The organism is Actinomadura decatromicini, assembly GCF_008121305.1.
Classification (GTDB): Bacteria; Actinomycetota; Actinomycetes; order Streptosporangiales; family Streptosporangiaceae; genus Spirillospora; species Spirillospora syzygii.
Map to the genome: position 1 here is coordinate 56432 of NZ_VSRQ01000005.1, position 55997 is coordinate 112428.

Below are 55997 nucleotides of genomic sequence, written 5' to 3' on the forward strand. Positions count from 1 at the left end.
GGTCTACCAGCGCGCCTCCGTCCTCGGCGGGGACGAGCTGGTCGTCAAGGCGTTCGACTCGCTCCGGCAGTGGCGGCGTCCGCCGGAGCGGGTCGGCGGCATGCACGAGCACGGCCGCGGGCTGGAGATCATCGAGCTGCTCACGGCCGGACGGTGGGGGCACCATCCGACACGGTCCCGGCTCAGCAGCCCGGTGGTGCGCGGCAAGGCCACCTGGTTCGCGGTGCCCGCCACCCGCACCGGCCACCCGCGTCCGCTCGCCCCCCGGACGGCCGGGACGAGCTCGATGCGCGACTTGCAGGCGATGCTCGTCCAACGCGGCCTGCAGCGGCTCGCGCCGCGGAACGAGCTCGGCGTCGCGATGCTGTCCGCGCCCGGGGAGCTGACGGTGTGGTGCGAGACGGCGACGTTCCGCTGGTGCGCCCGCTCCGGCGAGACCGGGAAACTGCCGGTCACCGACATCACCGAGGTGTGCGAGCAGCTCGTCCGGGTGTACGAAGGGCTTTCCGAAGGAGGGGACGACCGGCAGTAGAGGGGGCCGCATGGCCCGACCGCGCCGGGGGGCAGCGGACGGGCCATGCGGTGCCGGGCTCAGCCGGTCAGCTCGGCGCGGACGCGGCGCGCCGCCGCGACCAGGTTCCGCAGCGACGCCTCCGTCTCCGGGTAGGCGCGGGTCTTCAACCCGCAGTCGGGGTTGACCCAGAGCCGATCCGGCTCGACGGCGAGGAGCGCGCGGCGCAGGTTCTCCTCGATCTCCTCGGCGGCCGGGACGCGCGGCGAGTGGATGTCGTACACGCCCGGCCCGATGCCGTTCGCGTACCCGGCGGCGCGCAGGTCCGCGACTAGCTCCATCCGCGAGCGGGCCGCCTCGACGCTGGTGACGTCGGCGTCCAGCGCGCCGATCGCGCCGATGATCTCGCCGAACTCGGAGTAGCACATGTGCGTGTGGACCTGCGTCGTGTCGGCGGCGCCCGAGGTGGCGAGCCGGAACGCGCCGACCGCCCAGTCCAGGTAAGCGGGACGGTCGGCGTCCCGGAGCGGCAGCAGTTCGCGGAGCGCGGGCTCGTCCACCTGAACGACGCGGATCCCGGCCGCCTCCAGATCGGCGATCTCGTCCCTCAGCGCCAGCGCGACCTGGCGGGAGGTGTCTCCGAGGGGTTGATCGTCCCGGACGAACGACCAGGCCAGCATGGTGACGGGCCCGGTCAGCATCCCCTTGACGGGCTTCCTCGTAAGGGACTGCGCATATGTCGTCCACTCAACGGTCATAGGCCGAGGCCGCGCGACGTCCCCGTGCAGGATCGGCGGCCGGACGTAACGCGACCCGTACGACTGCACCCATCCGTGCTGGGTCGCCGCGTACCCGTCGAACTGCTCGGCGAAGTACTGCACCATGTCGTTGCGCTCAGGCTCACCATGCACGAGGACGTCCAGCCCGAGGTCCTCTTGCAGCGCGATGACGCGGGCGATTTCGTCCTTCATGACCTGGGTGTAGGCGTCCTCGCTGATGCGCCCGGCGCGACGGTCGGCACGGGCCCGCCGGATCTCGGACGTCTGCGGAAACGACCCGATCGTGGTGGTCGCCAGCACGGGCAGTCCCAGCGCCTCCTGCTGCGCCTCGAACCGCGAGCCCCTGTCACCGCGCCCTGCGTCGTTCAGCGCTTCCAGCCGCTCCCGCACTTCCTGATTGACCGCCGCAGGCGACGCCATCGCATCATCAGGAAGCGGGACGTCCTCACGCAACGCCCGCCCGAGCGCGACGACCTCCCCGACCTTCTGGCGCGCGAACGCAAGCCGTTCCTTCACACCGGGTTCGAGCGCGGTCTCCGCGTCCAGGTCGATGGGGACATGCATGAGGGAGCACGACGTGCTCACCACCAGTTGGTCGACGAGCCCGAGGAGCGAAGCGCAGGTGGCCATGGCCCGACGCCGATCGGTCCGCCAGACGTTGCGCCCGTCCACGACACCCGCAACAAGCGTCTTGCGCGGCAGCCCACCGACCGACGCCAGGACGTCGACATTCTCGGGCCCCGCAACAAAGTCCAGCCCAACGGCCTCGACCCGACTCGCCGCCAGAACACGCAAAGCATCCGCGCCGATCGTGCCGAAGTAGGTGGCGACCATGAGCCGGGGCCTACTCGTAAGCCGTCCGAGCCGCGCATAGGCGCGTTTCAGCGCGGCGATCTCCTCCTCCGACCGATCGGCGACAAGCACGGGCTCATCCAGCTGCACCCACTTCGCCCCTGCCCCGGCCAGCCGTTCCAGCAGTTCGGAGTAGACGTTGACGAGCCCGTCCAGCAGGTCCAGCGGCCGGAACTCCTTCGGCGCGCCCTCCTCGGCCTTGGCCAGCAGAAGATAGGTGAGCGGCCCGACGAGCACGGGCCGCGTCTCGATCCCGAGCGCCCGCGCCTCCCGGAATTCGGCGAGCGGCTTGGCGGCTGACCCGTCCGCCAGCCGAAACCGCGTCCCCGGCCCGACCTCCGGGACAATGTAGTGATAATTCGTGTCGAGCCACTTGGTCATCTCCAGCGGCGGGACGTCCTGCACGCCCCGCGCCATGGCGAAGTACCGGTCGAGCCCGCTCAGCTTCCGATACCGCTCCGGGACGGCGTCGACCAAGACACTCGTGTCGAGCATGTGGTCATAGAACGAAAAGGAGTTGGACGGAATGGCGTTCAGGCCCGCGTCGCGCAGGGACGTCCAGACGTCGGCGCGCAGTTCCGCGCCCGTCCTGTTGAGGGCGTCGGCGTCGGCGCGTCCGGCCCAGTAGTCCTCGGTGGCGAATTTCAGTTCCCGGCGCGCCCCGATTCGGGGGTATCCGAGGATCGTGGTGTTCATGGCGGCTTCCCTCGCTGTGCCACGGGCGGACCCCGAGGAGCGCACGGCGAAGCGGACGCCGCCGACCGTCCCACGAGGCCGCAGACCACCGCGCACCAGTTGGCGCACGGGCGGAGGCAGGTCTTCGGACTCGCGGGCGCCGTGCTTGCTCCTACTGACCGTCGCTTCCCAGGCCGTGAGGCCCAGTGCGTATGACGGCGGTCGTTCCCACTAACCGCTGCGGGGCAGTCCCGGACTCACACCGGGTTCCCTCTTACGACACTCGTCCCCGAGTGAACCATCCGCACCCCAAAGCCTACCGACCCCAAGACCCTCCACCCGGAAGGCACACGTTCACCGAACAAGACCCACACCCCACTAGCCTCGCCCGCTGGGGCGATGAGACCACGAATCCCGCGTGCCACTGACCGCGCCGCATTACGGGTGACGAACCCTCGTAGGGCCGATGAGGACCGGCCAGTGCTGGGAGTCGGCGATCCGGATCGAGTTGCGAACCCTCGTAGGGGCGATGAGGACGTACTCATCAACGGCTACAAGGGCACCATCTACGCGTTGCGAACCCTCGTAGGGGCGATGAGGACGTGTGCGTGATCGGCCGGGACGGCGGCGACATCACGTTGCGAACCCTCGTAGGGGCGATGAGGACGACGCAGCATCATCACACAAAGCGGGGGGCGTAATGCGTTGCGAACCCTCGTAGGGGCGATGAGGACGACGCAGCATCATCACACAAAGCGGGGGGCGTAATGCGTTGCGAACCCTCGTAGGGGCGATGAGGACGGCACCCGCTCCAGATGGGACCTGCAAGCGGACGGGTTGTTGCGAACCCTCGTAGGGGCGATGAGGACCAGGAGTGCCTGCGGTTCGTCCGAGGTGACGCCTCAGGTTGCGAACCCTCGTAGGGGCGATGAGGACGCGCGAGGTCGCCGAGGCAGGTCGGCAGAAGGTGTTGCGAACCCTCGTAGGGGCGATGAGGACCCGGTCAGGCCGAGGAACCCGGCGTAGGCGTGCAGTTGCGAACCCTCGTAGGGGCGATGAGGACTGGGACGGTCGCAGTGGTCCTCGTCCGGGTCACTGTGTTGCGAACCCTCGTAGGGGCGATGAGGACCCGCGCCATCGAGGCCAGCGCGGGCGAGAACCGGTTGCGAACCCTCGTAGGGGCTATGAGGACGGACGAAGAACCGGCGCAGCTCGTCACGCTCGGCCATGTTGCGAACCCTCGTAGGGGCTATGAGGACCGGCGGCGTTCACCCACTCCTCGGCCCGCTTCGGTGTTGCGAACCCTCGTAGGGGCTATGAGGACCCCATGGTAAAGCCGCTGGTTGGACGTCGCCTGGGTGACCGTACATGGGGTGTGATTGCAGCGAACCTCCGGTTCTGCACGAGACCCCGGCGTGTCGCTGAAACGATCAAGGTCGACCTCGGCGGTGGGCACGTCTGTAGCGTCTCAGACCAGCCCGGCCGCTCCCATTGGCTTGAGGCACAGTAGCGGTCGCACGGGCGGTGACAGCGGCGTCATCGAACGTGACTCGGAGGCCGTCCCATGGCCCCGATGGGCCTTCGATGACGGGACCTCGCGGCACCGGCATTGATCGGAAGGGCACGAGAGCTTGCCCTTGGCGCTGTCCTCAGCGTCCTTCCCCCAGGCCGAGGGCACGGGGGACGGTGAGGTGCGTTCATTGTCGGGAGGCATCCGTGCGGGAAAATGCGCGACTGGGCAAGCAGAACAGCGAAGAGCGCCCGCGGGGTGTCGCCCGGCCTAAGGCGGCGGAGCCGACCGATCCGGCGTCGGCTCTGCTGGCTTTGCAGCGTGCGGCGGGCAACGCCGCAGTGACCGCCGTGCTGAGGGCGCAGGGGCACGGTCACGTCCCGTGCGGTCCAGCGGTCGGCGGTGCATGACGTCCTGCGCACCTCCGGGTGTCCTCTGGGGGACGGGCTGCGGGATGAGATGGAGCAACGGCTGGGCGCGAATTTCAGCGACGTGCGAATTCACGATGACGTCGCGGCGCAGCGGTCGGCCGCCGAGATCGGGGCGCGGGCCTACAGGTCCAGCTGCCACGTCGTGGTCGGTTCGGGTGGCGCGGACAAGCACACCCTCGCCCACGATCTGACGCACGTCATCCAGCAGCGCAGCGGGAGTCGTCCAGCAGCATGACGGTTTCTTGGACCTTGCCAGGCTCCTTCGCGGTACCGACCGTCGCGACTTGGTGGGCGCGAAGGCTCTGTATGCGCGAAGCATGATTTGCGAGTCGTCCGCCGCATGCACGTTCTCCCACCTTCAGCGATAGGCCCGCGGGGAGGACCTCATGATGGTGATGCACCCTCAGCAGTCGCATTGGTTCGTGATCATCGTTTCTGAGGGCGAGGACCCTTCGGAATGGGTCGTGGCCGACCCCTGGCCCACCCAGGCACGGGCCGTCGAATGGACGAACCACTTCTGCTACTCGCCGGGCATGCAGAGCGTCTTCATCGACAGGAGGATGCGGGCGGACGGGAACGACGAAGCTCGCCATCTCGCCCACCTCATAGAATTGAACGATGCCGGGTGGCATGTGGCGCGCTGGGACCTGAGCAGGGTCAGCGCGAGCACGAACCAGGAAATCGGCCAAATGCTTCAGCGGGCGGGAGTGGGGATCAACCTTCACCAAGGCGACCTGGCGGAGCAGATCATGCAGGGTCTCGCGAATGTCGACTCGTGGTCGACGGACGATATCGGAACGTGGCCAGTAGCGCAGCTTGACGCCTGGTGCCTGGCACAGATCGACGAGTCGATAGTCAGACGACTGCTCGCGAGGCCCCAAAGCTCAGGAAACCTCAGGGACCTCCGCCAAGAGATCACCAGCGGAATCGGCGAAGTCAGGCAACAGTAGGGCGACAATTCCTGGATCTGGGACATCCACCACACCCAGGCCCAAGGCCGAAACCCATAACCAGGCCAGCATCACCGGAGACCGAAGGAGCCCGTCCACCCACCACGCACGCCGCCCCGTAGAGGTGATGAGGACCAAGCTCGCACGCCTCTCCATCTCCGTCCGCCGAGCGTTGCGAACCCTCGCAGGGGCGATGAGGACACCTGCGCGAGCGGATCGCCCGCCACACCGTGGTCGCGTTGCGAACCCTCGTAGGGGCGATGAGGACCCGGATGGACGACGGCCGAACTTCCCGTACGGGTGTTGCGAACCCTCGTACAGGCGACGAGAGCTTTCAGGTCCCGATGGAACGGCTGGATGACCAGCCCATGTTGCGAACCCTAGTAGAGGCGATGAAAACCGGCGGCCCGCCTCGACCGCTGGGTGGTCGCGCACCTCGGTTGCGAACCCTCATAGGGGCGATGAGGACTCCCCGGGTGCACTTTGAGGCGGCTCCGTCACAGCAAGGGTTGCGAACCTCATAGGTGCGATGAGGACGAGGAGTACGAGCGGTCCAAGCTGCGGTCCTGGACAGGTTGCGAACTCTCGTAGGGGCGATGAGGACCGCCCCCCACGCTCAGCCGGGGGTACGCCAGCCGTTGCGAACCCTCATAGGGGCGATGAGGACCGGCGCCGGGCTGATCGAGGATCACGCGCGAGTCGCGTTGCGAACCCTCATAGGGGCGATGAGGACGCTTGCGTGCAGTGCCCGCACGGCTGGCCGGTGTGTTGCGAACCCTCGTAGGGGCGATGAGGACGAGCGCAGGACCGTGTGGATCGGCTGGTGTTGCGGCTGTTGCGAACCCTCGTAGGGGGCGATGAGGACACCGGCGGGCACGGCAACAGATCGTCCGGATTGAGTTGCGAACCCTCGTAGGGGCGATGAGGACCCTCATGTGGGAGTCAACGCTAATGGCGATGACCTACCCCTTGCGAACCCTCGTAGGGGCGATGAGGACTGCCGTTCACCGCAAGCAAGGCCCTCAAGATCGGTTGCGAACCCTCGTAGGGGCAATGAGGACCCGGGCACTCGTACCCGCGCCGGACGACCGTGATCGGTTGCGAACCCTCGTAGGGGCGATGAGGACCGGACCTGATCCACCCAGGCGACAAGGTGACCGTGCCCGCGTGTTGCGAACCCTCGTAGGGGCGATGAGGACTGAACGGCACCAGGTAGCCGCCCTGCGCGTCCGTGAGGTTGCGAACCCTCGTAGGGGCGATGAGGACCAGAAGGCCAAGGCCGAAAAGGAACTCCGCGAGGAGTTGTTGCGAACCCTCGTAGGGGCGATGAGGACCCGTCGGGGCGATGAGGACCGGACGGTCTGCGTCGTCGGGCCCTCGGAGTAGTGCAGCGATGAGGACCCGTCGGGGCGATGAGGACCCCATGGTAAAGCCGCTGGTTGGCTGCCGCCCGGATGACCATCCATGGGGTGCGATTGCAGCGAACCTCCGGTTGTGCATGAGACCCCGGCGTGTCGCTGAAACGATCAAGGCCGATCTCGACGGATGGCACGTCTATAGCGTCTCAGACCGGTCGGGCCCTTCGCACTGTCTTGGGTCGGGCTTCCGTCTCCCAGGGGCGGCCGGAAGCGCGATGAACGGTCTTCGCGTTGGCATCTGTTCGGGAAGGCGCGGGAAGGTGCCCTGGGTGCTTCGCGGTGCGTGGTGCGCCGGCGCCAGGCGGCGGTTGGCTCGCCTCATCGTGGGGGTCAGGGCGATCATGGGGAGGTTGCCGAATCGGAGGTGGGTGCCGTGGGTCGGTCTTATGTCGTTACTGGTGGAGGGCGTGGAGTCGGGCGGGCCATTGTCGAGCGGCTTCGGGCGGACGGCGGGAAAGTCGTCGTGATCGAGGTCGATCCGGCTGCTGTGGAATGGGCCGGGGAGTGTGCCGATGTCATTCCGGTGGTGGGGAGCGCGGCGGAGGAGGATGTTGCTGAGCGGGCGGCTGATGCGGCTCAAGAGGTGGGGGACCTCGCCGGGTGGGTCAACAACGCGGCTGTGTTTCGGGACGTTCCGTCGCCGTCCGCGCGTGAGGTGTTGGAGCTCGTTGGGTTGAACTTCGAGCCTGCGGTCGTGGGAAGCTTCACTGCCGTCCGCCGGTTCTTGGACGCTGGGACGGGTGGGGCCGTCGTGAATGTGTCGTCCCACCAGGCACAGCGGCCGGTGCGGGGCTCGCTGCCGTACGCGACGGCCAAGGCCGCCACTGAGGGGATGAGTCGGGCGCTCGCCGTTGACTACGGGCCGTACGGTATTCGGACGAATGTCGTCGCGCTTGGCTCCATCACCACTGAGCGGTACGAGACGTTCCTCGGAAACCAGGTGCCCGCCGAGGTGGCGCGTATTGAGAGTGAGATGCGCCTGCTTCACCCGGTGGGGCGTGTCGGACGTCCAGACGAGGTGGCCGCCACGGTCGCCTTTCTGCTTTCGGGCGAGGCGAGCTTCATCAACGGTGCCGTCGTTCCGGTGGACGGCGGTCGCCATGCCGTGGGCCGTGACCCGGAAGAGGCTCCGCCGCGGCCCTAGCCCACGGCATACGCGCGTCCTAGGCTCGCCGCCCCTTGAGCGCGTCAATGAGATGTCGGAAGTCGTTACGACTTAGGGCGAGTTAGGACCTTTGGTTTTTTGCTGTCTCGGCTCGCGATGGTTTCGGGAACGCTGGCGATCTCCCTCATTCGAGGTACTGCGGCTGGACTTGCGCCATTTAACAATACCCGAGCTCATACTTTGACCACCATTCTCAATTATCCAGGTGGACTCAGAGGTTTTTGAGGGTACGGGCGAGGTGTTGGAAGTGGGGGCGGCTCATGGTGAGCCTGGGACCGGTGGGGTTCTTGCTGTCGCGGACCACGATGACGTCGGATGCTGATGCCAGTTCGACGCAGGCGCCGCCGTTCTCGCCGCTCCTTGACGCCTTTCGCCAGGTGAGAGCAGTCAAGTCCATTTAGTTTCTATCACCTTTCTTATCAACTCCCGTGACATGCTCGCCGGGAGGGCCTTGCTTGTCAGAGTCCTTAGCGTGCGGGCCAAGCCGATGAGATCATCGTCATCATCGGTGGTGATACCTCGAACCGTCGTCTCAAGATACGCCACCTCGCTCCGGTCCTTCATGGTCGCGAGAATGAACGCCCCTCCAGTCCCTGCGGGAACGCCGTCATCGTTCACGACGACTTGAATGGTTACGTTCGGTAGTTCGCTCATCGCTATTAAGTGTTCGAGTTGCTCTCGCATAGTCTCTCGCGAGCCGATGAGGTTGGTGAGCGCACTCTCGCTTAGGAACGCGATCAGGGTAGTGGCGGCCGGAACCTCACGAGTGAGGATCTCTTGACGTGCCATGCGCGCGGCGATGGCTTCGTCTGAGCCGAGGAAGGCGCGCGCGTAGCTCTCCTTCTGCAGGAGGCCGGGGATGACCGTGTGCTCCCACCAGGTCAGTACCTCGGCCTCGGCCTCCACCTCGGGCCAGTCGAACCAGGTCGGGAAGCCGAGTCGCCCGTCGTTGGTGAGGTCATCGTGGAGGGTGAGGAGGACGCCGCCCGCCTTGAGTTCCGGGTCCATGATCTCGACGAACTCGCGTTTGCAGCGTTTCTTCCCGCTCTCGACCTGCGAAACGAAGGATGCGGTCTTGCCAGTGCGCTGGGCGACGCGGGCCTGACTCAACCCGGCGCGCTCGCGATACCGCCTGAACTGTCGACCGAATGCCGCGAGGGCGGGCGACGTTACCGCACGTCGTCGGGGGGACGCCATGTTCTCGCTCCTTAACCAGCAGGAACCGGAACTCCAAGATCCACATCGAGATGTTTCGTCTTTCCGGATGTTAACCATAACTCCGCGTCGATGGGTGGGTTACTGAGAGATACATGAGCCGGACACGATCGAAGGTCATGCGATGTCAGTGGTAGCTCTCGCGCCGGAGCGGCCGGCGCTCGTCTTGGACGCGACGGACCGTGCGCCTGCCTTGGCGCGCCGGTATCTCGCCGTGCGGTTCGCCGAGCTGGGGTACGTCGACGCCTATGTCGGACAAGTGGTGGTTACGGAGTTGGTTACGAATTCCTATAAACACGTCGGATTCGGGCGCATCGTTGTGCGAGTGCTGCCCGAGGCGGACGAGGGGCTCGTTCTCATCGAGGTCGCGGACGACGGGGGCGGGCTGCCCGTCGTCCAGGAGGCGGCCGATGACGCGCTGTGCGGGCGTGGGCTGCTGCTGATGGTCCGGCTCGTCGACGACTGGGGCGTCCGGCCGCTGGACGGGGGAGGGAAGGTCGTATGGGCTCGCTGCGCCCGATGAAGGACCGGATGCAGCGCCGGTTACTGCGGTGGCGCACCCAGTGGGGACGGGCCACGGCAGTCCGTCACCTCGACCTGCTCGCTACCGCGGCCCAGGCCAAGGGGTACCGGTGCGTCAAGCTCTACCGGACGGAGGAGTACCCGCACTGGTTGCCCATGCTGTGGGTGTTCGCGTTCGGTCCTGAGCATCACGTCAGGGTCGCGGTGCGCGTCCGGGCGGTGCCCGGCGGGACGTGGGCCTACTACGACGCCGCGCGTGGACGGTTCGGCTACCTGGCTCCCTGCGGCGACGTGAAGCACGCGATGGAGCAGGTGGACGCGCTCCTTAAGCACCGCATGTTCCCGTCCACCTGGTAGCCCTCTCCTGTTCAGCTGGTGGCCACAGACGCGGGATCATGACCGCTGGTTGCCAGTGCGCCCGGAGATGGCCAGTGGCCTACGTGAGTCGGGGGATACGGGTACATCTAGGGATTCGTCCGAACAGGGAGGATCGCTGGGGATGAAGAAGCTTCTCGTCGCGGGGGCCGCTGCCGTGCTGGTGGCGGGCGGGGTCGGGGTGGTCGTGGCGGCTCCGGCCGAGGCCGCGAGTCCGGTGCAGATCTACCGGGTGTACTACGACTCGCCGGGGAAGGACACGCGGTCGAACGCGTCCCTGAACGGTGAGTGGGTGCAGCTGTTCAACACGTCCACGTCGTCCAAGAACCTCAAGGGCGTGAAGCTCCGCGACAAGACCGGGTACACGTACACCTTCGGCGCGTTCACGATCGGGGGACGCAAGTCCGTCTACGTGCACACGGGGAAGGGCTCCAACAGCGCGACGCACCGTTACTGGGGACGGTCGCAGTACGTGTGGAACAACACCGGCGACACCGCCTACCTGCTCTACCCGAGCGGCAGCGTCGCGGACAAGTGCTCCTGGGGAAGCACGGGCTCCTCGAAATACTGCTGAGCGAAAGTGCCCGGCTCCGGACCACGCCTGAGCCGGGCACGCCGCGCCGCGTCAGGCCGGTTCGGGAGCCGGACGCGCCGTGTCCCACCAAGACAGGTTGGCGGTGGCCTGGGACGTCGGCTCGATGATTTCCCACGCCTCGGCGATCAGGCCGTTGTCGACTCGCAGGATGTCGATGACCGCGACTTCCGCCCCCGTTTCGGGAAGCCACCGGCGCGTGTGCATCACCACGTGGTCGCCATCGGCCAGCACGTGCCGTATCTCGATGCGCATGTCGGCGAGTGGCACGAGGGCCGCGCCGACCGCGGCCAGCCATTCCGCCTTCGTGGACGACGTCGCGTCCGGCCTGTGGTGGAGGAAGTCGTCGCGAATCAATGGTTCGAGTGCGTCGACGCCGCCCGGTCCCAGCAGTTCCGACAGGGCCTGTTGGACGATGCTCTTGTTATCGCTGCTCATGGACGCAAGGTTTCCCCGGTCCCGGCGGCTTGTCGATGAAATGGCATTTCATGGCGTCCGGCCGTGAGCTGAGTACGCTCGGTGGGCGTGGACACGGTCGGTGAACTCCTGCGGCGGTGGCGGACGCAGCGGCGGCTCAGCCAGCTCGATCTCGCGCTCGCCGCCGACGTGTCCGCCCGTCACGTCAGCCTGGTCGAGACCGGGAAGTCGAACCCGAGCGCCGCCATGGTCCTGCGCCTCGCCGACCAGCTCGACGTGCCGCTGCGCGACCGCAACCGGCTGCTGCTCGCCGCGGGGTTCGCGCCCCGCTACCCCGAGCGGACCCTCGATGACGAGGCGCTCTCGGCGGCCCGGGACGCGGTGGCCAGGGTCCTCCAGGCGCACGAGCCGTATCCGGCGCTGGCGTTCGACCGCCGGTGGAACATCGTGATGACCAACCGCGCCCTCGACCCGTTCCTCGCCCGCGTCGATCCCGACCTCCGGCGGCCGCCGATGAACCTGCTCCGGCTGGGCCTGGATCCGCGCGGGCTCGGTCACCTGGTCGCTAACCTGGCGGACGTCCGCGCCATGTTCCGCTCCCGGATCACCCGGCAGCTCGCCTCGGCGCCCGACGCCGAGCTCGCCGCGCTCTACGAGGAACTGCTGGCGGCAGTCCCCGAGGAGGACGCGGCGAGCCGGTCGGTCGAGTCGGACGTCCTGATCCCGATGGTCCTTCGCGTCGACGGCCGGGAACTGCGGCTGTTCTCCACGATCACCACGTTCGGCACGCCGATGGACATCACGCTTGACGAGATCGCGATCGAGTCCTACTACCCGGCGGACGCGGAGAGCGCCGCCTACTTCACCGAGCCCGAGAGCCCGACCGACGCCCCGACCGCAGGCCGGGCTTGAGCGCCGCCTGCTTCACGGGCCCCGCGAGTCCGGGGGACGCCTACCGCAGGTCGGGCTAGTGCACCGGCCCCGCGTCCGAGCGGGGCCCTAGCGCAGGTCGAACTTGACCTTCTCGCCGTCGATGGACGTGACCGTGATCTGGACGCGGCCGATCCGCGCGGTGTCGCCGACCGCGATCGTCGTCGGGGCCGAGCCGTCCGCGGACACCGTGACGCCCCGGTCGCCGATCTCCGACACGGTGACCTTCGAGTCGTCCAGGTCGACGGTCTGCCCGGCGCCCGAGACGGTCACGTGGCATACGCCGTTCTTGCAGCTGTAGCTGTTGCTCTGGCAGCCGCTGACCAGCAGCGCGCCGCCGAGCGCGAGAACGGCGACGAACGATGCGGAACGGACCACGGAACCCTCCCCCGTACGACCAACATGTCGCAGGGATAGATGCACCGGTTCGGGAACAGGTTCCGGTTCCAGCCGCTAGTGAGGGGGATGTCACGGATTGGAGGCCCTCGCCGCGCCGTCCCCCGCTTCACCTGCTAGATCACGCCCCAGTCTTGGTGTGCTCGTTGCGTCCGGCCGGGCGGGGACGCTCCGCCGGGCGGGTAGACGGGCGTTTCGTGGGAAAGGCGTCCAGTGGCAGGCCGACACGGTTTTCCGGTGACTGGAGTTTCCGTTGGAGAGTAACGGGAAATCTGGCTGCTAGAGGGAACGGAGGCGAATGGCATGGAGGTCGTTCTCGAAATGACCCTCCCGAGGAACGCCGAGAGCGCTCCGCTGGTGCGTCACACGCTCGACGCCTCGCTCCGCGGGCTCGGGGTGGCCTCCGAGATCCGTGCCGACATCGCGCTGGCCCTGGGTGAGGCGTGCGCGAACGTGATCCAGCACGCGGCGAACGGGCAGGAGTACGAGGTCAGGGCACGGATGGACGGGACGCGGTGCGTCGTCGAGGTCATCGACGGCGGCGTCGCCGAGGAGTTCGACGCCGGGGAGCCGGGACTGGACGTGGGCTGGGAGGCCGCGCAGAGCGCGTCCCTGGCCGAGCACGGACGGGGGCTGCAACTCATGCGCGCGTTCACGGAGGAACTGCGCATCGCCGATCGCGCCAACCGAGATGGCGCGATCGTCCATTTCGAGAAGTCGCTGGCGAGCTGACGCGATATCGGACTCTGCGGAGCCGTTAGCGCGGCAGTTTGACCACCGTCACGAAGAAGTCGTCGATACGGCGGACGACGGAGATGAACTGGTCGAAGTCGACCGGCTTCGTCACATAGGCGTTGGCGTGGAGATGGTAGCTCCGCAGGATGTCCTCGTCCGCCTCGGACGTGGTGAGGATGACGACGGGGATGCGGCGCAGGTCGTCGTCCTCCTTGACCTCGGCCAGCACCTCCAGGCCGCTCTTGCGCGGCAGGTTCAGGTCCAGCAACACGAGGTCGGGACGGGGAACGCTCGCGAACTCGCCCTCCCGGCGCAGGAACGCCATCGCCTGCTCGCCGTCGTTGACCACGTGCAGCTTGTTGTTGACCTTGTTGTGCTCGAACGCTTCGACGGTCAGGAGCACGTCGCCGGGGTCGTCCTCGACGAGCAGCACTTCGATGGGGTGCGGCGCTTCACGCATGCTTCCCTCCGTCATCGGAATCGGGGTCGGGTTGAGGTAGGGGGTCGGGTTCGGCTTCGGGGTCGGGTTCCGCTTCGGGGTCGGGGTCGGGCTGGGCGGGGAGCGTCCAGCGGAACGTGGTGCCCTCGGTGTCGGTGTCGGCGTCGGTGTCGTCGGTGTCGAGCCAGATCCGGCCGCCGTGGTATTCGACGATCTTCTTGCAGAGGGCGAGGCCGATGCCCGTGCCGGTGTACTCGTCGCGCGGGTGCAGCCGCTGGAAGATCAGGAAGATGCGGTCGGCGTGCCGGGGCTCGATGCCGATCCCGTTGTCGGCGCAGCGGAACTCCCACTCGTCCCCGACACGCCGGGCGTCGACGATGACCCGCGGCGGCACGTCCGGGCGGCGGAACTTGATGGCGTTGCCGACGAGGTTCTGGAACAGCCGGACGAACTGCGCCGCGTCGCCGGACACGCGCGGCAGGTCGGCGACGTCCACCTCGGCGTCGGTCTCCTCGCGGAGCGCGGCGAGGTTGCCGAGCGCCTGCCGCGCGACGTCGTTGAGGTCGACGGCCTCGTCCACGCTCGACAGTCGGCCGACCCTGGAGAAGGCCAGCAGGTCGTTGATGAGGGCCTGCATGCGCTTCGCGCCGTCCACGGCGAACTCGATGTACTGGAGACCGCGGTCGTCCAGCCGGTCGCCGTACCGGCGTTCGAGCATCTGGCAGAAGCTCGCGACCTTCCGCAGCGGCTCCTGGAGGTCGTGGGACGCCACGTAGGCGAACTGCTCCAGCTCGGCGTTGGACCGGCGCAGCTCCTCGGCCTGCGCGTCGAGCCGGTTCGCCTGCTCGACGCTGGCGCGCCACTCCTCGATGATGCGGTCGCGCATCGCGTCGATGATGACCGCCAGCTCGTTGATCTCGGACGGCCCGGGGACGTCCAGCGGGTGCCCGAAGTCCCCGTGCGCCACGGCGCGGACCCGTTCGGTCAGCGTCGACACGGGGGTCAGCACCGTCCGGCGGATCAGCAGCGCCAGCGCCAGCGACACCAGCACCACCAGCGCGAGCGCGCCGCTCGTCGACCACAGGGTCGTGCGGGCGCGGGAGCGGAGCGTCGCCACGGTCCGGTCGTGAAGCTCGGCGATGTCGGACTGCAACGGTTCCATGTCGGCGCGCGCCTGGCTGAGCAGCCGCCGCGCCCGCCTGCTCTGGTCGGGCTGGAGGCCCTGCCCGCCCGGACCCGCCGCGAGCTGGTCGGCGAAGGCGGCCCGCCATGCCTGCGTGTCGCCTGCGGTGTTGTCCAGGTGGCGGACAACGCTCCCGCTTCCGGCGACCCCGTCGAGGACCTGCCGTATCCGCGCCGCGGACTCCGTCTCCCGGCGGACGGCGGTGCGGTACTCGGCGAGCCGGTCCGGCCCGCCGTCCAGCGCGTATTCGCGGATCGCGCTGTCCTGGGCGGCGATCGCCGCGGACAGCCGGGACTGCTCCAGCGCCGCCTGGTCGACCTGGTCGATGAGGATGTTCCGCGCCCGCTCGTTCTCGTAGAGGGCCATCCCCGTCTGCGCGAACGCGGCGAGCAGCAGCACCCCGATGACGAGCGACCCGACCCGGTAGAGCTGGACGAGCCGGATCCGCCCCATCCCGCTCGGCTCCGGGACGTTCGCCGCGGACAGCACCACGGCGGGCCCCGAATCCGCCACCCGCCGCCGCTCGGCCCGCGCCTCCTTGTCCCGCGCCCGCTCGTCCCGCGCCCGCTCCCCGGGGACCCGCTCGGCCTCTCCCCGCTCGTTCGGGGGCGTGCCATCCGTTCGCGCCCGCTCGCCCGGAGCTCGCCCGCCCGGGCGCCGTTCGTTCGGGGGCCGTTCGTTCGGGGGCGTTCCGTTCGGGGGCATCAGGACTCGTCCCGGCTCAGCATGAGGATCGCCATGTCGTCGGAGAGGACGCCGCCGTTCAGGCGTTCCGCCTCCGCGATGAGGCCGTCCAGGAGGGCGTCGCCCTGCCGCCCGTCGCCGTGCGCGGCGCGGGCCAGCTCCGTCAGCCCGGACAGGTCGAGGTATTCCTCCCCGGCGTGGCCCTCGATCAGGCCGTCGGTGTAGAGCAGCAGGCCCCACGAGTCGCCGAGTTCGAGGTCGAGGCCGGGCCAGTCGGCGCCGGGGAACAGGCCGAGGGCCGGGCCGCGCGGCTCGTCCGGGACGGGCTCCACGCCGTCCGGCCCGAAGAGCAGCGGGCGCGGATGACCGGCCCGGTGCAGCCGCGCCGACCGCCGGTCCGGGGCGATGGTCAGCATGCACACGGTCGTGAAGATCTCGTCGCCCCACCGCTCGTGCTGGAGGACGGCGTCCAGCGTGCCGAGCAGCCGTTCGCCGGTGTGCCCGGCGAGGACGAGCGTCCGCCACGCCATGCGCAGCCGCACGCCGAGCGACGCCTCGTCCGCGCCGTGCCCGCTGACGTCGCCGATCACGGCGTGGACGGCGCCGTCCGCGGTCTGCACGGTGTCGTGGAAGTCGCCGCCGAGCAGCGCGCGGTAGCGTCCCGGCCGGTAGCGGGCGTGGTGACGCAGGGTGTCGTCGGGCAGGATCGGGACGGGCAGCAGGCCCCGTTCGAGCCGGGCGTTCTCCCTGCTCAGCGCGCGTGCCTCGACGAGTTGCCGCTCGGACTCGTCGGCGCGCTTGCGCTCGATCGCGTAGCTGATCGCGCGGCTGAGCAGCGCGCTGTCCACGTCCTGCTTGACGAGGTAGTCCTGCGCGCCCGCCGCGACGGCCTCCACGCCGACGTGCGCGTCGGCGAGGCCGGTCAGCACGAGCACGGCGGTGCCCGGCGCGTGCGCGAGGACCTGGCGGAGCGCGTCGAGGCCGTGCGCGTCCGGCAGCGACAGGTCGACGATCACGCACTGGATCTCCGGCCGGAGCGCGCCGAGCGCCTCGCGTAGCGTGGTCGCGACCGTGATCCGGACGTCGGGCTGCGCCTCGGTCAGCAGGTCTTCGAACAGGATCGCGTCGGCGGGGTCGTCCTCGACCAGGAGTAGGTGCGGGGAAGCGGCGACGCCGAGAAGGCGTTCGGCACCGCGGCCGTGCATGGCGGTCATGTGTCCGCTCCTTGGGCCCGGCGCGGGACGCGCGGAAATGGGGGGATGCTGCTCGCCGTCGCGCACAAATATTAAGGGCACCGGATCGGCGGAATGCACCGGACGCACTGGAAACGGTGGCGCGCCGCCACAGACCTCTTCCGGAAAGACGACGCCCGTCGTGTAACGGCGGCCCGTCCCACGCCACTACCCCGTGTCAGTCAGAACCCGGAGGGACGGAGGAGCAGGCGGTGGCAGACGAAGCCCCCGACGAGAGACGCTTCACCGCGATCTACGACGAATGCCGGCAGCGCGTGTGGGCGTACGCCGTCAGCCGCGTCGGACGCCAGGACGCGGACGAGGTGGTGGCCGAGACGTTCACGATCGCGTGGCGGCGGCTCGCCGACGTCCCGGAGCCGCCGCTGCCGTGGCTGCTCGGCGTCGCGCGGAACGTGCTGCGCGCCGGACACCGCGCCGAGGCGCGGCGCGCGGCGTTCGCGGCCGAACTGGGCAGATGGACGGCGGCGGAGAACCCCGGCGGGGACATCGCCGAGGACGTGACGGACCGGCTCGCCGTCCTGCGCGCCATGGCGGCACTGCCGGAAGGCGACCAGGAGATCCTCGTCCTGATCGCGTGGCAGGGGTTGTCGCCGCGCGACGCGGCCCGCGTGGTCGGCTGCTCACCGGCGGCGCTGCGCGTCCGGCTGCACCGCGCCCGGCGCCGCCTGGTCCGCGCCGCGGAAGAAACACACGACACACCGCGGGAACGCCCCGAGAGGGCCACGGGAACACGACCGCAAGGGCACCCAACGATGCCCGCCGGATCACCGGCGAGCGCCCACAACGCACCGCACGGACAGCACGCCGGGACACCAGCGGGCACCCGCGACATGCCGCACGGACAGCGCACGATGCCCGCCGGGGCGGCGGAAGGTGCGTACGAGGCGCCGCAGGGGCGGCGTGCGAGGGCCGCTGGGGCCAATGGGACGCCCGCCGGGGCGCGGGTCGGGATCGTCGGTAAGGAGATGTCATGAAGGACGCGATGCGGACGCTGCGGGACGCACGTCCCGCCGAACTTGACCCTGGTGCGCCGCTCGACGAGGGCGTGCGGCATGCCGAACTGGCACACGCGATGGCGACGGTCTCGCCGGGCGAGGCCGCACTGCGGGCGGTGGTCCCGGATCGGCGGAGGCGGCGGGTGCGCCCGGTGTGGGGGCTCGGGCTCGCGGGGGCTGTCGCGGCGGGGGCCGTGGCGGCGGTGACGCTCGTCCCGATGGGCGGGGACGGCCCGGCGCGGCACGCCCCCGGCTCGGGCGGCGAGCAGGTGATCGACGTGAAGACCGTCCTGCTGACGGCTGCGGACAAGGCGGCCGGGCAGCCCGACGAGACGCGGACCTACTGGCATGACCGGACGATCGCGTCCCACTACTTCCGGGTGGGCAAGGGCGACGCGGCCTACACCGTCGTCATGCGGCAGATGGAGGAGGGCTGGGTGCCCAGCAGCCCGACCGGGCGGACGTGGGGCGCCGTCCACCAGCTCGACGCGAAGCCCGCGACGATGCGGGACGCGCAGGCGTGGCAGCGCGCCGGTTCGCCGACCACCTTCAACGCGCTGGTCTCGATCACCCCAGGGAACAGGATCCGCAAGCCGATCGTGCTGCACACCGGCCCGAGCGCGCGGAAGCTCTCCAGTGCCCCGCTGAAGGACGGCACGATCTTCTGGATCGGCCGGAACGTGACCATGAAGGACCTGCGGTCGCTGCCGTCCGACCCGGCCGAGCTCAAGGCCGTGCTGCTGCGCGGGTACAAGGGCCACGGCACCGAAGGCGACGTCCCGATGGGGGCGGACGCGTGGCTGTTCGAGGTGGCGCGCGGCGTGGTGGGCATGCCGGTGAAGCCCGCGGTGCGGTCGGCCGCCTTCCGGGTGCTGGCCGGGCTGCCGCAGGTGAAGTCGATCGGGAAGGTCACCGACTCGCAGGGCCGGACGGGCGACGCCGTCGCCGTGGACGAGCGGACGGACGCCGGAGTGATCCGCCATCGGGTGGTGCTCGACCTGTCCACGGGCACCGCGCTGTCCTTCGACAACATCCTGTTGAAGCCCGCGCCGGGGGCCGAGTTCAAGGCCGGTCAGGTCCTTGACTCGATGGTCACGGTCACCGCGGAATGGACCGACGCGCAGCCCAAGTGACCTTGTTACGGAAGGGGACGGCGCCCACTCGGTGCCGTCCCTTTCGCGTCGACCTTGGAGGCGCGTTCAGGTCGCGTTCGCGTCGTCGCGGGGACGTGGCGTGTCATTGGGGCGAGGGGTCGTTAGTGTTCGGGATGTGATCAGGCGCTTTTGGGGGTGCGGCGGGCCGTTTTCTGGGCGGCCCGCCGCTGCGCGGCGGTGGACCGCGCGCGGTTGAGGCTTTCCCTGACCTTCGCCGCGCCGCGGGACGCGGTGGCGGAGTCCTTCACGCGCCCCGCGTAAACCGCGAGCACTTCGGCGACGGGCGGCGGCTGCCATTCCTCCTTCGGCGTGATCGGCACGACGGGGATCGGTGGGACGGCGGAGTTTCCGGACGCGGGGTTTCCGGGCACGGGGACGAGCGCGAGATGCGATTGGCAGTGCGGGCACTGCACCCCCGGATGGGTGTCTCTGCTCATAACAAGAATGATTACCCAAGGGTCTGACAAAACAAGGCCGCGCCTCATTTCACCGAACCCGGGGGAACCCGCCCCGGCGAGTTATGGCCGGGGAGCGCTCAAGTACGGGACGATCTCCTGGTCGTTGTCGTGACCCAGCAGCGTCGCCCCGCAGCAGACGAGCGCCACGATGAAGGCGAGCCAGGCGACGGCCCGCCCGGCCCGCAGCCCGTAACCGCAGGTCATCCACATGAGGTACAGGCCCCAGCGCCGCCACGGGACGGGTTCGCTGTGTCGCCGCAGCTCAAGCGCGTTGTACCGGAAGTCGCGGGAGAGCCGGCCGTGCCCGGAGTCGGCGGCCGCCCGCGCGAGATCCCAGTACAGCGCGGCCAGCCGCGCGTCGCCGATTCCGGAGCCCGCGCCCCCGATCCGTCCGGAGCGCGCCGCCCGCGACCGCGCCGCGCGGTAACGCCCCGTCCCGGAGCGCGCCGCCCCGAACCGGCTGGCCCCGGCCCACCCGATCCTGGACCTTCTCGCCTTGGACCGCTGAGCCCCGGTTCCGGATCGCGGCGCCCCGGACGGCGCCGTCGTGGAGTGAGGTGCGGCGGACGGGTCGGGCGCGTCCGCCAGGACGTGGGCGAGGTCGTCGGCGAGGACGGCGCGGCCCGGCGAGCGGCGCGGCCAGGTCCGGCCGGGAGTCCGCGCGAACGCGCAGCCGCCGGTGAGGCGGAGCGCGTCCGGCCGCCGCAGGCCGAGGAAGGCGCAGTCGCTCAGGTCGACGCCGTCGAGCCGCACCCGCTTCGCGTCGACCCGCCGCAGCGACGTCACCCGGACCGTTCCGAAAGCCCGCCCCGCCCCGGTACCTCCGCCGAATCGCCCGTCCTCAAGACCTGTCCCAACGCTTGGCTCGCCGCCCGCCTCACGCCCCGCCCCGGCGCCCGTCCCGACGCCCCGCCCGGCGCCCGGCCCAGCGCCCGTTTCGAGGTCCCGGCCGATCGGGCGGCGCGGGGAGGCGGTGGCCCAGGCCGGTTCGGGGAGGCCCTGGATCGGGTGGGCGAGGGCGCGGACGGACGCCGTCCCGTCGAAGACCGCGCCTTCCAGGTCGAGTTCGGCGTGCCGGAGCCGGAAGTCGGCCTCCCCGTGGACGGCCGCGCCGTGCGCCGTGACCTGCCGCGCCGCCGCGTGGACGCGGAGCCCGCCGTGCGCTGTGACGTCGGCGAGCCCGATCCGGCCGCCCGCGACGAGAGGGCCGAGCCAGAGCCCCTGGCGGAACTTCGTCCGCTCGAAGCGGGCGTGCCGGGCGACCTGGACGCGCCGGAACGACACGGCGCCGCCAAAGCAGGCGGCCTGCATGGCGGCGTCCCGGCCGAACTTGGCACGGTCGAAACAGGCGGCGCCCATGAACACGGCCCGCCGGAAGGAGGCGTCGGCGTTCCAGGCGGCCTCGCCGAACAGGACGTCCCCGGCGAACACGGCCTCCTCGAACGAGGTGTGCTGGTGGAACCGCACGCCGTGGAAGGAGACGTTGCGCCCGAACCGCGCGCCCCGGAACGAGACGTGCCCGAAGAACCGCGCGTCGAAGAAGGACGCGGCGCCGAGGAAGCAGGCGCCGTCGAACGAGCTGTCGCCCTCGACGCAGAAGCCGCGCAGCCCGGCGTCGGTCGGCAGCACCGCGCCGTCGAACCGCGTCCGGCCGAGGTGGGGGCGCCCGTCCGGCCCGGTGACGGCGTCGAGCACGGCGTCCAGCAGCCAGCCGGGGATCGTGACCCCGCGCAGGTCGAGGTCGCCACCGGGACGCAGCGACGCCACGAACCGCTCGAAGTCGCGGGGACGCAGATGGGCGGGGCAGCCCCCGGACGATCCGGCGGTGCGTCCGGTGCATCCGTCGACGGCCGTGCAGCGCGGCCAGAAGACGGCGGTCGTGTACGGCGGCGAAGGCTCGTGAGAGGTCACGGTTTCGTTCTACCCACGGGGCCTTACCGAGTGAAGCCCTCCAGGTGGCCAGGTCGGTACTCCCCCACGGTCACCTCGCGCGGCGTAATGTGTGGTTTTGTGGGGGAGCGCAGCCGGTGGGTCGCGGACGTCGACGCCCATCCCGGGGAAGCGCCCGACCTCGCCCGCGCCGTCCTCGACCGTCTCGTGAACGCCGGGATCGTGGTCGCGGACCCTACCGACTGTGTGCTCGGCGACGTCCCCGGCGGCTACGCGCCGGGCCCCGCCGCCACCACGATCGTCGCGGGTGACCTGGGCGGATTCCCCGACGTGTGGCCGAACGGCCTGGAGGTGGACGTCGGCCGCAGCGCCTTCTACGGAACGGTCCGCGAGGACGACCGGGTCGCCTGCCCGAACTGCGACGCCTGGCTGCCGTTCGAGGTCGTCCTCGAGGAGGTGGAGGAGTGGCTGGAGGGCGGCCCGGGGTCGCTCGTCTGCGCCCGGTGCGGCGCCCGGACCGCCCTGAATGGCTGGATCTGGCCGACTCCCTGCGCGTTCGCGGAGCTGGGCCTCCGCTTCTGGAACTGGCCGCGGCTCTCCGACGCCTTCGTGGCCGAGTTGGCGGGACGGCTCGGCCACCGCCTGATCACGGGCGAGTCCGCACCGTAGTGGATCGCGATCGCCGCCGGGCGCACCGAGTGAACTGCGGGAACTCCGGGAACGATCGGAGAGTCGGATACGTGGGCGTAATAACCGAGTTCGACTGCCGTTCACTTTCCTTGGAGAAAATTCCGGCATGACCGTCAATCCAGGACATCTCCCTCGCGCTGCCGAGGCGCTGCCCGACGACCGCTTCCTCGACCGGGAGGAGAGCTGGCTCAGATTCAACCAGCGTGTCCTGGAGTTGGCCGAGGATCCGACGCTGCCGCTGCTGGAGCGCGTCCGGTTCCTGTCGATCTTCGCCAGCAACCTGGACGAGTTCTTCATGGTCCGCGTCGCCGGGCTCGCCCGCCGGATGGCGACCGGGCTCGCCGTCCAGTCCGCGAGCGGCCGGCAGCCGCGCGAGGTGCTGCAGCGCACCGGCGAGGTCGCGCACGAGCTGATGCTGCGGCACGCCGCCGTCTTCCGCGACGAGGTCCAGCCCGCGCTCGGCGACGAGGGCATCGACATCCTGCGCTGGGACGAACTGGCCGAGACCGAGCAGGAGCGGCTCCGCCGCCTGTTCCGCGACCGGATCTACCCCGTCCTCACGCCGCTCGTCGTCGACTCCGCGCACCCGTTCCCTTACATCTCGGGGCTGTCGCTGAACCTGGCGGTGATCGTCCGGGACCCGGAGACGGACGCGACGATGTTCGCCCGCGTCAAGGTGCCGCCGCTCCTGCCGCGCTTCATCGAGGCGTCCCCGGACCGGTTCACCCCGCTGGAGGACGTGATCGCCGCCCATCTCGGCCAGTTGTTCGTCGGGATGGAGGTCGTCGAGCACCACGCGTTCCGCGTCACCCGCAACCAGGACTTGGAGATCGACGACGACATCAGCGAGGGCCTCCTCCAGGCGCTGGAGCGGGAGCTGCTGCGCCGCCGGTTCGGCCCGGTCGTCCGCCTTGAGGTGGAGGAGTCGATCTCCGCCGGGGTGCTGGAGCTGCTCACGTCCGAGCTGGCGGTGGACGAGGGCCAGATCTACCGCGTCGTCGGCCCGCTCGACCTCGGCGGGCTCGCCGCCATCGCCGATCTCGACCGGCCGGAGCTGAAATATCCCCCTTTCGTCCCGTCCAAGGAGGCGCTGCCGGAGGATGCGAGCATCTTCAGCGCGATCCGTGAGCGGGACGTGCTCGTCCACCACCCCTACGACTCGTTCACGACGACCGTCCAGCGGCTGATCGAGGACGCGGCCACCGACCCGCGCGTCCTCGCGATCAAGCAGACGCTGTACCGGACGTCCGGCGACTCCCCGATCGTGGACGCGCTGATGGCCGCCGCCGAGGCGGGCAAGCAGGTCGTGGTCGTCGTCGAGCTGAAGGCCCGGTTCGACGAGCGCGCCAACATCGCCTGGGCGCGGAAGCTGGAGACGGCGGGCTGCCACGTCGTGTACGGGTTCGTCGGGTTGAAGACGCACTGCAAGCTGGCGCTGATCGTCCGGCAGGACGCGGAGGGGCAGCTCCGCCGGTACTGCCACATCGGCACCGGCAACTACCACCCGAAGACCGCCCGCCTCTACGAGGACTTCGGGCTCCTGACCGCCGACCCCGAGGTCGGCGAGGACGTCAGCGCCCTGTTCAATCACCTCACCGGCTACTCGCGGCAGAGCTCCTACCATCGGCTGCTCGTCGCGCCGAACAGCCTGCGGTCGGGGCTCGTCCAGCGGATCGAGCACGAGATCGACAACCACCGGGCCGGGCATCCGGCGCGGATCAGGATCAAGTGCAACTCGCTGGTGGACGAGGTGATCATCGACGCGCTGTACCGGGCGTCGCGGGCCGGGGTGCCGGTGGACGTCTGGGTCCGCGGGATCTGCGCGCTGCGTCCCGGCGTGCCGGGGCTGTCGGAGACCGTCCGGGTGCGGAGCGTCCTCGGCCGGTTCCTGGAGCACTCCCGCGTGTTCGCGTTCGAGAACGGCGGCGAGCCGGAGGTGTGGATCGGCAGCGCCGACCTCATGCACCGCAACCTGGACCGCCGCGTCGAGGCCCTCGTCACCGTCACCGACCGGGCGCAGCGCGACGACCTGCTCGCCCTTCTCGACCGCGCCATGGACGAGGGCACCCACTCGTGGGCGCTCGACGCCGACGGCACCTGGACGCGGCTCACCCCGCGGCCCGGCGAGATCATGCTCGACATCCAGACCCACCTGGTGAAGAGCCGCCGGTGGAGGACCGTCGATGGCTGACGTCATCCGGGCGGCGGGCGCGCTGCTCTGGCGGGACGGCCCGCTGGGCGAGGCTGAGTTCGCAGTGATCCACCGGCCGCGCTACGACGACTGGTCGTTCCCCAAGGGGAAGATCGACAAGGGCGAGCACGTGCTGGCGGCGGCCGTCCGGGAGATCGAGGAGGAGACCGGGATCGTGCCCCGGCTCGGCCGCAGGCTCCCGACCAGCACGTATCCCGTCCGGGACCGGACGAAGCAGGTCGACTACTGGGCGGCGCGCCCGCTCGCCTTCGGCGCGTTCACGCCGAACGACGAGGTGGACGAGCTGGCCTGGCTGCCCGCCGCCGAGGCGGAGGAGAGGCTCAGCTACGGGCACGACGTCGACCTGTTGCGCGAGTTCCTCAACGGGCCGCTGCACACCACGCCGTTCGTGATCCTGCGGCACGCGTCCGCGGGTGAGAAGCTCCGCTGGCGTGAGGCGGACGAGCTGCGGCCCCTGGACGAGGCGGGCCGCGCGGAGGCCATCCAGCTGGCCGGACTCCTGCATGTTTTCGGGCCGTCCCGGCTGGTCAGCTCGGCGACGGCGCGGTGCGCGGAGACCGTCCTGCCCTACGCGCGGCGGCTGCGGGAGCCGGTCGTCACGGACGCGGCGTTCACGGTCGGGGACACCGGCCCCGACCGTGCCGTCGAGACGCTCCTCGGCCTGGTCGCGGACGGCGTCCCCGCCGTCGTCTGCACGCACGGCGAGATCGTCTCCACGCTCGTCACCGGATTGTGCAAGGCGCTCGGCCAGAAAGTCCCGGACGATCCGGGCCTGCGAAAGGCGGAATTCTGGGTGGCGCACGTGAGCGACGGTTCAATGGCCGCTCTCGAACGCCACCGCCCTAGAACGACGGACCCAAGGTCTGCGACCACGTAGTGGACAGGCGGCCCTTCGCCGCCTCCGCCGCGCATTCCTCTTTCCCGTAAAGGACGCCCAACGCGAACGCCTCGGCCGGGATGTTCGTGCGCTTGGCGGCGGCCTCCAAGTGCTCCATGGCGATCACGCCGTCCTGGTGGTCGCCGAGCACCTCCTGGATGCGCTTGGCGTCCTTGACCACCCGCTTCGCGGCAACGCCCAGCACCGGAACGGCCAGCTCGGCGGCGTAGCGCGCCCGCTTGGCGGCCTTGCGGGTCTCGTGCCGCGCGATGTCGGGATCGTCGGACGTCTTGATCGAGTGGTAGTCCTTGGCCATTCGCGTCCACGCCCGCGTGACGAGGCCCGGCAGCTCCTTGCGGGCCTTTCTGTCCGCCGTCTCCGCGAGCGGCGGATCGAGGACGAGCCGGTCGAGCTCGTCGAGGATCGCGAAATACCTGGCGCTCTTCAGATGCGCGTTGAGGCGGCGGTAGGCGGCCTGTTCCTGCTGTTTCAGGTCGTCCAGCAGAAAGGCCGGCGCGCCCGCGAAACGCATTCTCAGCACTTCCCGATCGCGGACCTCGCCGAGCACTTCGGCGAGCCACCGCAGCTCAGGGTTGAGCGGCGCGGTGCGCTCCGCGTCGAGGACGGGCCGGTAGCTGCGCAGCGCGCTCCGCAGCCGCCGCACCGCCACCCGCATCCGGTGGACGGCGTCGTCCTCCGCGAGCCGCGCCTTCGGGTCGAACTCCAGCACCGCGTCGACCTGCTCGGCGAGGTAGGCGAGGACGACCTCCCCGGTCGTCACCACGGGGCCCTTGCCGTTCGAGGTGGCCGCCGCGACCCGCGACCGCGCCGCCGCCCGCGCCGCGGCCGCCGCCGACGGCGTCACCGCGCCGCCGAGCAGCCGCCCGAGCTTCGACGACGACGCGGCCCGCCGCGCGCCGCACTTGCGCAGCCGCTTCCCGGTCGCCTTCATGAGCTCCGGCGTCCCGCCGCCGAGCTCCACCTCGACCTCGCGCCAGCGGTCGGGTTCGGCGTCCGGCCCGGCCCGCCCGGTGACCAGGTCGTCGGCGATCTCCGCCAGCTCGCGGCCGTCCGCGTCGTACAGCCGGACGACCGTCCGCCCGGTGTCGAGCGTCGCGACCGGCCCCAGCTCCGCGCCCCGCGTATAGGCCGCGACCAGCGCGGACAGCCGCGCCGGCACCACGCTCGGACGCCCCAGCGGCGCCCGCAGCTCCTGCTTGCTGTCCGGACCGGCGGGCATCTTGAGATGCCAGCCCGCGTCCGTCCCGCCGCGGCGGCGGCGCAACGTGATCCCGTGCGCGGCGAGCCGGAGATCCGCGGTGTCGTAGTAGGTCGCGTACAGTTCGTGCGCCTCGGGCGTCCCCGTGGAGGCCACGTCCGGCAGCCCGTCCAGATCCGGCAGGACGAAGTCGGACGCGGCGTCGTACTTCTGCTCGATCTCCAGATGCCTTTCGGCCACGCTTCAGCTCCTCCAGGAAGGGGTCCGGCACCGCTCCACACCCAAGTGGCCAGGATTTCACGGCAAGGTGAACAACAACAGAAAAGTGAGGGTCGACGGCGCCCGCCTAGCATGCTCAGGTGCGAACACTGGTGCTCTGGGACATCGATCACACCCTCATTAACGCGGGCGGCCTCAGCGGCGAGATCTACGCGTCCGTCTTCCACCGCCTGATCGGCCGCGCGCCCGCCAAGATCGCCGCAATGGCCGGACGCACCGACCGAGCCATCACCGCCGAGACCCTGGACCACCACGGCGTGCCCCCGACACCGTCCCTGACCTCGTCTTTCCTGGACGCCCTGGCTCTTGCCTTCGAGGCACGCCGCGCCGAACTGCCCGCCCGGGGCCACGTCCTCCCCGGCGCCCGCGCCGCCCTGGAGGCCCTGGCCGCCCGTACCGACGTGGTCCAGTCAGCGCTGACGGGCAACACCCGCCGGATCGCCGAATGCAAACTGACCGCCTTCGGCCTCACCGACTTCTTCGCCCTCGACGCCGGCGCCTACGGCGACGACGCTCTCGAACGCCCGCCGTTGGTGAAACTCGCCCAGCACCGCGCGTCCCGCCAATACGGCGAGCAATTCACGGCGTCCAACACCGTCCTGATAGGCGACACCCCGCACGACGTCCGCGCAGCCCACGAAGGCGGCGCCCACGTAGTAGCAGTGGCAACAGGCGCAACCCCAGCCGCCGCCCTACGCCTCTCAGGCGCCGAAGCAGTCCTCCCCGACCTAACAGAAACCGACGCAGTACTAACCGCCATCCTCCGCGCGTAACCCCTCACCCACAAAAGGCGCGATAGGCGTCCTTCAACTCCCCAACCTCCGGAACGCGCAACTCACCGACCCCCGTGACGACCTCAGCGGCACGCCAGTAGTTGGACGGAACGAGCCGCCCACTCGTCACCGCTTCAAGAGCCACATGGACCGCCTCGTCCCCCTGACCAGCGCCAACCAGCGCCAAGGCCAGATCCAACCGAGCAGACACCACCCGCCGAGGCCGGTCGGCCCGCCGCGCCTCCAACCGCCCCAGGACGCCCCGCGCACACGCCACCGCCGCCGGATCACCCAGCCACGACAGAGTGGTGGCCATGTAGGCGTCGCTCTTAGCGGGGTCATAGCGGAAGTGGTGCTCGGGCCGTTCCGGCATCGCCATCGGCGCGACGAGCCGCTCCACCCGAGCCAGCGCATCGCGCGTCTCCGCCCCAGCACCAAGCCGCGCCCAAGCCCGCCCTTCCTGCGCCGTGGCCTGAATGAACGCCGAACCACCCTTCGGCGCGGCCTCCTGCGCTCCCCTTGCCAGGACGACGGCCTCCCGGTAATCGCCACCGGTGACGGCCTCCCACGCGCGCGTCTCCAGCGTCCACGCATAAATCTCCGGATGACCGCCATGCACGGCAAGCTCGGCGGCCGTCCGCAGCCGCACAGCCGCGCTCCTACTATGGCCCAGGTCGATCTCGCAGGTCGCGGCGAGCAACGACAGCCACCCGCCGACCACCACGAGCCGCCGCCGCTGGACGAGCGTCATCCGCACGTCCATGAGCCGCGCCACATACTCCAGATGCCGCCGCGTCCGACGAAGCAGCTCGGACGGCGCAGACCGCGGATAAGCAGAAGCAAGCTCATCCACCGCCACTTCCAACGCGACAAGCGTCCCCTCGCCGACATCACTAGCAGCCACCCGCCGCGCCAACTCCACCGCGTCCAACCCGTCGTCATGCAGCACCTCCACTGCTGGAGGCGCCTGTCCGGAGAACAGGTCGTGCTCAGGGATTTCTAGGGCGGCGGTGTAGAGGAGGCGGTAGCGGGGGCCTACGGCGTGTTCGCCTGCTTCGTGGCCGCGGATCGTTCGCTCAAGGTCTTTGAGGCTTGGTAGGCGTCGGGCGACGCGGTCGGGTGCCACGTCGCGGAAGAGTTCGGCCAGATCTGCGACGGTCAACCCGCGCGCTTTGCGCTCGGCCCGTAACCGCGCCCCAACCTGCTTCTTCTTGGACACTGCGATTCACCTCGGCTCGGATTTCCGCGGAGATGGCCGGTATCCACTCTCACCCGCGGTTATCACGGTGACCTCCACCGCCCGTCAGTGATTCACTGAGAGTGACCGATTCGCCACAATGTGGGAGGTGGGTGTGACGAGGACGAGTGGCCCTCTGCCGTTCTTTGTGTGGGACGTCGTTGGGGGCGCGGGCGGGGTGACGGGGGATCGGGACGTTGCGATTCGGCATGTTCGGCGAGGGCTTGAGGCGTCGGCGCCCGGGGTGCGTGGAGAGGTGCGGCGGGTCACGGTCTCGATGAGTGGGCGCGTCGAGTACGTCCAGCTCGGTGTCGTCGTTGCGGCCAGGCGCGGCATCGGCGGCGTGGTGTGGGCTCGGCGCGTTGGGGTCAAGCCCGCCGCGCCTGATCGTGCGCAGGTTGTTGCGGTGGTGCGCGGGTGGGTTGGGGCCGTTGTCTACTCGCCGGACGAAGCCGCTGCGTCGGTGGGGTGTGAGGTCAGGGGCTGAGGATGGCTCGGCAGGTTTTGCTGATTAGGGCGTCCACCTGTGGGGGTGGAGGTCGTCGGTCTTGGAGGTGGCGGCGGACGGCGCCGTAGGGGACGTCGATCGTGGCGAATAGGAGGTCGTCGCGGTCGGTTGTGGGGTGGCGGGTTATGTAGGCGTTCAGGGCTTGCGCTAGGCGGGTGTTCAGGGTGGCTAGGGCTTCGGTCAGGTCGGTGGGCCAGGTGGGAGCCAGGTCTTGGCGGCGGTAGAGGAGTAGGACCGCGGCCTCGTTCATGTGGGTGCGGCACCAGCGCGGGGTGTGCAGGGCGGCGGATTCGGGGTCGTCCGCGTTGAGGGCCTCGATGAAGCCTTCCTGGAAGCGGCGGACGGTGCGCGTCCACAACGTCGCCAGGAGCAGGTCGCGGGAGCCGAAGCGATGGTAGAGGGAGCCGGACGGGGCGCCGAGCCGTCCCGCGATGGCCGCGATCGTCGCGGCGGCCGGGCCGTCCTCGGCGGTGACGGCGAGGGCCGCGTCGAGGATCTGGTCCTGGCCGAACTTCGCCGGTCTTCCCAAGGAGCGCCTCCCAGTGCTAGTAGTGGAGCATTCTAGAACATCTTCTCTAAAACGAGGTGCGCGCATGTCAGCGGAGACGGATCTCGTCGCACGGTTCTACGGCGCCGCGCAGGCGGGGGACGGGGCGGCGATCCTGGCCATCCTGCATCCGACGTTCGAGGCGCACACCGCGCCGGGGCTCCCGTGCGGGGCGGGTGGCACCTTCCATGGGCCGCACGAGACGCTCGCCAAAGTGTGGGGTGCGGTGTTCGCCGAGTTCGACACGGCTCCGTACGCCGAGTCCTGGCATGAGACGACGGACGGAATGGTCGTGGTCACCGGCCGTTATCGGGGCGTTTCGCGGGCGACGGGGCGCGATTATGAGGCCGAGTTCGTCCACCTGTGGCGGGTTACCGGTGGGCTGATCTCCTGGCTGCACCAGTACACCGACACCGCGCGATGGCACGAGGCCGTTAGCCCGGTGTAGCTCAGGAGTAGAAGGTGACCAGGTCGCAGTAGGGGATGTCTTCGTCTTCCATTCCGTCGGCGAAACGGTTGAAGTCCACTACCTCTTCGGCGGCCGTGATGATGGTGTGGGCCAGGGCCTTGTGGTCGGGATTCGCGAGGCGGGCTTCGGCTGCTTGGTAGGCCGTTAGTAGGGCGGCCACCTGGGGTGCGGGGAGGTGTCCGATCGAGGGTAGGTCGGATGGGTAGGGGGTGCCTGTGAACGGGGAGTTGTACATGAAGCCCAGAGGAGTTAGCTCGGCGGGGACGCCCAGGGCCATCAGCTCGCGGCTTGCCTCGTCCAGGAAGCGGGCGCCCAGTTTCATCGGGCCGAAGTCGAAGCGTTTCGATTCGAGCTGCTCGATGACGATTTCCCAGGCGTGGCCGTAGGCGTTTCCGGCGTCCGGGTCTTTCGGACGGTCGTGCAGGATGTCCTCCAGCGCCTCGGTGACCGTGCGCGAGCCCTTGACGTAGCCTTCCGCGTCGACGGCGGCGGCCTGTGTCCGGGACTCCTCGGCCAGCCAGACATTCGTCGGCCGGACCAATATGTCGAGCGTCGCGAGGCTGACGCTGTACAACCTGAGCTGCGTGCTCACGCTCCCGAACCTCCTCGTGCGGAAGTGATCATTCCTAGCAGCTCGAAGCCCGCCGGGTTCGGGGAACGAGGCCATTCAGCCGAGCGTGGCGAGGGCCTCGTCCAGGGCTTCGGGGAGGTCCAGGGACGGGTCGTCCGCCCAGCGGAGCATCAGGTCGAGCATGATGCCGAAGGCCGCGCCGGTCAGCGTGCGGATTTCGGGCGAGGGGCGGCCGGTGCGTTCGGCGAGAATGGCGGTCACCGTGCGCATCGTGTCGATGAAACTGCCGAACGCGACGCCGCGCAACGCGGGAACGGACAGGATCAGGACGGTCCGGTCGTGCCCGGCGGCGAGGTCGTCGGCGGAGAAGCCACCGAGGACGTCCCGCAGCGCGGCGCGCAATGCCTGGATGGGGGGCAGGTCCGGGGGCTGGGCGCGGAGCGACTCGAAGAACACCGGGTCGGTCTCGTCGGTGATGACGAGGTCCTCTTTGGTGGGGAAATAGCGGAAGACGGTGGTGTGCGCGACCTCCGCCGCCTGCGCCACCTGCTCGACGGTGGTCGACTCGTAGCCCTGCTCGCGAAACAGGCGAAGCGCCTCCCGCTGGATCGCGGCCCGCGTCCTCGCCTTCTTCAGTTCCCGAAGGCCCTGCTTGGCCGCCATGCCCCGCCTTCCCTCAGCCCGTTTCCGCCGCCGAGCCTACCGGCGCGCCCTCCACGTCCACGTGCGGCAGGACGCGGTCGAGCCGGGCGGGCAGCCACCATCCGGTGCGTCCGAGCAGGGACATCACGGCGGGCACGATCGTCAGCCGGACGACGAACGCGTCGAACAGCACGGCGGCGGCGAGCGCGAAGCCGAACGACTGCACCATCGGGGTGTTCGACAGGATGAAACCGCCGAACACACTGATCATGATGATCGCGGCGGCGGTGACGACGCGGGCGCCGTGCGCGAGGCCGGCGGCGGCGGCCTCGGCCGGCGCGGCGCCGCGCACGTGCGCCTCCCGCATCCGGGTGACGAGGAAGACCTGGTAGTCCATGGCCAGCCCGAACACGAGGCCGATCAGCATGACGGGCAGCAGGTTCACGATGATGCCGGACGAATGGACGACGCCGAGCGCGTCCAGCCACCCCCACTGGAACACCGCGACGACCGCGCCGAACGTCGCCGCGACGCTGAGTAGGAAGCCGAGCGTGGCCTTCAGCGGCACCGCGATCGACCGGAACACGAGCGTGAGCAGGATGAACGCCAGGCCGATGACGACCGCCAAGTAGGGGACAAGGGCGTCCGCGAGCTTCGCCGACGTGTCGATGTCGATCGCCGTCCGGCCGGTGACCGCGACACCGTCGCCGTGGAAGCGGTCGCGGATGTCGTTGATGAGCTTCTCGGTGTCCTCGCTGGTCGGGCCGCTCGCGGGGACGACGTTCAGCAGCGCCGTGTCACCGGACCGGTTGAGCAACGGCTCGCCGACCGATGCCACGCCGGGAAGGGACGCGACCTGCCGCGCGACCTGGTCCGCGGCGGTTCTCGTGTTTCGGGAGGACTGGACGACCAGCGTCAGCGGTCCGTTGATCCCCGGGCCAAAATCCGCGGCGAGGAGGTCGTATGCCGCGCGTTGCGTCGTCCCGGACGGGGCGGTCCCGTCGTCCGGCAGGCCGAGGCGCAGGCCGAGCGCGGGCACCGCCGCGACGACCAGCCCGGCGACCGCCACGGCCAGGACGGGGACCGGCCGCGCGGTCACGAACCGGGCCCAGCGCCGTCCGGCCGGGTCCGCGGCGGGACGGCGACCGCCCAGCGCGCGGTGTCCGGCGAACCCGAGCAACGCGGGCAACAGCGTCAGCGCGACCGCCACGGCGACCCCGACCGTGAACGCGGCGGACAGGCCGAGCTTCGTCAGCACGGGGATGTCCACGACGGCGAGGCCCGCGAGCGCGATGATCACGGTGAGCCCGGCGAACACGACGGCGGACCCGGCGGTGGCGGCGGCGCGTCCGGCCGCGTCGGCGGGGGCGTGGCCGTCCCGGACCTCCTCGCGGTAGCGGGAGATGATGAACAGCGCGTAGTCGATCGCGACGGCGAGGCCGAGCATGAGCGCGAGCGCCGAGGCGTCGGAGCTGAACTCGACCACGGCGGTGGCGGCGCTGATCACCGACAGCCCGATCGCGATCCCGGCGGCGGCCGTGAGCAGCGGCAACCCGGCCGCGACGAACGAACCCAGCGTGACGAACAGGACGACCGCCGCCACCGCGACGCCGAGCAGCTCCCCGGCGCCCTCCTCCGGTGGCGCGACCGCGTCGCCGCTCATCTCCACCCGCAGGCCGGGGACGGTCGCGGCGGCGCGCAGCGCGGCGCGGTCGGCGCCGGTCAGCTCGTACTCCGGGACGCGGTAGGCGACCTCGGCGAAGGCGGTTCGTCCGTTGCGCGAGACGGTCGCCGGGGAGACCTCCGCGACCTTCGGCGCCGACTTGATGCGGTCGATCGCCCGGTCGACGGACGCCTTCGGCAGGACGGCTCCGGTGAACACGACCTTCGCCGCCGCGTTCCCGGCCTCGGCCTGCGGGAACCGGTCGGCGAGCAGGTCGTTCGCGTGTTGCGACTCTGTTCCCGGGACGGAGAACGTGTCGGGGGCCGGTTCGGCGAGCGTCGCGCCGCTCAGCAGGGCGGCGGCGAGCAGCCCCGTCCAGGCCAGTACGACCGCGAGCCGCCGCCGGAAGCAGAACCGGCCGAGCCGCCCCAGGAACGCAGACATGCCACACACTCCCTTTCGCTAGTGCGATAGGAAGTGTTAGTGAACTAGCGTTATCTGTCAACCTGCCCGGTCACTAGACCGTGTCCGTCGGACCGTAGAGGTCGTCAGTGTGTGTAGGGCTGTCCGACCGTGGAGGTCAGCCGGTGTAGGGCGGGGCGACTCCCCAGCTCCAGTGCGGCATGGGCGCCTCCAGCGGCGGTTTCGCGTCGGGCTGGGAGTTGGCGAGGGCGATGCGCGTCCCCCACTCGATGTAGGACGCGAACGCGGCGCGGAACTCGGGGTCGTCCGGGAGGCCGACCTCGTCCGCGGCGTCCATGAGCAGCGACACCCAGCGGCGCCGCTGCGCCTCGGTGATCGCCTTGCCGAGGTGCTGCCGGACCATGTGGTGGTAGCCGCCGCGCTCCCCGCTGTAGCGCCCGGGCCCGCCGAACACCTCGCCGAGCCAGATCGCGACCCACTTCGGATGGTCCGGCGCCATGTGCTCGAACAGGGGCCTGAGCAGGTCGTCCTTCAGGACGTTCGTGTAGAAGACCTCGGTGAGCCGCGCCAGCGCCTCGCCCCCGCCCGCCCAGGCGTACATCGTCGGGACGGACCCGCCCGCGCCCCGCACCGGCGTCCGCTCGTAGTGCCGCATCTCCTCGATCCGCTGCACGTACGGCTTGATCTCCGCGAAGAAGGCGGGGAAGTGCTCGCCGCCGCGGAAGCCCTTCATGTGGTCGTCGGTGGACGTCCAGCCGATGCGCAGGACGTACCACTCGGGCTCGTCTACGCACCGGGACAGCTCGTAGTCCACGCACTGGGGCGCGGCGGCGAGGGAGGCGGCGGCCCGCGCGTACGCCTGCTCGAACGCCCCGGACTCGGCCGGGTCGATGCGGTAGCGGATGTACTCGACGATCATGCGTGCCCCCATGAATGCGACCGGTCGGGTAATCACAGTAATCCTGTAATCACCCGACCGGAAGCGGGACGATCAATCCCCGATCAATCCCCAACGATCAATCCGGACGATCAGTCCTTGGCGGCCGACGAGCGCCGGAACAGCGCGACCGCCCCGGCCGCCGCCGCGACGACCGCCGCGATCAGCCCGATCCACAGCCAGCCGGACGAGCCGCCGCCCGAGTCGTCGGACGACGACACCGCCGCGGTCTGCGACGGTGCAGCCTGCGACGGCGCGGGCTGTGCCTGGGACGGCGCGGGCTGGGTGGCACTCCCCGACGATCCCTTCACGGTGAACGTGTAGGTGCCCGAGACCGGGTGCCCGTCCGCCGACACGACCCGCCAGGCGACCGTGTACTTGCCGTTCGGCAACGTCCCGTTGACCGCCTGCGTGACCTTGTTGTCGACGGCCCGCGCCGATCCCGACTGGTGCTGCCCGCCGGACGCGTCCGAAAGGATCACCTTCGGCAACCGGACCGTCTCGGAGTACTCCAGGACGACCTTCGTCGGCGCCCCGACCGAAGCGTTCTTCGCCGGGGTGGCCCCGGTCAGCGCGGTATGCGCCGAAGCCGGAACCGCGGACAACGCGAGAACCGTCCCGACCGCGAGGGCACTCGCCCCGACACGCCTGGACGCCCGTCCAACCGGCTTGGAGAACCGCGTCGTGCGCGCGGAGTCCCGCCCCGCCCGCTTGAAGGCACGCGCCACCGGCCCGGTGAACTGCGTCGTGCGCGCGGAGTCCCGCCCCGTCCGCTTGAAGGCACGCGCCACCGGCCCGGTGAATTGCGTCGTGCGCTCAGAGACCCGCCCCGCCTGCTTGAAGACGTGCGCCGCGCGCCCAGGGCTGGTGGCGGCCCGGGTCATGACCTGCTCCGGGCGCGGGTGAGGGCGAAGGCGGCGGCGAGGAGACCGAGCGCGCCGACGCCGATGCCGACGCCGCCGAGCAGGCGGGCCGTCCCGTCGTCGGACGAGGCCGTGGCCTGCGGTTTCACCTGCGCGGTCAGCCCCGCCTGCGCGGTGCCGCCCGCCTCCTGCTTGGGGACGAGTTTCAGCGCGGGCGCCGGATGCTCGGGCTCGTTCGGCCCGTCGACCGGGTTCTCCTCCCACTTGACGACCTCGCCGTTCGAGTACGTCTGGTCGGTCTTGAAGACGAGCTGGTCGGTGTCGGTGGGCAGCGGGCCCATCGAGACGTCGAACTCCTGGAACTGCCCGGCCTCGATCTTCCCGCCGGTCCAGGTGATCTTGCTGACGGTCTCGGTCAGCTCGCCGCCCTCGGTCTTGATCGGCTGCGCGAGCTTCGCCTTCTCGACCTTCGCCGTCCAGCCGGGCAGCGGACGGACCGACACCGACGACAGCGGATGGTCGGCGGGCAGGTTCACCACGAGCTTCGTCGTGGAGGCGTTGTCGCGCTCGTTCGGCACCCGGAACGAGATCTTGGCGTACGAGCCCTTCTCGGCGGACTTCGGATTGGCGGTGACGTGCGCGGACGCCGCCGATGCGAGGCCGAGCACGGACACGGCGGACAGCGCGGCGACCGCGCCGACCCGCCGGGCGACCGGGCGGGCGGCCGGGTGGGAGGCATGCGAAAGGAAAGCCATGACGGAACTCCGTTCGAGTCGTACGGAAAATCCGGAAACGCCGATCGGTCGGCGTCCGGTGACGTACGGCGCTCGATTCGTCCGCCTAGCGGACGGCGAGCGCCCTCGAACGCGGCGGGGGACCCCGCCGGACGACCTGGTGCCGCAGCACACGTCCGACCGCCGGGACCGCGTCCGCCGCCGGGACGGCGAACACCGCGCGCGGCGGTCCGCCCGCCGGTCGGGCGGCGAGGGCGAGGAGTGCGAGCAGCAGCCGGATCGGACGGTCCGCCGCCGCGGCGGCCCGCCGTGCCAGCGCCCACGCCGTCCGCTCGCCGCGCCGCAGCCACCACGCGGCGACCAGCGCGGCGACCGTGTGCGCGAGCGTCATCGTGATCCCGCCGGAGCCGTGCGCGACCGGCGTGAGGACCTCCGCGCCCGCCCCGTGCACGGCGGAACCGTGCATGGCGGAACCGTGCGTGACGGGGTCGTGCATGACGGCTGCGCTCCGCTGGACCGAGCCCGCGGTCGTCGCGGCCGTGAACAGCGTGTGCAGCGCGAACTGCCCGCCGAGGAGCCCACCCAAGATCGTCGGCAGGGAGCGCTCGTGCCCGGCCAGCATCAGCGTGACGCCGAGTACCGCGCAGAATCCGACGCCCGCCGTCCACACGGGGACGGGCGCACCCGAGGCGAGGACGTGCCCGCTGGTCGCCAGCACGACGCACACGGTGGCGAACACCACCGCGCGCGCGGTTCGGAAGCCCGGGAGCGGGGGACGCGGGGACATGGCGTTGACCATCGTCCCACCCGCTCCCCGGGCTGTGTACCCCACCCCCGCGAACAATCTCGACACGCCCAACATATTGGGGTTGCGCAAAGATCGTCGACTAGATGTAGGGTTCAGTCCCGTGCTGGTTCGCCCCCGCCGCCCAGGCGGGGGCGTCGCAAGAGGGAACCCGGTGAGAGTCCGGGACTGCCCCGCAGCGGTGAGTGGGAACGACCGCCGTCATCACGCACTGGGCCGCACGGCCCGGGAAGCGACGGCCAGTAGGACGCGCCCTCCTCCGGGTCTCCGGAGAGGCGCCGTGCCCGCGAGTCCGAAGACCTGCCAGCGCGCGAGGAGGCCGGGCGGCCGCGCCATGGCGAGGTTCGCCTGACCGACCTCTTCAAGGGTCCGGGGGACGTCCCCCAGGCCGAACACGTCCAGGTCTCGCGGGTGGGCCGGGGGCGGAGCGCGGCGTGCCGCCGCGTGCCGTTCGCATGCCCTCCGCGAGGCGGCTCGCGAGGGGAGACGCACGTGACACAGGCTCTGGCCGCGCCGCCGGCGGCGGAGATCGCCGCCGAGGTCGAGGCGGCCTGCGACGGCATACCGGGGGTGGACGCGGGACGGCTGCTCGCCCGCTCGGGCGACGCGCTCGACGCCGCCGCGCTGCGGGATCTCGCCATCGGCGAGGCGAGCGCGCTCGTCCCCGCCGAACCGGGATACTCCAAGGTCGCCGCGCGGCTGCTCGGCAACCGGATCCGGGACGAGGCCGCGGCCGCCGGGGTCGGCACGTTCGCCGAGTCCGTGGCCGCCGCCCACCGGGAGGGCCTGCTGGCCGACGCCCCGGCCGCGTTCGTCGCGGCCAACGCGGCGGCGCTGAACGCCCTGATCGACGAGTCCGCCGACGAGCGTTTCGAGTACTTCGGGCTGCGCACCCTCTACGACCGGTATCTGCTTCGGCATCCGCGGTCGCGGCTCGTCCTGGAACGTCCGCAGCATTTCCTCCTGCGCGTCGCGTGCGGCCTCGCCTACCCCGACGGAACCGGCGCGGACGGGGTCGCCGAGGCGGCCGAGTTGTACGGGCTGCTCAGTACGCTGTCGTATCTGCCCAGCTCACCGACGCTGTTCAACGCGGCGGCGCGGCGTCCGCAGCTCTCGTCCTGCTTCCTGCTGGACTCGCCGCGCGACGAGCTGGATTCGATCTACGAGCGGTACGGGCAGGTCGCGCGGCTCAGCAAGTACGCGGGCGGCATCGGGATCTCGTGGACGCGGATCCGGTCGCGCGGCTCGCTGATCCGCGGGACGAACGGGCACTCGAACGGGATCGTCCCGTGGCTGCGGACGCTCGACTCGTCCGTCGCCGCCGTCAACCAGGGCGGTCGCCGCAAGGGCGCGGCCTGCGTCTACCTGGAGCCGTGGCACGCCGACGTCGAGGAGTTCCTGGAGCTTCGCGACAACACGGGCGAGGACGCGCGCCGCGCCCACAACCTCAACCTCGCCAACTGGATCCCGGACGAGTTCATGCGCCGCGTCGAGTCCGACGGGACGTGGTCGCTGTTCGACCCGAAGGAGGTCCCCGAGCTGACCGACCTGTGGGGCGAGGAGTTCGACGAGGCGTACCGGGCGGCGGAGCGGGCGGGACGGTTCGTCCGCCAGGTCCCGGCCCGCAAGCTGTACGGGCGCATGATGCGGACGCTCGCCGAGACCGGCAACGGCTGGATGACCTTCAAGGACGCCGCCAACCGCGCCTGCAACCAGACCGCCGGGGGCGGGGTCGTCCACCTGTCGAACCTGTGCACGGAGATCCTGGAGGTGACGGGCGACAGCGAGGCGGCCGTGTGCAACCTCGGGTCGGTGAACCTCGCTGCGCACGTCACGCCGTCCGGGGTCGATTGGGAGCGGCTGCGCGCGACCGTCCGCACCGCCGTCCGTTTCCTGGACCGGACGATCGACCGCGGCTTCTACCCGACGCCCGAGGCGGAGGCGGCGAACCGCAAATGGCGTCCGGTCGGGCTCGGCGTAATGGGTCTCGCGGATGTCTTCTTCACGCTCCGCCTTCCCTTCGACTCCGATGAGGCGCGGGCTCTGTCGACGCGCATCGCGGAGGAGATCGCGCTCGCCGCTTATGGCGCGTCCACCGAACTGGCCGCATTGGACGGTCCGCTGCCCGCCTATGAGCAGACGCGCACCGCTCGCGGGTTCCTCCATCTCGACCATTTCCCGGACGCGGCGCCGGAACGTCCCGGCGAATGGGAGCGGCTGCGCGCCCGGGTCGCCGAGGTCGGGCTGCGCAATTCGCTGCTGATCGCCATCGCGCCGACCGCGACGATCGCGTCCATCGCGGGATGCTACGAATGCATCGAGCCGCCGGTGTCCAACCTGTTCAAGCGGGAGACGCTGTCCGGCGAGTTCCTGCAGATCAACGCCTATCTGGTGGACGACCTCAAATCGCTCGGGCTGTGGACGCCGGACGTCCGCGAGGCGATCAAGAAGGCGAACGGCTCCGTCCAGGGGCTGGTCGGCCTTCCCGAGGAAATGCGCACCCTGTACCGGACGGCCTGGGAACTGCCGCAGAAGGCGCTGATCGACCTCGCCGCCGCGCGCACCCCGTACGTCGACCAGTCGCAGTCGCTGAACCTCTTCATGGAGACGCCGACGATCGGGAAGCTCTCCTCGATGTACGCCTACGCCTGGCGCAGCGGCCTGAAGACGACCTACTACCTGCGCTCGCGCCCCGCGACCCGGATCGCGCAGACCACCGTCCTCCAGACGGCCGCCGACGTGTGCTCACTAGAGAACCCGGAGACCTGCGAGGCGTGCCAGTGAGCGAACGGAACGGAAAGCACGGCATGCTGCTCGACCCCGGCATGGACCTGACGCTGCGTCCCATGCGCTATCCCGACTTCTACGAGCGCTACCGCGCCGCCATTCGCAACACGTGGACGGTAGAGGAGGTGGACCTCGCCTCCGACTTGGCCGACCTCGCTCGGCTGACGCCCGCCGAACTGCATCTGGTCAACCGGCTCGTCGCGTTCTTCGCCACGGGCGACTCGATCGTCGCGAACAACCTCGTGCTGAACCTCTACAAGCACGTCAACGCGCCCGAGGCGCGCCTCTACCTCTCCCGGCAGCTTTTCGAGGAGGCCGTTCACGTCCAGTTCTATCTGACCCTTCTCGACACCTATCTGCCCGACCAGGACGAGCGGGCCAAGGCGTTCGCCGCCATCGAGCACATCCCGTCGATCCGGGCCAAGGCGGAGTTCTGCTTCCGCTGGATCGACTCACTCGGTTCCCTGGACGAGTTGCGCACGGCCGCCGACCGCCGCGCGTTCCTGCTGAACCTGATCTGTTTCGCTGCGTGCATCGAGGGGCTGTTCTTCTACGGCGCGTTCGCCTACGTGTACTGGCTGCGGTCGCGCGGGTTGCTGAACGGCCTCGCGTCCGGAACCAACTGGGTCTTTCGAGATGAGTCGATGCACATGGAGTTCGCTTTCTCCGTGGTCGACACCGTCCGGGCGGAGGAACCCGAACTGTTCGACGCCGCCATGACCGAGGAGGTGATGACGATGCTCGAAGAGGCCGTCCAGGCGGAACTCGACTTCGCGCGCGACCTGTGCGGCGACGGCGGAGGGCTCCCGGGCATGAACGCCGACGACATGCGCGGCTACCTGGAATACGTCGCGGACCAGCGGCTCGCGCGGCTCGGCCTGCCCGTCCGGTACGGGACGCCGAACCCGTTCGCGTTCATGGAGTTGCAGGACGTCCAGGAGTTGTCCAACTTCTTCGAGCGCCGTGTCTCCGCCTACCAGATCGGTGTGGAGGGCGCCGTCACCTTGGACGAGGCGTTCTGACGTTCGCCGCCGCCTTGGCCCTGCGGACGTGAGGGATATCTCAACGTTCACCTACTTGACGGTGAGGCTCGCGTGAGCAGAACCTCTTAACGTTGAGATTGTCAATGATGATCCGTGGAGCTGAGTCCGGTGAACCGCATCGAATCACCCGCGTCCGCCGCGTCCGCCGCCGCCGACCAGGTGCCGCTCAGGCGGTGGCTGGCCGTGGTGGCGGTCGCGGTCGGGACGTTCCTCGTCGTCACGGCCGAGCAACTGCCCGTGGGCCTGCTGACGTCCGTCGGCGGCGACCTCGGGGTGTCCGAGGGCACCGCCGGTCTGATGATCACCGTGCCGGGGCTGGTGGCGTCCGCGGGGGCGCTGCTGGTCCCGGTCGTGATCGGACGGGCGGACCGCCGCACCGTCCTGCTCGCGCTGATCAGCCTGATGGTGGTGGCGAACGCGCTGTCGTTCCTGGCGCCCAACTTTCCGGTTTTGCTGGCGTCGCGCTTCCTGGTCGGGGTCAGCATCGGCGGGTTCTGGGCGCTGGCGGCGGGGATCGCCGTCCGGCTCGTGCCGGAGAGCCGCGTTCCGCGCGCCACGTCGATCGCCTTCGGCGGGGCGACCGCCGCGAACGTCCTCGGCGTCTCCGCCGGGACGCTGATCGGCGGGCTCACCGACTGGCGCATCGCGTTCGTCACCCTGGCCGGGCTGGGGCTGCTGGCCGTCGCCGCGCTGTTCGTGCTGCTGCCCGGCATCCCCGCCACCGGCTCCATCGGGTTCGGCGCGCTGCTCTCGCTGTTCGGCGACCGGTTCGTCCGGGCCGCCACGCTGTCGACGTTCCTGCTGGTCAGCGGGCACATGGCGGCGTACACGTTCGTCAGCCCCATCCTCCGGGACATCTCCGGCGTCGACGAGGACCTGATCGGCCCGCTGCTGCTCGTGTTCGGCGCCGCCGGGATCGTCGGGACGTTCGTCGCCGGAGCCGCCGCCGGACGCGACGTCCGCGCCACCGTCGCCGTGGTCGCCGCGCTGCTCACCACCGTCCTGGCGCTGTTCCCGCTGCTCGGCGGGACCGCCGTCACCGGGACCGCCCTCCTGGTCCTGTGGGGCCTGTCCTTCGGGAGCGTCCCGGTCGGCGTCCAGATGTGGATCTTCAAGGCCGCGCCCGACCGCGCCGAACCCGCGACGGCGCTCAACACGGTCGTGTTCAACCTGGCCATCGCACTCGGCGCGCTGTTCGGCGGTTTCGTGGTGAACGGCGCGTCCGCGAAGGCCGTCCTGTGGTTCGCCGCCGTCCTGACCGTCCTTACCTTGGCCGCCGTCCGCAGCGCGCGGAGGGCCTGAACGCACGGTGAGCCGCACGGCACGGAGGGGGATGTTCCGAACTTTCCTCAGTGGGCAGACGTTGAACCGTCAAGACAAGGCCGAGGAGGAAGAAATGGCTTCCGTCATCGACCGGATCAAGCGATTCATGCGCAGCCCGCAAGGACAGAAGGCGCGGGCCAGGGCGGAACGTCTCGCCCGGGACCCGCGCACCCAGGCCAAGGCCCGCCGCCTCCTGTCCCGATATCGCGGCGGCCGCCACTGACCGAGCTCGGCGGCAGCCGAGCCCGGCACCTGCCAAGCCCGGCACTTGCCGAGCCCGGCGGCAGGCGCGTCTGGCGCCTGCCGCGTCTGGCGCCTGCCGCGTCCGGCGGCGGTCGAGTTCGGCACGCGCCGGGTTCGGCGTTTGCCACGTTCAACGGCCGGACGGGTTCAGCAGCTGCCGTGTTCGCCGCGGAGGCTGGCGTTGAGGGCCGCGGCGAGCTTTTCCGGTGAGGGCTCGGGGGCGTCCGGACCGCTGTCGAGAACGGCGTCGGCGCATCCGCGGAAGGTCTCGCTGAACTGGCTGTAGTGCGGCGTGATCGGCCGGGGGTGCGCCTTTTCCATCGCCGCCTTCAACTCGACGATGAACGCGTTCCGCCGCTCGGGCGTGGGTTGCTCCTCCGGTTCGAGCTTGGCGCCCTGCTCCTGGCACGGGTTGTCGTTCAGGGCCGACTTCCGCGTGGGCGGATATCCGCCGCACACGAAGAGCCGGTTCTCCGAGGTCTTGCCGGTGAGGAAATAGACGAGTTCCCCTGCCTCCTCCTTGTGCCGCGAGTACGCGGAAATGGCGAGGTTCTGCCCGCCGAGCACGCTCAGGCCCGGCGCGGGGAGCCGCCTGACCTCGAACCTGTCGCGGACCCGGGGATCGGCGAAAAGGGAGCGGAAGACGAACGGCCAGTTGCGCATGACGGTCCCGTCCGGTGCCTGCGCGAACATCTCGATGCTGTCCAGCTCGTCCGAGGTCCGGGGGTCCTTCGCCATTCCCGCGGCGCCGGCCCGGGCCCGCTGGTGCTCCAGTCCGGCCTTGAGGTCGCGCAGGCCGGGGAGGATGCTCTCCCGGGCGTCGTCGACGGTGACCTTCGTGTCGGTGCCCATCAGCACCGGGGGACGCCGTTGCCGCTCGTTCCTGTTCCAAACCGCGTCCAGGGCATTGACGGTCAGGCCCTCGTAATCGACGAGCTGCGTCTCATAGCCCGCGTTCACCAGCGCTTCCCAACTGCCGGGAACGGCCTTCCCTTTCCCCTTGACGTAGAGCAATCCCGCATCGGTCGTCCAGGGGACCGCGTACTGCTTGCCCTGCCATTTGCCCGACTCCCGGGGAGCATCGAAGAAGTCGTCCGGGTCCTCCATCCACATCGGTTTGATCGGTTCGAGGTGGCCGCGCTCGGCGAACTCCGCCGTTCCCGGGGTGTCGAGGATGAGGACGTCGTAGAGGCAGCTCCGCGCCTCCGCCGCGGCCGCGAGCTGGCTCCGCTGCTGGTCGACCTTCAGCCCGACCTCCATCAGGGTGACCTTGGAGCCGTGCCACTGGTTCCAGAGCTTCAGCAGGCCCCGCCGCTGGAAGCCGAGGCTGACGTCGCTGTCCACGCCGATGACGAGGCCGTCGTGCTCGCCGCAGCCGAGGCCGGGCTCGGCGGACCGCACGCCCGCCACCCGGTCCATGACGAGCCAGGTCGGCGCGACCGCCACCAGGGACGCGACGGCGACGGCGAGCGCGCGCCTGCTGATCGTCATGACGGCGTGCTCTCGATGACACTGGAGATGATCTTGCCTGCCGCGTCGGCCGCCGTGCCCGCCGAACCGTCGATGCACGGCTCGCCGACCGCGTCGCCGATCGCCTTGGCGGGTCCCGCCGAGCATCCGTCCGGCCCCACGGAGACGATGAGGACCCGCAGGTCGGACTGTGCCTTGTCGCCGCGGAGCCGCTCCGCGAGCCTGCCCGGGGAGAGTCGCGCGCCCGCGTTGGTGCGCGCCGTCTGCCCGTCCGTCAGCACCACCAGATGTTGGACGCCGGGTCGCAGCGTGCCCCGCATCGCGTCGACGGTGTCGGCGAGCGCCCGGTCCCCGCCGCGGAGTGTGATCTTCCGGATGCCCGCCTGCAGAGCGTTCTTCTGCTCCTGCTGCTTCGGGCCGGTGGCGATGGTCACGGGCCGTTCGAACGCCACGGGCGCCGGGCTGGAGAACGTCGCCCATCTGAGCTGGTCGCGCGGGCGGGCGGCGGCGACGATGCGCTGCGCGATGTCCTGCGCGCGGGGAAGCGCGGGCTTCGCCGTCTGTCCCATCGAACCCGAGACGTCGAACGCCAATGTCAGGACGGCGTTGGGACGGGCCGCCTCATAACAGGCACGAGCTGCTTTCAACGATTCGACGCACCCCTTGGCGCCTTTCAGCCCCTCGTGAGGCGGCATTCTCGGCGGCACCGCGTTGTTTCGCGTGGGATCCCGCAACACCCCGAGCGCCGTCTTGGGCCCGGTCGGCGCCGACCCTTTCGCGTCGCGGAAGCCCTCCCCGGTCGGCGGATGCGACGCGAGCCAGTCACGGAATTCGCTGATCGCCGCCCGCCGTTTCTCGCTGTCCTCGCCCGGCCAGCGCACCTGGACGATGGGATGGTCCAAGACGGGCAACTCCTCGGTGTAATACGGGACGAGCCGCTTCGCCGCGGCCGCGTTCGCGAGAGGCGGGCAGGCCGTTCCCAGTTCCTTGTTCCGCGCGTAGTCGGCCAGCGTGTTCTCGGGCACGACCACGGCGATCCCGCCCGGCGGCGCGCTCGACTGCTCCCGGAACCGGCACAGCAGCGCGGTCGCGTCGCCGGGGACCAGGCGGTCCTTGTTGAGGAACCGTTCCGCCGCCCCGTCGCCGGACGCCAACGCCTGATAAAGGGCGGGCGTGGCCGCCAACGCGGATTCGGAGGTGTCGGGCAGAGCCCGCGCGAGCGGATCCAGGACGCCCTGCTGGCGAAGCCGGTTGAGGACGGACTGAAGCCCCTCCGGACCCGTCGAACCGCTGCCCCGATAAGCGTCACTGAGAGAGGCCACGACCATGGGAGAAGTTCCGGCGGTCTTCTTCTCGTCCAAGTCGAGCAGCGCCTTTCCACGGAGCCCGTCGCCCTGCCCGTCGCTCTGCCCGTCGCCCTGTCCGTCGCTCTGCGCCTCGTCCAGGTGAGCGATGACGTCCTTCGCGGCGAGCGTCGTCTGCGGGATCCAAAGGTCGGGACGCGGGCCGAGCATCGGCACCCGCTCGGACGTGTCCCCCTCCACGCCCGGTTCCAGCCAGCCGTTGGCGAATCCCTCGCGCAGATCGGAGATCGAGGAATTGGCCGTCATCGTGATCGTGGCCTTGCGGCACCCGCCCCCGGACTTGTCCTCCACGTACCGATGCGCCGCCGCCTTCAACGCGGTCAGGCTTTCCGGCGAGACGGTGACCCGCACGTCGGCGGGTTCGCAGGATTTCTCGGAGGCCCCGCTCGTGACGAAGGACCAGTGCACCGCCGTCCAGACGAGCACCGTGGCCAGGATCGCCGGAATCGCGCGGGCCGACTGGTGCAGCAGCAGCCCGCAGATACGACCTAATCGCCTGAGGAACGCCCTCGGGAGATCGCGCTTCGGCACGCGGTCGCGCAAGGTGAGGCCGAGCGTCATGACGAGCGGGACGGCGACCAGAACGCCGATGAAGAGAAGCAGCCGGTTCCGGAAGGAAAGGTCGGCTCCGAGGGCCGCGGCGATGCCGCCCGTCCCGCCGACCCATCCGAGCCAGCCGAACAGCCGCTCCCGGCGCGCTTTGCCGCCGTCGGGGCCTCCCGGAGCGTCCACGGCCATGCCCACTCCCATCACGCGGATGCGGCGCTGCGCGGATTCCCCGATCGGCGTGCTCCCCAATCGGCGGCGTGCCGCCCGTTACCTCGGCACAAAAGAGTCGTGCGGTACAGCTCGCGAACGTCGGAGGCCGCACCCCTTCGCGCATCTGTGGGAGCCGATTGTGCAGGACGTTCGCACTATCTGGCAATGCAACCGACCGACCCGGTCACCGTCCATCACCGCCGGTGGTTCCGATATTCACGCGCTCTAACCCGTGACGCCAGGGATTCGCTCAACCGCATAAGTGAAAGCGCCGATTCACCAGTCTCCGTCCCACCGCGGACCGCAACCGGCCGCCTCGCAGCCCCGGCACGCAGTGATCACGACCGCTCGGCGGGAGCGGGGCCGTAGACCGTCCATATTCGCCACCTGCCGCGCGGCCCAAGGAGGAGCGAGGGGGTCGGCGCCGTGCGAAGCCCCGGCCCTCGCCATTTCACTGGACGGCGAACCGCTCGTACTTTTCGTCCGCCTTTGTCGTGGAACGCACTTAGGCGCACCCTGCACGCGGCCGAGATGATGGATTCTGAATGCAAGCAAAGGGCGTGCGCCTCGAATCCTTCCCCTTTCCTTCAATCTCCGATTCACGAACTAGAACACACTCCAGGAGACTCTCTCCGGAGGGCTGGGGCGTTGCTAGGTGTCGTGGTGTTCAGGGGGTTTGTGAGGGGTGTTGGGCGAAGTGCGGGGGTCGTCTGGGTCGATGTGCTTGGGGTGGTTGTCGAAGACCTTTGCGATCACCCAGCGGGCCCCGCGGCGTCCGGCCTCCTGGCCGGGGTGGATGTGGATGTCGTAGGCGGGCGTCCGGTATGCGGGGTCGGCGGTCAGGGCGAGCATGAGACCGAGGTCGTGGCCGTCGCCCTTGAACCGGCGCTCGTTGAAGGCTTCGACGCGCGGACGGTCCTCGAACACGTCGGGCGAGACGTGCGTGAGGAGTTGCGTCACGAACTCGCGTGCCGGCGGCCGTCTCGACTCCACCAGGACCAGCACGTGGACCAGGCGTTTGTTCAGGCGCGGCGTCTGGGTGGTACGCCGCCGCCCGTTCGGGGCGGGTGCCGCGTCCAGCGGGGCGCCGCACCGGGCGCACGCGAGCGGACCGTCCGCGCAGGGCAGATGGTTCCGGCACAGCGTGACGTCGCAGGACGCGCACCGCGCCCCGAGCGGCGCACCGCGCCCCGAGCGGGTCGGCGATCACCCCCGACTCGCGCTCGCCGTCAGCCGCAGGCCCTCCGGCTGGTCCGGGTAGACGTCGAGGATCACGAGCAGTTCCCGCAGAGCGGATAGGTACTCGCGATCCAGGAGCAATGAGGTCGACTTGTCGAGGCGCCCTTGCGTCCACGTCGTCACCATGACGGAATCCATATCGCGGCTGCGCGGGGACCGGTCCCGCGCGATATCGGCGTCGCCCCGGAGGTCTGGCGGCTGCGCGGCTCAAGCGGCTTGGTAGAATGGTGTCAACAAGGAGCCTTCCGTGTCTGTGCGGGAGGCTTTTTGCGTTCTCGCACCCCACTCTGAATGCGCGAGGAGAACCGCCATGCCTGAGATTTCCGTGCGCCGCGCGAATGTGGCCGACCGTTCCGTCCTGGAGCGGCTTTGGTTGATGTTCCGGCATGACCTGTCCGAGTTCCGTTCCGTGCTGCCCGACTCCAGCGGCGGGTTTCGCGACGACAGGCTCCGCGCGTCCTTCCGCGATCCCGACTGGGCGCCCTATCTCGTGACGAGCGGGGAAAGCCCGGTCGGAATGGCGCTGGTTCGCGGGCTGAACGGCAGCGTCCGCGTGCTGAGCGAATTCTTCATCGTGCGCGGGGCGCGGCGGGCCGGGGTCGGGTTGAGCGCCGCCCGCGAGGTGCTCGCCCGGCATCCCGGCTCCTGGGAGATCGCGTTCCAGGACGACAACGCGCCCGCCGCCCGTTTCTGGCGCCGACTCGCCGCCGACGTCTCCGGGACCGCCTGGACGGAGGAAAAGCGCCCCGTGCCCGGCCGCGACGACCTCCCACCCGACGTCTGGATTCGGTTCCAGTCCTGAGAAAGCCCTGGTCCGAGCCGCGCCAACGCGGCTCGGACCTCTGCAGACGGATGGTTCACCGCGTCCGGGCGCTCCGGAGCAGCGCGATGCTCACCGCCAGCAGCCAATAGCTGAGGATCGCGCCCATCATGGCCGTGGTCCCCCAGCCGTTGGCGGCGTAGAAATGCGCGGGCGTGTTGCCGAAGAACAGTGACGGAATGAACGCGAGATTGATGCCCGCGAGCACGTAGGACCCCTTGGACGTCCAGGACGGGAGAAGCCGCGTGCGCGCGATCGCGTACGCGGTCGCGCCGAGGAACATCGCGAGCAGCATGCGTCCGATCGTGCCGTAGAGGATGTAGGTGCCGGTGACCGTGATGGTCGGGTCGATCGGCTTGTCGGACGCGATGACGGCCCCCGCCTCAAGCCCGCTGGACACGAGCGTGACGGCCACGTAGGCCAGTCCGGCGGTCGAAAGAAGATTGGCGATCCATTCGCACTCCGGATTCACCTTCTTGATGAGGTCCCGGAGACCGGAGACGAACACGAGCAGGAACCCGAGGCCGAGGATTCCGAACAGCAGGCGGGTCAGCACATTGGACTGCGGCGGCTCGTCCGAGTAGACGAAATAGAGCGGGACCTCGACGATCAGGGCGGCGGAGAAGGCGATTCCCGCGATCGCGGTGAAACGCCGGGCGACGATGTCGTTCATGCCATTGATGGTGGTGCGTCCCGGCCGTCCGGTCGGTGGGCGTGAGGAGCGTTTCGCGGTAGACCTACCCCCACCGTCCGCCACGCCTCCTGCCTACTGGACGCACCTGCAACTCATTTGCAATAGTGGCGGCATGGCTGACTACACGCTTCCCGACCTGCCGTACGACTACGCCGCCCTGGAGCCCGCCATCACGGGGGAGATCCTTGAGCTGCACCACTCCAAGCACCACGCCGCCTACGTCAAGGGCGCGAACGACACGCTGGAGCGGCTGGCCGAGGCGCGCGACAAGGAGCAGTACGGCGGGTTGGTCGGCCTGGAGAAGACGTTCGCGTTCAACCTGTCCGGGCACGTCCTGCACTCGATCTTCTGGGACAACCTCTCGCCGGACGGCGGGGACCGCCCCGACGGCGAGTTGTCCGCAGCGATCGATGAGCATTTCGGGTCGTTCGACGCCTTCCGCAAGCAGCTCACGACGGCGACGTCCACCGTGCAGGGGTCGGGCTGGGGAGTGCTGGCCTGGGAGCCCTTGGGTAAGCGCCTTGTCGTGGAACAGGTCTACGACCACCACGGCAACGTCGGCATGAACACCACCCCACTGCTCGTCTTCGACGCTTGGGAGCACGCCTACTACTTGCAGTACCGCAACGTCCGTCCGGACTATGTCGAGAAGCTCTGGTCCCTCGTCAACTGGACGGACGTCAAGACCCGCTTCGACTCCGCCCGAAGCTGACCGTCCGACAAGGGCGGCCGATTGACCACGGCGCCCTCCAGGCCGGGATCGTGCTCAGAACCCTTTCCTTGCGGCCTGGAGGGCGTCGTGCCGTACCCGCGCCCAAGTCACCCGTCGGATGACGGATTCGCCGCGCCCCTCCCCGCGTCTAGCCTCACCAGCCGGAGGACGACGCCGAAGGAGGAACGCATGGCTCACGCCACCGTGTCGCCACCACCGGACGCGAAGGCCCTGCACGATGCGAGAGCACGGCAGGACGCGAACGCACCGCAGGACGCGGCCCTGTCCGGGGGATTGGCGCAGTCCAATGGGTCGGCGCAGTCCAAGGTGGCGGCGTTGCGAGCGGCGCTCGCCGCGCTGCCGGGGGCCGTCGTCGCCTACTCGGGCGGCGTGGACAGCTCCCTGCTCGCCTACCTGGCCCACCAGGAGCTCGGCGACCGGGCCCTCGCGGTGACGGCCGACTCCCCGTCCCTCGCGCGGTCCGAACTGGCCGATGCCCGCGCGCAGGCCGAACGGCTCGGGCTGCGGCACCGCGTCGTCCAGACCCAGGAGCTGGACGACGAGCGCTACACGGTGAACCGCGGCGACCGCTGCCGGTTCTGCAAGGAGGAGCTGGTCTCGGTGCTGTCGGCGGTCGCGGCGGAGGCGGGGGACTGGCCCGTCCTGCTCGGCGTCAACACCGACGACCTCGGCGACCACCGCCCGGGGCAGGCCGCCGCCCGCCGGATGGGCGCGAAGTTCCCCATGGTGGACGCCGGGCTCAGCAAGGCCGACGTCCGCGGCGCCGCCCACGAACTGGGGCTGCCGACGTCCGACAAGCCCGCGTCGGCGTGCCTGTCGTCCCGCCTCGCGTACGGGGTGCCGGTCACCCGGGAGGCGCTGCGCCGCGTCGAGGACGCCGAGGATGCCCTCCGCCGCGCCGGTTTCGGAGGCCGGTTCCGCGTCCGCGACCAGGGCGGCGACCTCGCCCGCATCGAGGTGGAGGCCGCCGACATCCCCCGCGCCGCGACCCACGCGACCGAGATCGTCGCCCTCCTGAAGGACGCCGGTTTCCGCTACGTCACCCTGGACCTGGAGCCTTACCGCCAGGGCAGCCACAACGCCGTCCTCGGCCTCCCCCGCCTCCGAACGGCCACCCCATGACCGACCCCACCAACCCCGCCCCGCTCACTCCCACCAACCCCGCCCCACCCACCCCGACCAAACTCGCCGCAACCCCGCCGGCGACGCCGGCCTCAACCTCTGCGACGATGCCGGGCGCGCGCTCTGGGGTTGCGTCCGATGCGGTGGAGGAGCTGGGGTTCGCGCGGGTTGATATCGGACGGGGACGGCGGAGGGGGCATCCCGAGGCCGTCTACTGCGAGGGGAAGACCGTCGCGGAGGTCGTCGCGATCGCGCGGAGTCTCGTCGGGTCGGGTGCGGAGAACGTCCTCGCGACGCGGGCGTCCGACGAGACGCTCGGCGCGCTGCGCGCCGCGTTCCCCGGGACGGTCGTGCACGAGCGCGCCCGCCTGGCCGTTCTCGCCCCGGCGGCCCGGTCGGGTACCGGACGGGTGGACGTCGTGTGCGGGCGTCCCGAGGACGAGCCCGCCGCAGAGGAGGCCGCCCTCGTCGCGGAGGCGATGGGCAGCCGGGTCGTGCGCCGCTACGACGCGCCCGTCCACGACCCCGCCGCCCTGCCCGGCTGGCTCGGACTCGGCCTCGGCGAGCAGGACGCGCCCGCCGTCTTCGTCGTCGCGGACGGCACCGGCGGCGCCCTCCCCACCCTCGTGTCCGGCCTGGTGGACCGCATGGTCATCGCGCTCCCGACATCGGCGGGCGGCGCCCTGCCGGGCCGCGCGGCCCTGCTGTCCGCACTGAACTCCTGCTCGCCGGGCGTGGTCGCCGTCAACATCGACAACGGCTACGGCGCCGGCTACTCCGCCCACATGATCAACGCCCCGAACGCCACCACCAACCCGCCCACAACAACCGCAACAAACGCGGCACCCGCCGCGCTCGCGGCACCCGCCGCGCTCGCGGCAAACGCCGCGCTCGCGGCCAACGCCGCCAACGACGCGCCCGCCGCGAACGCTGCGCCCAACGCAACCGCCGCTGACGCTGCGGCCGGGGGTGACGTGGTGTCCGTTGTTGATGCGGGGGCGGTATGAGTCGGGTCATTGTTGCTGTTGGTGAGGCGGGTGGGCTGGGGCCCGATCAGGTGCGTGACCGGGTCAAGGAACTGCTTGCGCGGGATGCCGAGGTCGCGTTTCTGCGGCGGGCTTCGGTGGGGCAGTTCGAGGCGGCGCGGGAGGCCGCGCCCGACGCCGTGTTCCATGAGCGGTCCGGGCTCGTGGTGTTGACGCGGCCGCGTCCGCCCGTGCCGTTCCCGGTCGCCGTGGTCTCGGCGGGGACGGCCGACCTGCCCGTCGCGGAGGAGGCGCTCCAAGCGGCGGCGGCGTTCGGGCTGTCGGTGACGCTGACCGCGGACGTCGGCGTGGCTGGGCTGCACCGGCTGCTCGCCGTCCGGGAGCGGCTCGACCAGGCGCGGGTCCTCATCGTCGCGGCGGGCATGGACGGCGCGCTGCCGTCGGTGACGGCGCGGCTCACGTCCCGTCCGGTGATCGCGGTGCCGACCAGCGTCGGCTACGGCAGTTCGGACGGCGGCCTCGCCGCGCTCGCGGCGCTGCTCGCGTCCGGCGCGCCGGGCCTCGCCGTGACCGGCATCGACGACGGCCTCGGAGCCGCGGTACTAGCCCGGAGGATGCTCACATGACCGCTCAGCACAAGCAGATCGTCCAGCCCAGGAAGATCGCCTATTTCCACTGTTTCGCCGGGATCGCGGGCGACATGGCACTCGGCGCGCTGCTCGACGCGGGCGCCGACCTCGGCGAGGTGCGCGCCATGTTGAAGGGTTTGGACGTTCCCGGCTGGTCCCTCGACACCGAGCGGGTGTCGCGGCGCGGCATCGCCGCCACCCGCGCGATCGTGGGGGTCGAGGACGACGCCGTCGCACGGAACCACTCCGTCATCGCGGACCTCATCGGGTCCGCGCCGCTGCCCGGCCGGGTCCGCGACCGCGCGCTCGCCGTTTTCCGGACGCTGGCCGAGGCCGAGGGCGCGGTGCACGGGACGTCCCCGGACGACGTCCACTTCCACGAGGTCGGCGGACACGACGCCATCGTCGACATCGTCGGGACCTGCGCCGCCCTCGAAACCCTCGGCGTGGACGAGGTGCGGGCCGCGCCGATCCCCGTCGGACGCGGCTTCATCCGCTGCCGCCACGGCCTGATCCCCAACCCGGGGCCCGCCGTCGTCGAACTGGTCGCCCGCGCCCGCGCGCCCATCCAGGGACACGACGTCGAAGCCGAGATGGCCACCCCGACCGGCGCCGCGCTGCTCGTCACCCTCGCCGCGCGCTTCGGGGCGATGCCGTCGATGACCGTCACCGGCAACGGCTTCGGCGCCGGCACGAAGGTCTTCGGCGAATTCCCGAACGTGACCCAGGTCGTCCTCGGCGAAACCACCTGACCACCGTCCAGGACCGAGACCAGCCGCCCACGACCGGGCTTAGACATCGTTGACCGTGGGTTCTAGATTTCCGAAGGGGTTGGTGGCCCCAACCCAAGGGTCGACCCCTTTAATGCTGAGGTCTGACGGCTCGGGATGCTGAACTCGGGGCGGCGTGTCGACCTATTGGCGTGATGGTGGAGCTCAAGCAGGCAGGCTCATTGCTTCACTGCGCGTTGGAGCCGGTACAGCACCAGGCTCCAGTTGAAGATCGAATGCAGGAAGAGAGGGGCGAGGGTCGCGAACGCGGCGGTCAAGAACACCAGGTCCCATTCCTTGCCGGAGTAGTGGTGGAGGACCCACAGGAGGACAGCGGCCGGAGCGCCGACCAGGTGACACCCCAAACCGAACCTGACGTACCGGCCCAGCAGCGCATAGGAAGCACGGTTCAGCTCGCCACCACGGCGTGCGTGGTACCAGTAGTTGCCGTAGGAAACCCATCCGCTCCACCAGGTGATCATCAGAATGAGCAGGAACGATCCGGTGCTCTCCCGTGCTCGGATGATGATCAGAAATTCCAGAATTCCGAGCACGTACGGGGTGACGGAGTCCAACAGGGTCGGCACCCACGTGAACGCGGTCGAGCCGACCATGTACTCCTGCCAGACAATGGTGATCACCATGAAGGCGGTTCCGTAGGCAATCCATTGTCCGGCCGTTGGTCTGGTGCCGGTGAGGGCGCTTCGGGCGAGGAAGCCGAACGCGACGCCCTGAATGATGCTGATTTGCGTTAGATAGATGTCCTTGAACGACCCCTCGATGCGCTCGATCAGCTCGATGGGCCGCGCTCCGGGAACGGCTCGCTCGATGGGAGCGACGAGCGCGGCCGCAGGTGGGTGGGCTCGCGGCGACAAGAACGCCCGATGCAGGACCAGGCCAAGCAGCACCACGGCTGCAGCTCCCACAATCCCCCTGTGCCTGGCCTGCATGCCCGGCTCCCCGCACTCCACCTTCGGTCACCTGGTAGTTACCGTACGTCTGCGACACCGGTCTTTTCCCGCCCTGGCCGGGACGGGCCAAGGTAGGTCCCGACAAGATCGATACAGCCAGCACGGCGGCCCGCCGATGCTGTCCACACGCCGAAGAAACCGCCCTGTCAAACCGACACGGCCGCTCAAGGCGATCAGCGCAGCCAGGGCAGCGCGAGCGGGATCGGCGGGAGTCGAGGGCTTAACGGATGGCGCCGAGGTCGCGGCCGGGGCTAGATGGGCTCAGGCCGAGGCTAGATGCCTTGGGCCGGGGCTGGAGGTCCAGGAGCGGGGATGGCCAGGTCGGGGACGGGAGGGGCGCCGCCGAGCTTCGTTGGTCGGCGGCGCGCCCACGTTTCGTGAGGTGGGCCGGGGGTGGTGCGCAGGGCCCCGGTGCGCGGCTCCGGTTACTTGCGGCGCCAGATGCGGTTGTGGCGGGTGGACGGGGCCTGCGGTCGTGTGGCCTCCCACTTGCGGCGCCATTCGGAGGCGTCGGGGCCGCGCGGCGCGCGGCGGCGCTCCGTGGCGTGCAGCGACGCCCACCAGCCCTCGTCGTGCTCGACCCACAGGCGGCCGACCGCGTCCTCCAGGCGGGCGTTGAACGCGCTGGTCGACTCGTCCTCGCCGGGGACGAGCGGGCGCCCGTACCGCACCGACACCACCGGGCGGCCCTTCTTCGGCCAGAACCCGCCGCGCGGCATCGCCTGGTACGTGCCGCGCAGCACCAGCGGGACGGCCGGGACGTCCAGCTCCCGGCACAGCAGCGACGCGCCCATCCGGAACCGGCGCGCGAAGCCGTCCGTCGAGCGGGTGCCTTCCGGGTAGATGAGCAGGCTCCAGCCGTCCTTGATCAGCTCCGTCGCGAGGTCGAGCGAGTTGCCGGCGCCGCGCCGCTCGATCGGGAACGCGTTGAACGTCAGCGCGGTCGCGACGGCGCGCCACCGGGCGTCGAAGAAGTAGTCCGCCGCCGCGGCGACCGCGACGCGCCGCCGCAGCCGGACGGGCAGCGACCCGAGGATCAGCGGCGTGTCCAGGTGGCTCGCGTGGTTCGCGACGAACACGACCGGGCCGCGGAGTTCGTCCAGGATGTCGGCGCCGTGGATCTCGGGCCGCGTCTGGCTCCAGGTGAGGGTCCGGAGGACGCCGTCGAACACGACCTTGCGGGCCGCGATGGCGGCCGGCGTCCGCGCCCAGTCGGTCGGGAACGCGCGCGGCGGCGGGCTCACCGACCAGGGCTGCGCCGAGCGCGGCGCGGGTGCCCGGCCGCGCCAGTCGCGGCCGCGGCGCAGCAGCCGGACCTCCTCGATGAGCTTCATCCGGCCGCCCTTCCCGCCGCCGCTCATCGGACGTCCGCCAGCGTCATCGGCGGGGTGTGCAGGTAGGTGAGGGACGGGCTGCGGCCGACGGTCTCGCCCGCCATCTCCAGCGCGTCCGCGAGCGTGGAGGCGGCACGGAACCCGAACCGCGACGCGACCCGGCGGTCCGCGCCCACGCAGATGACGTCGCCCAGGTGCGACAGCGCGTGCGCGCCCCAGTACCACATGTAGAACGGGTGGACGCCGTGGTAGGCGTACGAGTTCCGGTACAGGTGGATGTACCAGGGGTCGGTCGCGTACTGCTCCTCGAACTTCGTCTCGATGGTCGCCGGGTCGATCGTCTGCGTCAGGACCTCCTCGTAGAAGTCGATGTACGAGGGGTGGTGCAGCGGATGGAACTCGGCCTTCATCGGGTGGTACATGATGAGCGCGCCGCCCTCCCGGACGAGCGGCTTGTTCTTGTACATGTTGAAGTAGTAGCCGAGCCCCAGGCTGTACACGAGGATCGGGTTCATCACCGAGTTGACGTTGTAGGGGCACAGGTACGGCAGCCCCAGCATGAGGACGTCCGACTGGCCATGCACCTCGGTGAGCTGCTGCCGGTGGACGTTCGCGAGCGTCTTCTCATGGACGAGGTCCGTAGCCCCAGCGTGCACGCCCGTCACGCCGTAGGGGGCGCGCATGTTCTGCCACACGCGGTGCCGCGCCCCGGCGGGGGCGAGGTCGTTGGCG

General features: G+C 70.2%; 54 protein-coding genes, 2 CRISPR repeat arrays and 2 riboswitches (2 of these 58 running past the window's edge). Of the genes, 26 read left to right on the forward strand and 28 right to left on the reverse strand.

Annotation, left to right across the window (positions count from 1 at the left end):
- A protein-coding gene (locus FXF68_RS22985) for an ATP-binding protein (RefSeq protein ID WP_148762532.1) crosses the window boundary here: on the forward strand, nt 1-532 show its 3' portion. 245 nt of this gene lie to the left of the window's left edge; 532 of the gene's 777 nt are visible here — the last part of the coding sequence; its start codon lies off the left edge, out of view; the stop codon is at nt 530-532.
- Between the two features lie 59 nt (nt 533-591).
- Here the strand turns inward: FXF68_RS22985 and metE are convergent, their stop codons facing one another.
- Nucleotides 592-2838 (reverse strand): 5-methyltetrahydropteroyltriglutamate--homocysteine S-methyltransferase, encoded by a 2247-nt coding sequence (gene metE, locus FXF68_RS22990; RefSeq protein WP_148762534.1) that lies wholly within the window; start codon nt 2836-2838, stop codon nt 592-594.
- A gap of 98 nt (nt 2839-2936) precedes the next feature.
- Nucleotides 2937-3136, reverse strand: a riboswitch (cobalamin riboswitch).
- 125 nt (nt 3137-3261) lie between these two features.
- Nucleotides 3262-4141: direct repeats of the CRISPR family, unit length 30 nt; unit sequence GTTGCGAACCCTCGTAGGGGCGATGAGGAC.
- A gap of 588 nt (nt 4142-4729) precedes the next feature.
- On the opposite strand from metE, the gene FXF68_RS43125 reads away from it, so the two are divergent.
- The 3 genes from FXF68_RS43125 (at nt 4730) to FXF68_RS23005 (ending at nt 8270) form a co-directional block, all read left to right on the forward strand.
- Nucleotides 4730-4993 carry an eCIS core domain-containing protein gene (locus FXF68_RS43125; protein ID WP_281292229.1) on the forward strand — a complete coding sequence of 88 codons (264 nt, stop codon included), beginning with the start codon at nt 4730-4732 and terminating at the stop codon, nt 4991-4993.
- 151 nt (nt 4994-5144) lie between these two features.
- Complete coding sequence (locus tag FXF68_RS23000; protein ID WP_148762536.1) at nt 5145-5708, forward strand: hypothetical protein; 564 nt, start codon at nt 5145-5147, stop codon at nt 5706-5708.
- 899 nt (nt 5709-6607) lie between these two features.
- Nucleotides 6608-7042: a CRISPR direct-repeat array (repeat unit 30 nt; unit sequence GTTGCGAACCCTCGTAGGGGCGATGAGGAC).
- Nucleotides 7043-7499: 457 nt separating this feature from the next.
- Nucleotides 7500-8270 (forward strand): SDR family NAD(P)-dependent oxidoreductase, encoded by a 771-nt coding sequence (locus tag FXF68_RS23005; protein ID WP_148762538.1) that lies wholly within the window; start codon nt 7500-7502, stop codon nt 8268-8270.
- 232 nt (nt 8271-8502) lie between these two features.
- On the opposite strand, the gene FXF68_RS23010 is transcribed toward FXF68_RS23005, so the two are convergent.
- The gene (locus tag FXF68_RS23010) at nt 8503-8688 is read right to left on the reverse strand and encodes a DUF397 domain-containing protein (protein WP_148762540.1); all 186 of its coding nucleotides are present in this window, start codon (nt 8686-8688) and stop codon (nt 8503-8505) included.
- On the reverse strand, nt 8679-9488 hold the full coding sequence (locus FXF68_RS23015; protein WP_148762542.1) for a helix-turn-helix domain-containing protein: 810 nt from the start codon (nt 9486-9488) through the stop codon (nt 8679-8681). The genes FXF68_RS23010 and FXF68_RS23015 overlap by 10 nt, the downstream gene beginning before the upstream one ends.
- Before the next feature lie 142 nt (nt 9489-9630).
- On the opposite strand from FXF68_RS23015, the gene FXF68_RS23020 reads away from it, so the two are divergent.
- The 3 genes from FXF68_RS23020 to FXF68_RS23030 all read left to right on the forward strand — a co-directional run bounded on the left by FXF68_RS23020 (nt 9631) and on the right by FXF68_RS23030 (nt 10977).
- Nucleotides 9631-10029, forward strand: coding sequence for an ATP-binding protein (locus FXF68_RS23020; RefSeq protein WP_148762544.1), 399 nt, complete (start codon nt 9631-9633; stop codon nt 10027-10029).
- Complete coding sequence (locus FXF68_RS23025) at nt 10008-10385, forward strand: hypothetical protein (protein WP_148762546.1); 378 nt, start codon at nt 10008-10010, stop codon at nt 10383-10385. Before FXF68_RS23020 ends, FXF68_RS23025 begins: the two co-directional genes overlap by 22 nt.
- Before the next feature lie 142 nt (nt 10386-10527).
- Entirely contained in the window at nt 10528-10977 is a 450-nt protein-coding gene (locus tag FXF68_RS23030) for a lamin tail domain-containing protein (RefSeq protein WP_148762548.1), read from the forward strand.
- A gap of 51 nt (nt 10978-11028) precedes the next feature.
- Here FXF68_RS23030 and FXF68_RS23035 read toward each other — a convergent pair whose 3' ends face one another.
- Nucleotides 11029-11433 (reverse strand): nuclear transport factor 2 family protein, encoded by a 405-nt coding sequence (locus tag FXF68_RS23035; protein WP_148762550.1) that lies wholly within the window; start codon nt 11431-11433, stop codon nt 11029-11031.
- An 87-nt stretch (nt 11434-11520) separates the two neighbouring features.
- Between FXF68_RS23035 and FXF68_RS23040 the strand changes: the two genes are divergently transcribed.
- Complete coding sequence (locus tag FXF68_RS23040; protein WP_148762552.1) at nt 11521-12324, forward strand: helix-turn-helix domain-containing protein; 804 nt, start codon at nt 11521-11523, stop codon at nt 12322-12324.
- 87 nt (nt 12325-12411) lie between these two features.
- Here the strand turns inward: FXF68_RS23040 and FXF68_RS23045 are convergent, their stop codons facing one another.
- On the reverse strand, nt 12412-12720 hold the full coding sequence (locus FXF68_RS23045) for a hypothetical protein (RefSeq protein ID WP_148762554.1): 309 nt from the start codon (nt 12718-12720) through the stop codon (nt 12412-12414).
- A gap of 339 nt (nt 12721-13059) precedes the next feature.
- Here FXF68_RS23045 and FXF68_RS23050 point away from each other — a divergent pair, with 339 nt between their 5' ends.
- A complete protein-coding gene (locus FXF68_RS23050; protein WP_246178897.1) occupies nt 13060-13470 on the forward strand; it encodes an ATP-binding protein in 411 nt (136 codons plus the stop codon).
- Between the two features lie 25 nt (nt 13471-13495).
- On the opposite strand, the gene FXF68_RS23055 is transcribed toward FXF68_RS23050, so the two are convergent.
- The 3 genes from FXF68_RS23055 to FXF68_RS23065 are packed head-to-tail and all read right to left on the reverse strand — an operon-like array spanning nt 13496 to nt 16993.
- On the reverse strand, nt 13496-13933 hold the full coding sequence (locus tag FXF68_RS23055; protein WP_148762558.1) for a response regulator: 438 nt from the start codon (nt 13931-13933) through the stop codon (nt 13496-13498).
- The gene (locus FXF68_RS23060; RefSeq protein WP_246178898.1) at nt 13926-15800 is read right to left on the reverse strand and encodes a sensor histidine kinase; all 1875 of its coding nucleotides are present in this window, start codon (nt 15798-15800) and stop codon (nt 13926-13928) included. Before FXF68_RS23060 ends, FXF68_RS23055 begins: the two co-directional genes overlap by 8 nt.
- Nucleotides 15800-16993, reverse strand: a complete 1194-nt coding sequence (locus FXF68_RS23065) for a PP2C family protein-serine/threonine phosphatase (RefSeq protein ID WP_148762560.1) — start codon at nt 16991-16993, stop codon at nt 15800-15802. The genes FXF68_RS23060 and FXF68_RS23065 overlap by 1 nt, the downstream gene beginning before the upstream one ends.
- A 230-nt stretch (nt 16994-17223) precedes the next feature.
- Here FXF68_RS23065 and FXF68_RS23070 point away from each other — a divergent pair, with 230 nt between their 5' ends.
- Nucleotides 17224-18006, forward strand: a complete 783-nt coding sequence (locus FXF68_RS23070) for an RNA polymerase sigma factor (protein ID WP_246178899.1) — start codon at nt 17224-17226, stop codon at nt 18004-18006.
- The gene (locus FXF68_RS23075; RefSeq protein ID WP_148762562.1) at nt 18003-19160 is read left to right on the forward strand and encodes a CU044_5270 family protein; all 1158 of its coding nucleotides are present in this window, start codon (nt 18003-18005) and stop codon (nt 19158-19160) included. The genes FXF68_RS23070 and FXF68_RS23075 overlap by 4 nt, the downstream gene beginning before the upstream one ends.
- Nucleotides 19161-19300: 140 nt before the next feature.
- Here the strand turns inward: FXF68_RS23075 and FXF68_RS23080 are convergent, their stop codons facing one another.
- Nucleotides 19301-19618, reverse strand: coding sequence for a hypothetical protein (locus FXF68_RS23080; protein ID WP_148762564.1), 318 nt, complete (start codon nt 19616-19618; stop codon nt 19301-19303).
- A gap of 81 nt (nt 19619-19699) precedes the next feature.
- The gene (locus FXF68_RS23085) at nt 19700-21550 is read right to left on the reverse strand and encodes a pentapeptide repeat-containing protein (RefSeq protein ID WP_148762566.1); all 1851 of its coding nucleotides are present in this window, start codon (nt 21548-21550) and stop codon (nt 19700-19702) included.
- A gap of 99 nt (nt 21551-21649) precedes the next feature.
- Between FXF68_RS23085 and FXF68_RS23090 the strand changes: the two genes are divergently transcribed.
- The 3 genes from FXF68_RS23090 to FXF68_RS23100 all read left to right on the forward strand — a co-directional run bounded on the left by FXF68_RS23090 (nt 21650) and on the right by FXF68_RS23100 (nt 25308).
- Nucleotides 21650-22198, forward strand: coding sequence for a hypothetical protein (locus tag FXF68_RS23090; protein WP_148762568.1), 549 nt, complete (start codon nt 21650-21652; stop codon nt 22196-22198).
- A 127-nt stretch (nt 22199-22325) separates the two neighbouring features.
- Nucleotides 22326-24410, forward strand: a complete 2085-nt coding sequence (locus FXF68_RS23095) for an RNA degradosome polyphosphate kinase (protein ID WP_148762570.1) — start codon at nt 22326-22328, stop codon at nt 24408-24410.
- Nucleotides 24403-25308 carry an NUDIX hydrolase gene (locus tag FXF68_RS23100; protein ID WP_148762572.1) on the forward strand — a complete coding sequence of 302 codons (906 nt, stop codon included), beginning with the start codon at nt 24403-24405 and terminating at the stop codon, nt 25306-25308. The genes FXF68_RS23095 and FXF68_RS23100 overlap by 8 nt, the downstream gene beginning before the upstream one ends.
- Here FXF68_RS23100 and FXF68_RS23105 read toward each other — a convergent pair.
- Nucleotides 25274-26767 carry a CYTH and CHAD domain-containing protein gene (locus FXF68_RS23105; protein WP_148762574.1) on the reverse strand — a complete coding sequence of 498 codons (1494 nt, stop codon included), beginning with the start codon at nt 26765-26767 and terminating at the stop codon, nt 25274-25276. The genes FXF68_RS23100 and FXF68_RS23105 overlap by 35 nt on opposite strands.
- 119 nt (nt 26768-26886) lie before the next feature.
- Here FXF68_RS23105 and FXF68_RS23110 point away from each other — a divergent pair, with 119 nt between their 5' ends.
- Nucleotides 26887-27579 (forward strand): HAD family hydrolase, encoded by a 693-nt coding sequence (locus tag FXF68_RS23110; RefSeq protein WP_148762576.1) that lies wholly within the window; start codon nt 26887-26889, stop codon nt 27577-27579.
- Nucleotides 27580-27583: 4 nt separating this feature from the next.
- Here FXF68_RS23110 and FXF68_RS23115 read toward each other — a convergent pair whose 3' ends face one another.
- Together FXF68_RS23115 and FXF68_RS23120 are read right to left on the reverse strand one after the other, a co-directional pair.
- Nucleotides 27584-28798 (reverse strand): NsdA family TPR-like regulatory protein, encoded by a 1215-nt coding sequence (locus tag FXF68_RS23115; protein ID WP_148762578.1) that lies wholly within the window; start codon nt 28796-28798, stop codon nt 27584-27586.
- Between the two features lie 494 nt (nt 28799-29292).
- Nucleotides 29293-29853, reverse strand: coding sequence for a TetR/AcrR family transcriptional regulator (locus FXF68_RS23120; protein ID WP_187438061.1), 561 nt, complete (start codon nt 29851-29853; stop codon nt 29293-29295).
- A 64-nt stretch (nt 29854-29917) separates the two neighbouring features.
- Here FXF68_RS23120 and FXF68_RS23125 point away from each other — a divergent pair, with 64 nt between their 5' ends.
- Nucleotides 29918-30319 (forward strand): nuclear transport factor 2 family protein, encoded by a 402-nt coding sequence (locus FXF68_RS23125; RefSeq protein WP_148762582.1) that lies wholly within the window; start codon nt 29918-29920, stop codon nt 30317-30319.
- A gap of 1 nt (nt 30320) precedes the next feature.
- On the opposite strand, the gene FXF68_RS23130 is transcribed toward FXF68_RS23125, so the two are convergent.
- The 7 genes from FXF68_RS23130 to FXF68_RS23160 all read right to left on the reverse strand — a co-directional run bounded on the left by FXF68_RS23130 (nt 30321) and on the right by FXF68_RS23160 (nt 36960).
- Nucleotides 30321-30932, reverse strand: coding sequence for a DUF7691 family protein (locus FXF68_RS23130; RefSeq protein WP_148762584.1), 612 nt, complete (start codon nt 30930-30932; stop codon nt 30321-30323).
- A 75-nt stretch (nt 30933-31007) separates the two neighbouring features.
- Nucleotides 31008-31574 carry a TetR/AcrR family transcriptional regulator gene (locus FXF68_RS23135; protein WP_148762586.1) on the reverse strand — a complete coding sequence of 189 codons (567 nt, stop codon included), beginning with the start codon at nt 31572-31574 and terminating at the stop codon, nt 31008-31010.
- A gap of 13 nt (nt 31575-31587) precedes the next feature.
- Nucleotides 31588-33660 carry an MMPL family transporter gene (locus FXF68_RS23140; RefSeq protein WP_148762588.1) on the reverse strand — a complete coding sequence of 691 codons (2073 nt, stop codon included), beginning with the start codon at nt 33658-33660 and terminating at the stop codon, nt 31588-31590.
- Between the two features lie 136 nt (nt 33661-33796).
- Nucleotides 33797-34558 carry a group II truncated hemoglobin gene (locus tag FXF68_RS23145; protein WP_148762590.1) on the reverse strand — a complete coding sequence of 254 codons (762 nt, stop codon included), beginning with the start codon at nt 34556-34558 and terminating at the stop codon, nt 33797-33799.
- Nucleotides 34559-34668: 110 nt separating this feature from the next.
- Nucleotides 34669-35460 (reverse strand): copper resistance CopC family protein, encoded by a 792-nt coding sequence (locus tag FXF68_RS43130; protein ID WP_222870044.1) that lies wholly within the window; start codon nt 35458-35460, stop codon nt 34669-34671.
- Nucleotides 35457-36194, reverse strand: coding sequence for a YcnI family copper-binding membrane protein (locus FXF68_RS23155; RefSeq protein ID WP_148762592.1), 738 nt, complete (start codon nt 36192-36194; stop codon nt 35457-35459). Before FXF68_RS23155 ends, FXF68_RS43130 begins: the two co-directional genes overlap by 4 nt.
- Before the next feature lie 85 nt (nt 36195-36279).
- Complete coding sequence (locus FXF68_RS23160; RefSeq protein ID WP_148762594.1) at nt 36280-36960, reverse strand: hypothetical protein; 681 nt, start codon at nt 36958-36960, stop codon at nt 36280-36282.
- A 108-nt stretch (nt 36961-37068) separates the two neighbouring features.
- A riboswitch (cobalamin riboswitch) is annotated at nt 37069-37300 on the forward strand.
- A gap of 170 nt (nt 37301-37470) precedes the next feature.
- Here FXF68_RS23160 and FXF68_RS23165 point away from each other — a divergent pair.
- From FXF68_RS23165 to FXF68_RS42495, 4 genes are all read left to right on the forward strand, one after another.
- Nucleotides 37471-39762 (forward strand): ribonucleoside-diphosphate reductase subunit alpha, encoded by a 2292-nt coding sequence (locus FXF68_RS23165; RefSeq protein ID WP_148762596.1) that lies wholly within the window; start codon nt 37471-37473, stop codon nt 39760-39762.
- A complete protein-coding gene (locus FXF68_RS23170) occupies nt 39759-40787 on the forward strand; it encodes a ribonucleotide-diphosphate reductase subunit beta (RefSeq protein ID WP_246178900.1) in 1029 nt (342 codons plus the stop codon). Before FXF68_RS23165 ends, FXF68_RS23170 begins: the two co-directional genes overlap by 4 nt.
- Before the next feature lie 129 nt (nt 40788-40916).
- Entirely contained in the window at nt 40917-42110 is a 1194-nt protein-coding gene (locus FXF68_RS23175) for an MFS transporter (protein WP_246178901.1), read from the forward strand.
- 94 nt (nt 42111-42204) lie between these two features.
- Nucleotides 42205-42354: a hypothetical protein gene (locus tag FXF68_RS42495; protein ID WP_187438062.1), complete on the forward strand. Its 150-nt coding sequence runs from the start codon at nt 42205-42207 to the stop codon at nt 42352-42354.
- A 167-nt stretch (nt 42355-42521) separates the two neighbouring features.
- Here the strand turns inward: FXF68_RS42495 and FXF68_RS23180 are convergent, their stop codons facing one another.
- From FXF68_RS23180 to FXF68_RS42500, 4 genes are all read right to left on the reverse strand, one after another.
- On the reverse strand, nt 42522-43865 hold the full coding sequence (locus FXF68_RS23180; RefSeq protein ID WP_148762598.1) for an extracellular solute-binding protein: 1344 nt from the start codon (nt 43863-43865) through the stop codon (nt 42522-42524).
- The gene (locus tag FXF68_RS23185; protein ID WP_148762600.1) at nt 43862-45946 is read right to left on the reverse strand and encodes a vWA domain-containing protein; all 2085 of its coding nucleotides are present in this window, start codon (nt 45944-45946) and stop codon (nt 43862-43864) included. Before FXF68_RS23185 ends, FXF68_RS23180 begins: the two co-directional genes overlap by 4 nt.
- Before the next feature lie 672 nt (nt 45947-46618).
- On the reverse strand, nt 46619-46960 hold the full coding sequence (locus FXF68_RS23190) for a hypothetical protein (RefSeq protein ID WP_148762602.1): 342 nt from the start codon (nt 46958-46960) through the stop codon (nt 46619-46621).
- Nucleotides 46961-47173: 213 nt separating this feature from the next.
- A complete protein-coding gene (locus tag FXF68_RS42500; RefSeq protein ID WP_187438063.1) occupies nt 47174-47332 on the reverse strand; it encodes a hypothetical protein in 159 nt (52 codons plus the stop codon).
- Between the two features lie 184 nt (nt 47333-47516).
- Here FXF68_RS42500 and FXF68_RS23195 point away from each other — a divergent pair, with 184 nt between their 5' ends.
- Nucleotides 47517-48008, forward strand: coding sequence for a GNAT family N-acetyltransferase (locus FXF68_RS23195; protein WP_148762604.1), 492 nt, complete (start codon nt 47517-47519; stop codon nt 48006-48008).
- Nucleotides 48009-48063: 55 nt separating this feature from the next.
- Here the strand turns inward: FXF68_RS23195 and FXF68_RS23200 are convergent, their stop codons facing one another.
- Nucleotides 48064-48699 (reverse strand): hypothetical protein, encoded by a 636-nt coding sequence (locus tag FXF68_RS23200; RefSeq protein WP_148762606.1) that lies wholly within the window; start codon nt 48697-48699, stop codon nt 48064-48066.
- A 133-nt stretch (nt 48700-48832) separates the two neighbouring features.
- On the opposite strand from FXF68_RS23200, the gene FXF68_RS23205 reads away from it, so the two are divergent.
- The 5 genes from FXF68_RS23205 to larC all read left to right on the forward strand — a co-directional run bounded on the left by FXF68_RS23205 (nt 48833) and on the right by larC (nt 52942).
- Complete coding sequence (locus tag FXF68_RS23205; RefSeq protein ID WP_148762608.1) at nt 48833-49432, forward strand: superoxide dismutase; 600 nt, start codon at nt 48833-48835, stop codon at nt 49430-49432.
- A 189-nt stretch (nt 49433-49621) separates the two neighbouring features.
- The gene (larE, locus tag FXF68_RS23210; RefSeq protein WP_148762610.1) at nt 49622-50575 is read left to right on the forward strand and encodes an ATP-dependent sacrificial sulfur transferase LarE; all 954 of its coding nucleotides are present in this window, start codon (nt 49622-49624) and stop codon (nt 50573-50575) included.
- Between the two features lie 143 nt (nt 50576-50718).
- A complete protein-coding gene (locus FXF68_RS23215) occupies nt 50719-51582 on the forward strand; it encodes an AIR carboxylase family protein (RefSeq protein ID WP_148762612.1) in 864 nt (287 codons plus the stop codon).
- Between the two features lie 50 nt (nt 51583-51632).
- Entirely contained in the window at nt 51633-52187 is a 555-nt protein-coding gene (gene larB / locus FXF68_RS23220; protein ID WP_222870045.1) for a nickel pincer cofactor biosynthesis protein LarB, read from the forward strand.
- Nucleotides 52184-52942, forward strand: coding sequence for a nickel pincer cofactor biosynthesis protein LarC (gene larC, locus FXF68_RS23225; protein WP_148762616.1), 759 nt, complete (start codon nt 52184-52186; stop codon nt 52940-52942). The genes larB and larC overlap by 4 nt, the downstream gene beginning before the upstream one ends.
- Before the next feature lie 197 nt (nt 52943-53139).
- Here the strand turns inward: larC and FXF68_RS23230 are convergent, their stop codons facing one another.
- The 3 genes from FXF68_RS23230 to larAH form a co-directional block, all read right to left on the reverse strand.
- The gene (locus FXF68_RS23230) at nt 53140-53910 is read right to left on the reverse strand and encodes a hypothetical protein (RefSeq protein WP_148762618.1); all 771 of its coding nucleotides are present in this window, start codon (nt 53908-53910) and stop codon (nt 53140-53142) included.
- Between the two features lie 446 nt (nt 53911-54356).
- Complete coding sequence (locus tag FXF68_RS23235) at nt 54357-55292, reverse strand: lysophospholipid acyltransferase family protein (protein WP_222870046.1); 936 nt, start codon at nt 55290-55292, stop codon at nt 54357-54359.
- Nucleotides 55289-55997, reverse strand: the 3' end of a protein-coding gene (gene larAH, locus FXF68_RS23240; protein ID WP_187438064.1) for an NPN-dependent hydroxyacid isomerase, LarAH14/15/16 family. Its footprint extends 869 nt past the window's final position; 709 of the gene's 1578 nt are visible here — the last part of the coding sequence; its start codon lies off the right edge, out of view; it ends in the stop codon at nt 55289-55291. The genes FXF68_RS23235 and larAH overlap by 4 nt, the downstream gene beginning before the upstream one ends.

Bases quoted from the DNA above. Each gene is read 5' to 3' on its own strand.
- FXF68_RS23035 (WP_148762550.1), bottom strand. From the start codon at position 11,433: ATGAGCAGCGATAACAAGAGCATCGTCCAACAGGCCCTGTCGGAACTG.
- FXF68_RS23095 (WP_148762570.1), top strand. From the start codon at position 22,326: ATGACCGTCAATCCAGGACATCTCCCTCGCGCTGCCGAGGCGCTGCCC.
- FXF68_RS23145 (WP_148762590.1), bottom strand. From the start codon at position 34,558: ATGATCGTCGAGTACATCCGCTACCGCATCGACCCGGCCGAGTCCGGG.
- FXF68_RS23055 (WP_148762558.1), bottom strand. From the start codon at position 13,933: ATGCGTGAAGCGCCGCACCCCATCGAAGTGCTGCTCGTCGAGGACGAC.
- FXF68_RS43130 (WP_222870044.1), bottom strand. From the start codon at position 35,460: ATGACCCGGGCCGCCACCAGCCCTGGGCGCGCGGCGCACGTCTTCAAG.
- FXF68_RS23010 (WP_148762540.1), bottom strand. From the start codon at position 8,688: ATGGACTTGACTGCTCTCACCTGGCGAAAGGCGTCAAGGAGCGGCGAG.
- FXF68_RS23025 (WP_148762546.1), top strand. From the start codon at position 10,008: ATGGGCTCGCTGCGCCCGATGAAGGACCGGATGCAGCGCCGGTTACTG.
- FXF68_RS23000 (WP_148762536.1), top strand. From the start codon at position 5,145: ATGATGGTGATGCACCCTCAGCAGTCGCATTGGTTCGTGATCATCGTT.
- FXF68_RS23135 (WP_148762586.1), bottom strand. From the start codon at position 31,574: ATGGCGGCCAAGCAGGGCCTTCGGGAACTGAAGAAGGCGAGGACGCGG.
- FXF68_RS23050 (WP_246178897.1), top strand. From the start codon at position 13,060: ATGACCCTCCCGAGGAACGCCGAGAGCGCTCCGCTGGTGCGTCACACG.
- FXF68_RS23020 (WP_148762544.1), top strand. From the start codon at position 9,631: ATGTCAGTGGTAGCTCTCGCGCCGGAGCGGCCGGCGCTCGTCTTGGAC.
- FXF68_RS23180 (WP_148762598.1), bottom strand. From the start codon at position 43,865: ATGACGATCAGCAGGCGCGCGCTCGCCGTCGCCGTCGCGTCCCTGGTG.
- FXF68_RS23065 (WP_148762560.1), bottom strand. From the start codon at position 16,993: ATGACCGCCATGCACGGCCGCGGTGCCGAACGCCTTCTCGGCGTCGCC.
- metE (WP_148762534.1), bottom strand. From the start codon at position 2,838: ATGAACACCACGATCCTCGGATACCCCCGAATCGGGGCGCGCCGGGAA.
- larE (WP_148762610.1), top strand. From the start codon at position 49,622: ATGGCTCACGCCACCGTGTCGCCACCACCGGACGCGAAGGCCCTGCAC.
- FXF68_RS23200 (WP_148762606.1), bottom strand. From the start codon at position 48,699: ATGAACGACATCGTCGCCCGGCGTTTCACCGCGATCGCGGGAATCGCC.
- FXF68_RS23140 (WP_148762588.1), bottom strand. From the start codon at position 33,660: ATGTCTGCGTTCCTGGGGCGGCTCGGCCGGTTCTGCTTCCGGCGGCGG.
- larC (WP_148762616.1), top strand. From the start codon at position 52,184: ATGACCGCTCAGCACAAGCAGATCGTCCAGCCCAGGAAGATCGCCTAT.
- FXF68_RS23080 (WP_148762564.1), bottom strand. From the start codon at position 19,618: ATGAGCAGAGACACCCATCCGGGGGTGCAGTGCCCGCACTGCCAATCG.
- FXF68_RS23230 (WP_148762618.1), bottom strand. From the start codon at position 53,910: ATGCAGGCCAGGCACAGGGGGATTGTGGGAGCTGCAGCCGTGGTGCTG.
- FXF68_RS23155 (WP_148762592.1), bottom strand. From the start codon at position 36,194: ATGGCTTTCCTTTCGCATGCCTCCCACCCGGCCGCCCGCCCGGTCGCC.
- FXF68_RS42495 (WP_187438062.1), top strand. From the start codon at position 42,205: ATGGCTTCCGTCATCGACCGGATCAAGCGATTCATGCGCAGCCCGCAA.
- FXF68_RS23060 (WP_246178898.1), bottom strand. From the start codon at position 15,800: ATGCCCCCGAACGGAACGCCCCCGAACGAACGGCCCCCGAACGAACGG.
- FXF68_RS42500 (WP_187438063.1), bottom strand. From the start codon at position 47,332: ATGGTGACGACGTGGACGCAAGGGCGCCTCGACAAGTCGACCTCATTG.
- FXF68_RS23075 (WP_148762562.1), top strand. From the start codon at position 18,003: ATGAAGGACGCGATGCGGACGCTGCGGGACGCACGTCCCGCCGAACTT.
- FXF68_RS23185 (WP_148762600.1), bottom strand. From the start codon at position 45,946: ATGGCCGTGGACGCTCCGGGAGGCCCCGACGGCGGCAAAGCGCGCCGG.
- FXF68_RS23125 (WP_148762582.1), top strand. From the start codon at position 29,918: ATGTCAGCGGAGACGGATCTCGTCGCACGGTTCTACGGCGCCGCGCAG.
- FXF68_RS23100 (WP_148762572.1), top strand. From the start codon at position 24,403: ATGGCTGACGTCATCCGGGCGGCGGGCGCGCTGCTCTGGCGGGACGGC.
- FXF68_RS23195 (WP_148762604.1), top strand. From the start codon at position 47,517: ATGCCTGAGATTTCCGTGCGCCGCGCGAATGTGGCCGACCGTTCCGTC.
- FXF68_RS23030 (WP_148762548.1), top strand. From the start codon at position 10,528: ATGAAGAAGCTTCTCGTCGCGGGGGCCGCTGCCGTGCTGGTGGCGGGC.
- FXF68_RS23205 (WP_148762608.1), top strand. From the start codon at position 48,833: ATGGCTGACTACACGCTTCCCGACCTGCCGTACGACTACGCCGCCCTG.
- FXF68_RS23235 (WP_222870046.1), bottom strand. From the start codon at position 55,292: ATGAGCGGCGGCGGGAAGGGCGGCCGGATGAAGCTCATCGAGGAGGTC.
- FXF68_RS23015 (WP_148762542.1), bottom strand. From the start codon at position 9,488: ATGGCGTCCCCCCGACGACGTGCGGTAACGTCGCCCGCCCTCGCGGCA.
- FXF68_RS23160 (WP_148762594.1), bottom strand. From the start codon at position 36,960: ATGTCCCCGCGTCCCCCGCTCCCGGGCTTCCGAACCGCGCGCGCGGTG.